The 56076-nt window shown below is 74.0% G+C and carries 53 protein-coding genes, 2 tRNA genes and 1 pseudogene (2 of these 56 cut by a window edge); 39 read left to right on the plus strand and 17 right to left on the minus strand.

The annotated features are described in order from the left end of the window. Nucleotides 1-217, plus strand: partial view of a PDDEXK-like endonuclease domain-containing protein gene (locus KMZ30_RS05855; RefSeq protein ID WP_308279665.1) — the end only. The gene continues 3620 nt to the left of window position 1, outside the view; the window shows 217 of its 3837 coding nt (coding positions 3621-3837); its start codon lies beyond the left edge, outside the window; it ends in the stop codon at nt 215-217. A gap of 270 nt (nt 218-487) precedes the next feature. On the opposite strand, the gene mscL is transcribed toward KMZ30_RS05855, so the two are convergent. After that, nucleotides 488-871 carry a large conductance mechanosensitive channel protein MscL gene (mscL, locus tag KMZ30_RS05860; RefSeq protein WP_215512403.1) on the minus strand — a complete coding sequence of 128 codons (384 nt, stop codon included), beginning with the start codon at nt 869-871 and terminating at the stop codon, nt 488-490. A gap of 117 nt (nt 872-988) precedes the next feature. Continuing rightward, complete coding sequence (locus KMZ30_RS05865) at nt 989-1651, minus strand: SAF domain-containing protein (RefSeq protein ID WP_215512404.1); 663 nt, start codon at nt 1649-1651, stop codon at nt 989-991. A gap of 82 nt (nt 1652-1733) precedes the next feature. Between KMZ30_RS05865 and KMZ30_RS22265 the strand changes: the two genes are divergently transcribed. Continuing rightward, the gene (locus KMZ30_RS22265) at nt 1734-1892 is read left to right on the plus strand and encodes a hypothetical protein (RefSeq protein ID WP_308279690.1); all 159 of its coding nucleotides are present in this window, start codon (nt 1734-1736) and stop codon (nt 1890-1892) included. Between the two features lie 14 nt (nt 1893-1906). Here the strand turns inward: KMZ30_RS22265 and KMZ30_RS22270 are convergent. From KMZ30_RS22270 to KMZ30_RS05885, 4 genes and pseudogenes are all read right to left on the minus strand, one after another. Continuing rightward, nucleotides 1907-2185: pseudogene (locus KMZ30_RS22270) on the minus strand (FmdB family zinc ribbon protein); the annotation flags it as partial. Between the two features lie 33 nt (nt 2186-2218). Further along, nucleotides 2219-3058 (minus strand): ABC transporter permease, encoded by an 840-nt coding sequence (locus tag KMZ30_RS05875; RefSeq protein WP_215512406.1) that lies wholly within the window; start codon nt 3056-3058, stop codon nt 2219-2221. Beyond that, on the minus strand, nt 3055-3954 hold the full coding sequence (locus KMZ30_RS05880) for an ABC transporter ATP-binding protein (RefSeq protein ID WP_215512407.1): 900 nt from the start codon (nt 3952-3954) through the stop codon (nt 3055-3057). Before KMZ30_RS05880 ends, KMZ30_RS05875 begins: the two co-directional genes overlap by 4 nt. 116 nt (nt 3955-4070) lie before the next feature. After that, nucleotides 4071-5615, minus strand: coding sequence for a potassium/proton antiporter (locus KMZ30_RS05885; RefSeq protein ID WP_308279666.1), 1545 nt, complete (start codon nt 5613-5615; stop codon nt 4071-4073). 46 nt (nt 5616-5661) lie between these two features. Here KMZ30_RS05885 and KMZ30_RS05890 point away from each other — a divergent pair, with 46 nt between their 5' ends. Further along, nucleotides 5662-8277, plus strand: coding sequence for a penicillin acylase family protein (locus KMZ30_RS05890; protein ID WP_215512408.1), 2616 nt, complete (start codon nt 5662-5664; stop codon nt 8275-8277). A 127-nt stretch (nt 8278-8404) separates the two neighbouring features. On the opposite strand, the gene KMZ30_RS05895 is transcribed toward KMZ30_RS05890, so the two are convergent. Next, nucleotides 8405-8974 (minus strand): 5-formyltetrahydrofolate cyclo-ligase, encoded by a 570-nt coding sequence (locus KMZ30_RS05895; protein ID WP_226902052.1) that lies wholly within the window; start codon nt 8972-8974, stop codon nt 8405-8407. A gap of 24 nt (nt 8975-8998) precedes the next feature. Between KMZ30_RS05895 and KMZ30_RS05900 the strand changes: the two genes are divergently transcribed. From KMZ30_RS05900 to KMZ30_RS05925, 6 genes are read left to right on the plus strand one after another with little or no spacing between them, the layout of a single operon-like run. After that, nucleotides 8999-10402, plus strand: a complete 1404-nt coding sequence (locus tag KMZ30_RS05900) for a UTP--glucose-1-phosphate uridylyltransferase (RefSeq protein ID WP_215512410.1) — start codon at nt 8999-9001, stop codon at nt 10400-10402. Further along, nucleotides 10402-11622: a molybdopterin molybdotransferase MoeA gene (locus KMZ30_RS05905; RefSeq protein WP_215512411.1), complete on the plus strand. Its 1221-nt coding sequence runs from the start codon at nt 10402-10404 to the stop codon at nt 11620-11622. The genes KMZ30_RS05900 and KMZ30_RS05905 overlap by 1 nt, the downstream gene beginning before the upstream one ends. Continuing rightward, entirely contained in the window at nt 11615-12109 is a 495-nt protein-coding gene (gene moaC, locus KMZ30_RS05910) for a cyclic pyranopterin monophosphate synthase MoaC (RefSeq protein WP_308279667.1), read from the plus strand. The genes KMZ30_RS05905 and moaC overlap by 8 nt, the downstream gene beginning before the upstream one ends. Next, nucleotides 12106-12603 (plus strand): MogA/MoaB family molybdenum cofactor biosynthesis protein, encoded by a 498-nt coding sequence (locus KMZ30_RS05915; RefSeq protein ID WP_215512412.1) that lies wholly within the window; start codon nt 12106-12108, stop codon nt 12601-12603. Before moaC ends, KMZ30_RS05915 begins: the two co-directional genes overlap by 4 nt. Nucleotides 12604-12641: 38 nt before the next feature. Beyond that, complete coding sequence (locus tag KMZ30_RS05920; RefSeq protein ID WP_308279668.1) at nt 12642-13325, plus strand: GNAT family N-acetyltransferase; 684 nt, start codon at nt 12642-12644, stop codon at nt 13323-13325. Between the two features lie 25 nt (nt 13326-13350). Beyond that, nucleotides 13351-14358 carry a SepX/GlpR family protein gene (locus tag KMZ30_RS05925; protein WP_215512414.1) on the plus strand — a complete coding sequence of 336 codons (1008 nt, stop codon included), beginning with the start codon at nt 13351-13353 and terminating at the stop codon, nt 14356-14358. Nucleotides 14359-14460: 102 nt separating this feature from the next. Here KMZ30_RS05925 and KMZ30_RS05930 read toward each other — a convergent pair whose 3' ends face one another. Further along, nucleotides 14461-15765, minus strand: a complete 1305-nt coding sequence (locus tag KMZ30_RS05930; protein ID WP_215512415.1) for an AI-2E family transporter — start codon at nt 15763-15765, stop codon at nt 14461-14463. Between the two features lie 149 nt (nt 15766-15914). Here KMZ30_RS05930 and KMZ30_RS05935 point away from each other — a divergent pair. Next, nucleotides 15915-15987, plus strand: a tRNA-Ala gene (locus KMZ30_RS05935). Between the two features lie 97 nt (nt 15988-16084). Next, nucleotides 16085-16624, plus strand: coding sequence for a DinB family protein (locus KMZ30_RS05940; protein WP_226902055.1), 540 nt, complete (start codon nt 16085-16087; stop codon nt 16622-16624). Between the two features lie 20 nt (nt 16625-16644). On the opposite strand, the gene KMZ30_RS05945 is transcribed toward KMZ30_RS05940, so the two are convergent. Together KMZ30_RS05945 and KMZ30_RS05950 are read right to left on the minus strand one after the other, a co-directional pair. Beyond that, the gene (locus tag KMZ30_RS05945; protein ID WP_215512416.1) at nt 16645-20202 is read right to left on the minus strand and encodes a TM0106 family RecB-like putative nuclease; all 3558 of its coding nucleotides are present in this window, start codon (nt 20200-20202) and stop codon (nt 16645-16647) included. A 53-nt stretch (nt 20203-20255) separates the two neighbouring features. Continuing rightward, nucleotides 20256-21815: a dolichyl-phosphate-mannose--protein mannosyltransferase gene (locus KMZ30_RS05950; protein WP_215512417.1), complete on the minus strand. Its 1560-nt coding sequence runs from the start codon at nt 21813-21815 to the stop codon at nt 20256-20258. 56 nt (nt 21816-21871) lie between these two features. On the opposite strand from KMZ30_RS05950, the gene rsmI reads away from it, so the two are divergent. The 4 genes from rsmI to KMZ30_RS05970 all read left to right on the plus strand — a co-directional run bounded on the left by rsmI (nt 21872) and on the right by KMZ30_RS05970 (nt 26331). Then, nucleotides 21872-22708: a 16S rRNA (cytidine(1402)-2'-O)-methyltransferase gene (rsmI, locus tag KMZ30_RS05955; protein WP_215512418.1), complete on the plus strand. Its 837-nt coding sequence runs from the start codon at nt 21872-21874 to the stop codon at nt 22706-22708. Between the two features lie 107 nt (nt 22709-22815). Continuing rightward, nucleotides 22816-23523, plus strand: a complete 708-nt coding sequence (locus KMZ30_RS05960) for a succinate dehydrogenase cytochrome b subunit (protein ID WP_030528934.1) — start codon at nt 22816-22818, stop codon at nt 23521-23523. An 11-nt stretch (nt 23524-23534) separates the two neighbouring features. Then, nucleotides 23535-25535 (plus strand): fumarate reductase/succinate dehydrogenase flavoprotein subunit, encoded by a 2001-nt coding sequence (locus tag KMZ30_RS05965; protein WP_215512419.1) that lies wholly within the window; start codon nt 23535-23537, stop codon nt 25533-25535. Between the two features lie 58 nt (nt 25536-25593). Continuing rightward, entirely contained in the window at nt 25594-26331 is a 738-nt protein-coding gene (locus KMZ30_RS05970) for a succinate dehydrogenase/fumarate reductase iron-sulfur subunit (RefSeq protein WP_030528932.1), read from the plus strand. Between the two features lie 75 nt (nt 26332-26406). Here the strand turns inward: KMZ30_RS05970 and KMZ30_RS05975 are convergent, their stop codons facing one another. Further along, on the minus strand, nt 26407-27153 hold the full coding sequence (locus KMZ30_RS05975; RefSeq protein ID WP_215519887.1) for a CPBP family intramembrane glutamic endopeptidase: 747 nt from the start codon (nt 27151-27153) through the stop codon (nt 26407-26409). Nucleotides 27154-27352: 199 nt separating this feature from the next. Between KMZ30_RS05975 and KMZ30_RS05980 the strand changes: the two genes are divergently transcribed. Further along, nucleotides 27353-28123 carry a hypothetical protein gene (locus KMZ30_RS05980; protein WP_215512421.1) on the plus strand — a complete coding sequence of 257 codons (771 nt, stop codon included), beginning with the start codon at nt 27353-27355 and terminating at the stop codon, nt 28121-28123. A 62-nt stretch (nt 28124-28185) separates the two neighbouring features. Here KMZ30_RS05980 and KMZ30_RS05985 read toward each other — a convergent pair whose 3' ends face one another. Next, a complete protein-coding gene (locus KMZ30_RS05985; RefSeq protein ID WP_215512422.1) occupies nt 28186-28371 on the minus strand; it encodes a hypothetical protein in 186 nt (61 codons plus the stop codon). A 113-nt stretch (nt 28372-28484) separates the two neighbouring features. Here KMZ30_RS05985 and KMZ30_RS05990 point away from each other — a divergent pair, with 113 nt between their 5' ends. Then, nucleotides 28485-29096: a TetR/AcrR family transcriptional regulator gene (locus KMZ30_RS05990; RefSeq protein ID WP_215512423.1), complete on the plus strand. Its 612-nt coding sequence runs from the start codon at nt 28485-28487 to the stop codon at nt 29094-29096. An 827-nt stretch (nt 29097-29923) separates the two neighbouring features. Here the strand turns inward: KMZ30_RS05990 and KMZ30_RS05995 are convergent. Next, on the minus strand, nt 29924-30703 hold the full coding sequence (locus tag KMZ30_RS05995) for a helix-turn-helix domain-containing protein (RefSeq protein WP_215512424.1): 780 nt from the start codon (nt 30701-30703) through the stop codon (nt 29924-29926). Between the two features lie 86 nt (nt 30704-30789). Here KMZ30_RS05995 and KMZ30_RS06000 point away from each other — a divergent pair, with 86 nt between their 5' ends. Then, entirely contained in the window at nt 30790-31203 is a 414-nt protein-coding gene (locus tag KMZ30_RS06000; RefSeq protein WP_215512425.1) for a hypothetical protein, read from the plus strand. 7 nt (nt 31204-31210) lie between these two features. On the opposite strand, the gene KMZ30_RS06005 is transcribed toward KMZ30_RS06000, so the two are convergent. Beyond that, nucleotides 31211-31813 carry a DUF4126 domain-containing protein gene (locus KMZ30_RS06005; protein ID WP_215512426.1) on the minus strand — a complete coding sequence of 201 codons (603 nt, stop codon included), beginning with the start codon at nt 31811-31813 and terminating at the stop codon, nt 31211-31213. 218 nt (nt 31814-32031) lie between these two features. On the opposite strand from KMZ30_RS06005, the gene KMZ30_RS06010 reads away from it, so the two are divergent. The 7 genes from KMZ30_RS06010 (at nt 32032) to KMZ30_RS06040 (ending at nt 40811) form a co-directional block, all read left to right on the plus strand. After that, the gene (locus tag KMZ30_RS06010) at nt 32032-32823 is read left to right on the plus strand and encodes a GNAT family N-acetyltransferase (RefSeq protein ID WP_215512427.1); all 792 of its coding nucleotides are present in this window, start codon (nt 32032-32034) and stop codon (nt 32821-32823) included. 64 nt (nt 32824-32887) lie between these two features. Then, entirely contained in the window at nt 32888-34687 is a 1800-nt protein-coding gene (metG, locus tag KMZ30_RS06015) for a methionine--tRNA ligase (protein ID WP_215512428.1), read from the plus strand. Between the two features lie 5 nt (nt 34688-34692). Continuing rightward, nucleotides 34693-35547: a TatD family hydrolase gene (locus tag KMZ30_RS06020; protein ID WP_215512429.1), complete on the plus strand. Its 855-nt coding sequence runs from the start codon at nt 34693-34695 to the stop codon at nt 35545-35547. Between the two features lie 303 nt (nt 35548-35850). Beyond that, nucleotides 35851-36993, plus strand: a complete 1143-nt coding sequence (locus KMZ30_RS06025) for a resuscitation-promoting factor (RefSeq protein ID WP_308279669.1) — start codon at nt 35851-35853, stop codon at nt 36991-36993. A 125-nt stretch (nt 36994-37118) separates the two neighbouring features. Continuing rightward, on the plus strand, nt 37119-38006 hold the full coding sequence (gene rsmA / locus KMZ30_RS06030; RefSeq protein ID WP_308279670.1) for a 16S rRNA (adenine(1518)-N(6)/adenine(1519)-N(6))-dimethyltransferase RsmA: 888 nt from the start codon (nt 37119-37121) through the stop codon (nt 38004-38006). A gap of 55 nt (nt 38007-38061) precedes the next feature. Next, nucleotides 38062-38991, plus strand: coding sequence for a 4-(cytidine 5'-diphospho)-2-C-methyl-D-erythritol kinase (locus tag KMZ30_RS06035; RefSeq protein ID WP_215512432.1), 930 nt, complete (start codon nt 38062-38064; stop codon nt 38989-38991). After that, nucleotides 38991-40811: an ABC-F family ATP-binding cassette domain-containing protein gene (locus KMZ30_RS06040; RefSeq protein WP_215512433.1), complete on the plus strand. Its 1821-nt coding sequence runs from the start codon at nt 38991-38993 to the stop codon at nt 40809-40811. The genes KMZ30_RS06035 and KMZ30_RS06040 overlap by 1 nt, the downstream gene beginning before the upstream one ends. A gap of 18 nt (nt 40812-40829) precedes the next feature. On the opposite strand, the gene KMZ30_RS06045 is transcribed toward KMZ30_RS06040, so the two are convergent. Then, nucleotides 40830-41327: a MarR family winged helix-turn-helix transcriptional regulator gene (locus tag KMZ30_RS06045; RefSeq protein WP_207024950.1), complete on the minus strand. Its 498-nt coding sequence runs from the start codon at nt 41325-41327 to the stop codon at nt 40830-40832. 81 nt (nt 41328-41408) lie between these two features. On the opposite strand from KMZ30_RS06045, the gene KMZ30_RS06050 reads away from it, so the two are divergent. Next, nucleotides 41409-42215, plus strand: coding sequence for a methyltransferase domain-containing protein (locus tag KMZ30_RS06050; RefSeq protein ID WP_215512434.1), 807 nt, complete (start codon nt 41409-41411; stop codon nt 42213-42215). 14 nt (nt 42216-42229) lie between these two features. Here the strand turns inward: KMZ30_RS06050 and KMZ30_RS06055 are convergent, their stop codons facing one another. Then, a complete protein-coding gene (locus KMZ30_RS06055) occupies nt 42230-42841 on the minus strand; it encodes a TetR/AcrR family transcriptional regulator (RefSeq protein WP_215512576.1) in 612 nt (203 codons plus the stop codon). 173 nt (nt 42842-43014) lie between these two features. Between KMZ30_RS06055 and KMZ30_RS06060 the strand changes: the two genes are divergently transcribed. The 6 genes from KMZ30_RS06060 (at nt 43015) to KMZ30_RS06085 (ending at nt 48474) form a co-directional block, all read left to right on the plus strand. Next, nucleotides 43015-43093, plus strand: a tRNA-Gln gene (locus KMZ30_RS06060). A gap of 234 nt (nt 43094-43327) precedes the next feature. After that, nucleotides 43328-43576 (plus strand): hypothetical protein, encoded by a 249-nt coding sequence (locus KMZ30_RS06065; protein ID WP_215512435.1) that lies wholly within the window; start codon nt 43328-43330, stop codon nt 43574-43576. 285 nt (nt 43577-43861) lie between these two features. Further along, a complete protein-coding gene (locus KMZ30_RS06070; protein WP_308279671.1) occupies nt 43862-45340 on the plus strand; it encodes an MFS transporter in 1479 nt (492 codons plus the stop codon). Nucleotides 45341-45354: 14 nt separating this feature from the next. Next, entirely contained in the window at nt 45355-45897 is a 543-nt protein-coding gene (locus tag KMZ30_RS06075) for a universal stress protein (RefSeq protein WP_215512436.1), read from the plus strand. A 100-nt stretch (nt 45898-45997) separates the two neighbouring features. Next, nucleotides 45998-47473, plus strand: coding sequence for a bifunctional UDP-N-acetylglucosamine diphosphorylase/glucosamine-1-phosphate N-acetyltransferase GlmU (gene glmU / locus KMZ30_RS06080; RefSeq protein ID WP_215512437.1), 1476 nt, complete (start codon nt 45998-46000; stop codon nt 47471-47473). Beyond that, nucleotides 47470-48474 (plus strand): ribose-phosphate diphosphokinase, encoded by a 1005-nt coding sequence (locus KMZ30_RS06085; protein WP_308279672.1) that lies wholly within the window; start codon nt 47470-47472, stop codon nt 48472-48474. The genes glmU and KMZ30_RS06085 overlap by 4 nt, the downstream gene beginning before the upstream one ends. Before the next feature lie 25 nt (nt 48475-48499). On the opposite strand, the gene KMZ30_RS06090 is transcribed toward KMZ30_RS06085, so the two are convergent. After that, nucleotides 48500-49057 carry a CGNR zinc finger domain-containing protein gene (locus tag KMZ30_RS06090; RefSeq protein WP_215512438.1) on the minus strand — a complete coding sequence of 186 codons (558 nt, stop codon included), beginning with the start codon at nt 49055-49057 and terminating at the stop codon, nt 48500-48502. A 108-nt stretch (nt 49058-49165) separates the two neighbouring features. Between KMZ30_RS06090 and KMZ30_RS06095 the strand changes: the two genes are divergently transcribed. The 7 genes from KMZ30_RS06095 to KMZ30_RS06125 form a co-directional block, all read left to right on the plus strand. Next, nucleotides 49166-50137, plus strand: a complete 972-nt coding sequence (locus tag KMZ30_RS06095; RefSeq protein ID WP_215512439.1) for an EamA family transporter — start codon at nt 49166-49168, stop codon at nt 50135-50137. A gap of 203 nt (nt 50138-50340) precedes the next feature. After that, entirely contained in the window at nt 50341-51018 is a 678-nt protein-coding gene (locus KMZ30_RS06100; protein WP_215512440.1) for a 50S ribosomal protein L25/general stress protein Ctc, read from the plus strand. Between the two features lie 83 nt (nt 51019-51101). Beyond that, entirely contained in the window at nt 51102-51704 is a 603-nt protein-coding gene (pth, locus tag KMZ30_RS06105) for an aminoacyl-tRNA hydrolase (protein ID WP_215512441.1), read from the plus strand. Nucleotides 51705-51951: 247 nt separating this feature from the next. Beyond that, nucleotides 51952-53475, plus strand: a complete 1524-nt coding sequence (locus KMZ30_RS06110) for a sugar transferase (protein WP_215512442.1) — start codon at nt 51952-51954, stop codon at nt 53473-53475. A 107-nt stretch (nt 53476-53582) separates the two neighbouring features. After that, entirely contained in the window at nt 53583-54452 is an 870-nt protein-coding gene (locus tag KMZ30_RS06115; RefSeq protein ID WP_215519888.1) for a sulfotransferase family protein, read from the plus strand. Beyond that, complete coding sequence (locus KMZ30_RS22275; protein WP_215512444.1) at nt 54449-55447, plus strand: glycosyltransferase; 999 nt, start codon at nt 54449-54451, stop codon at nt 55445-55447. Before KMZ30_RS06115 ends, KMZ30_RS22275 begins: the two co-directional genes overlap by 4 nt. Before the next feature lie 3 nt (nt 55448-55450). Beyond that, on the plus strand, nt 55451-56076 hold the 5' portion of the coding sequence (locus KMZ30_RS06125; protein WP_215512445.1) for a sulfotransferase. The gene runs 316 nt beyond the window's last position; the window shows 626 of its 942 coding nt (coding positions 1-626); its start codon is at nt 55451-55453; its stop codon lies off the right edge, out of view.

The following is a 56076-nucleotide window of genomic DNA, read 5'->3' on the forward strand; positions in this document are numbered from 1 at the left end:
CGCCCCCGGCCGGCTCCTGCTCGCCGTCGAGGGGGACGGGCCCGCCTACGCCGGTGTCCCCTCGGGGCGCGACCGCGACCTCGTGCGGGTCCACGAGCTCGAGCGGCGCGGCTGGCGGCACCTGCGGGTGTGGACGACCGAGGTCTTCCGCGACCCGGCCCGCGTCGTCTCGCGGGTGCTGGACGCCGCGGGTGTCCGGCAGGCCCCGGGTGGCTGAGCGTCCGAGCGCTCCGACCGGCGACGACCACGGTCCACGTCGGCGGCGGCCCCGGCGCGCCGCGCGGCCGGCGACCAACCCGCGCACCGACGACGCCCCCGATGTCGCCACGCCGCGCGTCGAGCCGGGCCCCGGTGAGAGCGGTCACGACCGCTGGCTGCGCGAACAGCGTCCGCCCCACTGGGAGTAGCCGATCCGCCCACCGCGCGCGGACGGGGCGGCGACCGTGGTGGTCGCCGCCCCGTTGCGGGTGGGTGGAGTGCCCGGTGGTCAGCCGCCGATGCCGCGCCCGGCGCGCAGCTCGTCGCGGATCTCCTTGAGCAGCTCGGTGTTCGGGTCGATGGTCTCGGCCTCGGGCTCCTGCGGGAAGAAGCGCTCCTTGGCCCGCTCGTAGGGCTTGACGACGAGGAAGTAGACGACCGCGGCCATGAGGACGAAGGCCACGGCGGCCGTGACGAACGGCCCGACGGTCGTCCAGCCGCCCGGCTGCCAGTCGTCGAACTTGAACTCGGCGCCGCCGGTGACCTTGCCGATGAGCTCGACGACGATGTCCGTGAAGGCCTTGACGACCGCCGCGAACGCCGTGCCGATGATGAACGCGACGGCGAGCTCGACGAGGTTGCCGCGCAGGAGGAAGTTCTTGAAGCCCGACATGGTGCTGCCCTTTCGCAGAGGTTGACGCGGCCACCGTATTGCCCGCCGCGACAGGCCGCGACCCCCGTCCCGCCGTGTCGCCGCAGCGGATCGCTCGGGGGAGCACCGGCGACCCGGTCACCCGCCGGTCGCCAGGAGGGTCACGGTGACGAGCCCGTCGGTGCCGCCGTGCCCGGTGAGCACCCGGTCGGCCGCCTCCGGCGTCAACGAGAGCACCGCCCCGGGTGCGGTCGGGGGCGCGGGCCCGGCCCCGAGGCCGACCTCGTCGGGCGGCGGGTCGACCGACAGGACGACGGCGTCGCGCGCCAGGACGGGACCGCCCGGCCCGGGGTGGACCGCGACGACGCCACCCGGGGCGAGCAGCCCGGCGGACCCCGGGTCGGCGAGGGCGACGTGCAGCGCGACGCGCCCCGGCGGCAGACCCTCGGTGACGCCCCGCGGGACCAGGCGCGTGGCGGTGACCGCCTCCCCGGCGGCCAGCGCCGCGGCGACCCGCCGGCCCGTCACCGCGGCGACGTCGCTCAGCGCCCCGGGCTGCCGCGCCGCCACCGGCACCCGGACGGACGCGACGTCATCGGCGCGAAGGACCGACCCGGCCGCGACCTCGCGCGCGGCGAGGAGCACCGGGACGGTCGGCGGTGGGGGAGGACGCACGACGTGCAGCACGGCGAGCACCGCCACCCCGAGGCAGGCCGCCGCGAGCACCCGGCGCAGCACCGAGCGCCGCCAGCGGGCGGCGCGTCCGGGGCCGAGGAGGCCGGGCAGGAGGGCGATGGGCATGCCGCGACGCTAGGTCGCGGCGCCCGCCGCCGGGAGGGGTCAGGCCGAGGTTGTGGACGACGACGCGCCCGCGGAGGCCTCTGTGGACGACGAGGAGGACGAGGACGACGAGGTCGAGGACGTCGACCCTCCGGACGACGAGCCCTCGGACGCGGACGACCCGGAGGACCCCGTGGACGACGAGGACGACCCGGAGGAGGACCCTGACGAGCCGCTGCCCGAGCGCGAGTCGGTGCGGTAGAACCCGCCGCCCTTGAAGACGATGCCGACGGCGTTGAACAGCTTGCGCAGGCGCCCGCCGCACACGGGGCACTCGGTGAGCGAGTCGTCGCTGAAGGACTGGACGGCCTCGAAGCGGTGGTCGCACTCGGTGCACGCGTAGGCGTAGGTCGGCACGGTGGTCCTCCTCGGACGACATCGGGGCGCCGCCGGACCCCTCACGGTGGTGCGGGTCTCGCGGCGGCGCGGTCCCCCAAGGATACGGCCCGCGCCGCGCCCCCGCTGTCGCACCCCGACGGGCCCCCGCCCGGTCACCGGTCGCGGGGGCCCGTCAGCCCTGCCAGAGGTCTACTTCACCTCGGCCCGGGTGACCCACACCATCCCCGCGAGGAGGGGCAGGAGCACCCAGACGCCGACCGAGGTGCCGAGCTGGGCCCACTGCTCGCCGGTGAGGCTCCCGCCGAACAGCGGCTGCATCGTGCGGTTGAGGTCGAGCCACTCGCCGGCGCTGGCCGCGGCCGACCACAGCGACCCGAGGATGGACCAGCCGGTCGGCAGCACGTAGTAGAGGACGACCGCGGCCGGGGTGTTGCGCAGGAGCATCCCGAAGGCCAGGCCCTGGAGCAGGCCGAGGAGCACGTAGCCGCCCGCGCCGAGCAGCACCGTGCCCCCCACGGCCCAGTCACCGGTCGCGCCGCGCAGCCCGATGGCGGCGGCGTGCACGGCGGCGGCGAGCCCGAAGGAGAGGACGACGGCGACGGCGCCGACCGCGAGGGCGGCGACGACCTTGGCCCACGCGACGCGGGCTCGCCGGGCCTCGAGGGTGAAGGTGACGAGGGCGGTGCGCTGCGACCACTCGGAGGTCACGGCGAGGATGCCGACGACCGGCAGCAGCAGCGCCATCGGCATGGCCGTCGCCTGGAGGTAGGCACCGTACGGGTGGTCGCCGCCCTGCTGGACGAACAGGACGGTCAGGGCCCCGGCGATGACGACGCCGATGGCGACGAGCAGCCAGCGCCCGGCCCGGGTGTCGGTCATCTTGCGCAGCTCGGCCCGAACGAGCCGGCCGAAGGGGATGCCCCGCGCGGGTCGCGGCCCCGCGAGCGGCTCGGGCAGCCGCGCGACGTGCGGGGTGCTGTCGGCCGGCGTGCGGCGGGTGGCGGTGGGGGTGGTGGTCGTGGTGCTCATGCCGCCACCTCCTCGCGGGCGGCGCCGGCCGTGAGCTCGAGGAACATCTCCTCGAGCCCGCGCTCGTCGCCGGCGCGCAGCTCGCGCAGCGCCACCCCGGCGGCGAGGGCGACCCGGCCCACGGTGTCGGCGTCGGTCTCGGCGAGCAGCCCGCCGGTGGCCGCCGGCGAGACCGTCACGCCGGACGCCCGCAGGGCCTCCGCGAGCGCCGCGTCGTCGACCGAGCGGGCCACCGTGCCGGAGCCGGAGAGCAGCTCGTCCGTCGTGCCGGCGGCAACGACCCGTCCGTTGCCGATGACGACGAGGTCGTCGGCGACGCGCTCGATCTCGTTGAGCAGGTGCGAGCTGAGCAGCACCGTGCCGCCGCGGGCGGCGTACCCGCGCAGGACGTCGCGCATCCAGCGGATGCCGGCGGGGTCGAGGCCGTTGGCGGGCTCGTCGAGGACGAGGACCTCGGGGTCGCCGAGCAGGGCGTGGGCGAGGCCGAGCCGCTGGCGCATCCCGAGCGAGTAGTTGCGCACCCGACGCAGCGACTCCTTCTCGGTGAGGCCGACGACGTCGAGCATCTCGTCGACGCGACGGCGGTCGACGCCGGTGAGGATCGCGCCGAGCGTCAGCACCTCGCGGCCGGTGCGGCCGGCGTGCTGCGCCGAGGCGTCGAGGAGGAGGCCGACGTGGCGGCCGGGGGTCGGCAGGGCGGCGTAGGGGCGGCCGAGGACCGTCGCGGTGCCGCTGCTCGCCGGGGTGAGGCCGGCGACGACGCGCATCGCCGTCGTCTTGCCCGCGCCGTTGGGGCCGAGGAAGCCGGTGACCCGGCCGGGGCGGGCGGAGAACGACACGTCGTTGAGGGCGGTGAAGGCGCCGTAGCGCTTCGTGAGGTGGTCCACGGTGATCATGGGGACGACCCTTCCGTGCGCGGCCGGCCGCGACCATGGGGGTCGGGCCCGATCCGACCCTGAGCGGACCCCTGAGCCGACCCCGGGTCCGCCCGCCGACGCCCGGGGCCGCCGGCTCAGCCCTCTGCCCAGCCGGCGAGGCGACCGCCCCGGCTCACGGCGTGCAGGCGCTCCTCGACCCGGGCGCGCACCGCGGTCGGGGTGATGACGAGCAGCTGGTCGTCGTGCCGCAGCACGTCGCCGTCCTTGGGGACGAACGAGGCGTCGTCGCGGACGACGAGCGCGACGTTCGCCCCGGCCGGCAGCCGCAGCTCGAAGACGCGCACGCCGGCGAGACGCGACTCGGGGCCGATGTCGATCTCGAGCATCTCGGCCCCGAGGTCGGTGAGCGGCGTGGCCTCGACCGCGAGGTCGACGCGGTGGTGCAGCGCCCCCACCCCGAGCCGGCGCGCGACCCACGGCAGCGTCGGCGCCTGGATGATCGTGAAGACGACGACGAGGACGAAGACGAGGTCGAACATCCACTCGACCCCGGGCGTCCCCATCGTCACCGGGACGGTGGCGAGGACGACCGGGACGGCGCCGCGCAGCCCGGCCCACGAGAGGAAGGCCTGGACGCGCCACGGGATGCCGAAGGGCGTGACCGACACGAGGACCGACAGGGGCCGCCCCAGGAGCAGGACCGCCGCCCCGACGACGAGGGCCGGCACGAGCTGCTCGGCGAACCCGCTCGGGCTGGCGAGCAGCCCGAGCAGCACGAAGAGCCCGATCTGGGCGAGCCAGCCGATGGCCGTCGCGAACCCGGTGACGGCGGGGCGGTGGGGCATCGGGAGGTTGCCGAGGACGAGCGCCGCGAGGTAGCAGGCGATGAAGCCCGACGTGTGGATGCTGTCGGCTGCGGCGTAGGCGAGCACCGCGACGGCGAGGACGCCGATCGCGAACAGCGCCGACGACGTCGTGGCGACGAGCCGCATGACGCGCGCACCCAGCCAGCCCACGCCGAGCCCGACGACGGCACCGCCGGCGAGCTCGAGCCCGGCGACGAGGAGCAGGTGCCACCACGGCTCGGGCTCGGCGCCGGGCGTCAGCTGCGCCGCGAGCGCCGTGACGAGGAGGACGACGGGTGCGTCGTTGAAGCCCGACTCGGCCTCGAGCATCCCGGAGATCTGCCGGGGCAGCGGGACGCGGCGCAGCACCGAGAACACGGCGGCGGCGTCGGTCGAGGCGGTGACGGCGCCGATGAGCAGCGAGACCTCCCACGACCAGCCGAGCACCCCGCGCGCCACCCCCGCGACGACGATGACGCTGACGAAGACGCCGACCGTCGAGAGGGCGATGGCGGGCGCGACGGACCGGCGGATGCCGGACCACTGCGTCGTGATGCCGCCCTCGACGAGGATGAGGACGAGCGCGGCGTAGCCGAGGACCTGGGTCAGCTCCTGGGAGTCGTACCGGATGCCGAGACCGTTCTCGCCGAGGGCCAGCCCGATCGCGAGGTAGACGAGCAGCGACGGCAGGCCGGAGCGCAGCGAGAGCCGGACGGCGGCCACCGCGACGACGAGGACGACGCTCCCGACGAGCAGGACGCGCGAGAGGTCGTCGACGGTGAACCCGCCGGGCGCGACGCTCTCGGCGAGCAGCGTCGACCACGCCTGCGTCACGGGGACCGTCCTCGTCTCGTGGGGGGAGGTGTCCTAGTCTCGCAGGGTGAGTCGCCTCGTCGTCGCCCGCCGGGTCCTGGTGGGACTCCTCGCCGTCATCGTCGTCGTCGCGGTGGTCGCCGGCGTGCTCGTCGTGACCGCGCTGCGCAGCTCGCTGCCGACGCACTCGGGCGAGGCGACCCTCCCCGGTCTCTCGGCGGCCGTCACCGTCAAGCGCGACGACAGCGGTGTGCCGCACATCTACGGCGACTCGGTCACCGACCTCGCGCGCGCCCAGGGCTACGTCCACGCGCAGGAGCGTTTCTTCGAGATGGACCTGCGGCGGCACATCACCGCCGGGCGGCTGGCCGAGCTCGTCGGCCCGGCGGGCGTCCAGACCGACAAGGTGATCCGGACGATGGGGTGGCGCCGCATCGCCGAGGAGGAGCTGCCGACCCTCGAGCCGGAGACGCGGCAGGTCCTCCAGGCGTACGCCGACGGCGTCAACCGCTACCTGCGCGGCCGCAGCCCCGGCGACGTCTCGGCCGAGTACACCGTCCTCGGACTGCAGAACCCGCTCGGCGACATCGAGGAGTGGACCCCGGTCGACAGCCTCGCGTGGCTCAAGGCGATGGCCTGGGACCTGCGCGGCGACTACAGCGACGAGCTCGCGCGCGCCCGCCTCACCGGCCGCGTCGCCCGCGCCCAGATCGCCGACATCTACCCCTCCTACGACGAGGAGGCGCACCCGCCGATCCTCTCGGCCGACGAGTGGTCGCCCGGGTCGACCCCCTCGGCCCCCGCGTCCGCGTCGGTGGCGGACGAGACGACGAGCCCCCGGGCGCAGGCCGCGTACGCGCAGGTCGAGAAGGCGCTGCACACCGTCCCGCAGCTCGTCGGGCGCGGCGAGGGCGTCGGCTCGAACTCGTGGGTCGTCTCGGGGGCGAGGACCGCGAGCGGCAAGCCGCTGCTCGCCAACGACCCCCACCTCGGTGTCGGCCAGCCGGGCATCTGGATCCAGAACAGCCTCTCGTGCCGCACGGTCGGGCCCGCCTGCCCGCTGGACGTCTCCGGCTTCTCGTTCGCCGGCGTGCCGGGTGTCGTCATCGGCCACAACGGGAAGATCGCCTGGGGGTTCACCAACCTCGGTCCCGACGTCACCGACTTCTACCTCGAGCGCGTCGTCGGCCAGACCTACCTCCGCGACGGCGACTGGGAGCCCGTGACGACCCGCGAGGAGACCATCAAGGTCGCGGGCCACGCCGACCAGCGCATCACCGTGCGGGCGACGACGCACGGCCCGATCATGTCCGACGTCCTCGCGTCCGCCCGGGACGCCGGCAGCCGGGCCCCGACCTCGGCCGAGGGCGACGAGAACCAGGACTACGCCGTGTCGCTGGCCTGGACCGGGCTGCAGCCCGGCAAGACCGCCGACGCCATCCTCGGGTTCAACCTCGCGACGAGCTTCGAGGAGTTCCGCACCGCCGCACGCTCCTTCGCCGTCCCGGCGCAGAACCTCGTCTACGCCGACACCGAGGGCCACATCGGCTACCAGGCGCCGGGGCTGGTCCCCATCCGGCGGGCCGCCATCGCCAAGAGCCCGCCCGGATACTGGCCGGCGCCCGGTTGGGACTCCAGCTACGACTGGCAGGGGTACCTGTCCTTCGACGACCTGCCGTGGGTCCTCGACCCGCAGGACGGGGTCATCGTCGCGGCCAACCAGGAGGTGACCGGCAGCCGCTCGCCGTTCCTCACGACCGAGTGGGACCACGGCTACCGTGCGACCCGGATCGCCCAGCGCCTCGAGACGCTCGACAAGGCCACCCCGGCCGACATGGCGTCGGTCCAGATGGACGACGAGGACCTCTTCGCGCGCACCCTCGTCCCGGCCCTGCTCAAGGTGCCGCTCGAGGCGCGCGAGGGCGAGACGGGCCAGCAGGACCTCCTCGACTTCACCGAGGAGGCGCGGGACCTGCTGCGGGGATGGAACTTCACGACGCCCGCGTCCGACTCCGACGCCTCCGCGGCCGCGGCCTACTACAACGCGGTCTGGCGCAACCTCTGCGAGCTGACGTTCGACGACGAGCTGCCGGCCGACATGAAGTCCGACGGCGGCGCCCGGTGGCGCGCGGCCGTCTCCCGGCTCCTCGAGGACCCGGACAACGCCTGGTGGGACAACAAGCTGACGCCCAACATCACCGAGGGCCGCGACGAGATCCTGCGCCAGGCGCTCGTCGAGGCCCGCCTCGAGCTGACGACCGAGCTCGGCAAGGACCCCCAGGGCTGGGACTGGGGCAAGCTGCACCGCCTGACCCTGCAGCACAAGGTGCTCGGCGGTGACGCCGTGCCGGGGCCGGTGCGCTGGCTGTTCAACGAGGGCCCCTACGACATGCCCGGCGGTTCGGCCATCGTCAACGCGACGGGATGGACGGCCAGCGACGGCTACGAGGTCAACTGGGCGCCGTCGATGCGGATGGTCGTCGACCTGTCCGACCTCGACGCCTCGACGTGGATCAACCAGACCGGCGTCAGCGGGCACGTCCTCGACGACCACTACGCCGACCAGGTCGACGACTGGGTGGCGGGTCGGCAGCGTCCGTGGCCCTTCACGGCCGCCGCCGTCGACGAGACCGACCCCGACGTCCTCACCCTGCGTCCGGACAGCGCGCCGAGCGGACCCTGACCGGGCGGCTCCCACCGGGAGCGCTCGGTGTGCAGGAATCGTCGAATGTGTCGATTCCTGCACGGTGGTGGCAGCAGACGGTGTGCAGGAATCGTCGAATGTGTCGATTCCTGCACACCCGGCGGGTTCAACGGTCGAGCGGGCCCTCCCGCAGGACGGTCAGGCCGTCGGCGGTGAGGACCGCGTCGACGGGCACGTCGTGCTCCTCCCGGGGCAGCGGCGTGTCGTCGAGCTCGCCGGGGTGGAGGAGGACGACGACGGGCACGCCGGTGCGGCGGCGGGGGAGCGCCTTGTCGTAGCAGCCGCCGCCCTGGCCCATCCGCGTGCCGTCGGTGCCGACGGTGAGGCCGGGGGCGAGCACGAGGTCGGCGCGGCCCGGCGCGTCGAGGCCGAGGCGCGCTGCTGCCGGGTCGGCGAGGTCGTGCCAGTCGAGGTCGAGGTCGGCCAGGGTGTCGGGGACGAGCACGTGCGCGCCCCTCGCCGCGAGGGCGTCGTTGAGAACGGCGGTCGGCGGTTCCCCGGGGACCGACTCGTACGACAGCACGACGGCGCCCGGGCCGAGCCGCAGCCGATCGAGGAGGTCCGTCGCGCCGCGGGCGAGCGCCGCGGCATCGGCCTCGGCGGAGCGCTCGGCGGCGATCGCCCGGCGGCGGGCGCGCAGCTCCTTCCGGCGCACGGACTTCGCGCTCTGCGGCATGTCCGGCATCGTAGGGTGGGCGCCATGACCAGCGAAGCCCTCCGGGCCGCGACGGCCAGGATGCGCGAGGCCGGGGTCGACGAGCTCGCCGTCCGCGTCTTCGCCCGCTACCACGAGCAGCTCGCCGCCGACGTGACGGGGACGATCCCCGAGTCGAGCGTCGACCCGCTGCCGGACCCGCCGTCGCTCGAGGACCTCGACCTGACGCCGGAGGCCGTGCGCGAGGCGCTCGCCGGCACCGTCGTCGTCAAGCTCAACGGCGGCCTCGGCACGAGCATGGGCATCCAGGGCCCGAAGTCGGCGCTCGAGGTGCGCGAGGGGCGGACCTTCCTCGACGTCATCGCCGAGCAGGTCCTGGCGCTGCGCCGCGCGCAGGACGTCCAGGTCCCGTTGCTCCTCATGAACTCGTTCCGCACCCGCGACGCCTCGCTCGAGATCCTCCGGCGCCACCCGGGGCTGGAGGTCGACGGGCTGCCGCTCGACTTCCTCCAGAGCAAGGAGCCCAAGCTGCGCGCCGACGACCTCTTCCCGGTCGACCACCCCGCCGACCCCGAGCTCGAGTGGTGCCCGCCCGGCCACGGGGACGTCTTCGTCGCGCTGCGCACGACCGGGCTGCTCGCGGAGCTGCGGCGGCGCGGCTTCCGCCACCTGTTCCTCTCCAACGCCGACAACCTCGGGGCCACGTGCGACGGCGCGGTCCCGGCGTGGATGGCGGCCGAGGGCATCCCGTACGTCGCGGAGATGAGCGCGCGCACCGTCAACGACCGCAAGGGCGGCCAGCTCGTGGTCCGTCACGCGGACGGCCGTCTCGTGCTGCGCGACTCGGCCGCGGTGGCGCCGGGGGAGGACGAGTACTTCCAGGACCTCGAGCGACACCGCTGGTTCCACACGAACAACCTCTGGATCGACCTCGAGGTGCTCGCCGAGCGGCTCGACGAGCACGACGGGGTCCTCGGCCTGCCGATCATCGTCAACCGCAAGACCGTCGACCCCACGGACCCCTCGTCCACCCCGGTCGTCCAGGTCGAGTCGGCGATGGGCGCCGCCGTCGAGCTGTTCGACGGGGCGCGCGCGGTCGCGGTGCCCCGCAGCCGCTTCCGGCCGGTCAAGACGACCAACGAGCTGCTGCTCATCCGCAGCGACCTCTACCGGCTCGCCGACGACGGCACGGTCGAGGCGGCCACCGACCGTCCCGACCCGTTCGTCGACCTCGGGCCCGCCTACAGGCTGGTCGACGACTTCGAGGCGCGGTTCCCCTCCGGCGCACCGTCGCTGCGAGAGTGCACGAGCCTGCGGGTCGAGGGCGACGTCACCTTCGGCGCCGACGTCGTGTGCGTCGGTGACGTGCACCTGACCGGCGAGGACCGGAACGTCCCGGACGGCGCCCGCCTCGGACCGGACGGCGCCCGCCTCGGACCGGACGCCTGATGCGCACCGTCGCCGAGCACCGCGCGGTCGTCCTCTCCCTCGTCGAGCCGCTGCCGGCCGAGCGCGTCGCCGTCGGGTCCGCCCTCGGGCGCGTCCTCGCCGAGGACGCCGTCGCGGCCGTCGACCTCCCCGGCTTCGACAACTCCGCGATGGACGGGTACGCCGTCCGCGCCGCGGACCTCGCCGGGGCCGGCGAGGACACCCCGGTCGTCCTGCCCGTGGACGGCGACGTGGCCGCCGGTGACACCACCCGGCACGTCCTGGCACCCGGTCACGCGCTGCGCATCATGACCGGCGCCCCGCTGCCCGAGGGCGCCGACGCCGTCGTGGCCGTCGAGATGACCGACGGTGGCGCGCACCGCGTCTCGGTGCGCCTCGAACCGGAGGTCGGCCGCCACCTGCGCCACCGCGGGGAGGACGTGCGCACCGGCGCCGTCGTGCTGACCGCCGGGACGCGGCTCGGGCCCGGCCACGTCGCGCTCGCCGCCGCCTCCAACGTCGCCGAGGTCGTCGTGCGCCGCCGCCCGCGCGTCACCGTCGTCTCGACCGGCGACGAGCTCGTGCCCGTCGGCGGCCACCTCGAGCACGGCCAGATCGTCGACTCCAACCACCTGATGCTCCGCGCCCTCGTCGAGGCGTCCGGGGCCGAGGTGGCGGCGGGCGTCCACCTGCGCGACGAGGCCGACGCCGTGCGGGCCTTCCTCGCGGCGCCCGACGGCGACCCCGACCTCGTCATCACGACCGGCGGCGTCTCGATGGGCGTCTACGACACCGTCAAGGAGGTGCTGACCGCCGACGGCGGGGTCGAGTTCACCAAGGTCGCGATGCGCCCGGGGATGCCGCAGGGCTGCGGCCGGGTCACCGCCAGCGGCCTGCCCGTCGTCACCCTGCCGGGCAACCCGGTCAGCTCGTTCGTCTCCTTCCACGTCTTCGTCCTGCCCGCGCTGCGCCGGCTCGCCGGGCTCGACCCCGACGACGACGGCTCCTTCGAGGCCGTCGCCGGCGCCTCCTGGTCGGCCGCCGCCGGCCGCACCGAGATGACGCGCGTCGTCGAGCGCGACGGCGTCGTCGTCCCCTCCGGCGGCCAGGGCTCGCACGTGCTCGGCGCCCTCGCCGGGGCGACGGCCCTGGCGGTCGTCCCCGCGGACGTCGCGACGGTCGAGGAGGGGCAGGCGCTCCGGTGCCTGCCGCTACTGGGGCATCATCGGGGCTGTGGCTGACCTCCAGCGCCCGGTGAGCGGGCTGACCCACGTCCGGGCCGACGGCACGGCGCACATGGTCGACGTCTCGGCCAAGGCCGTGACGGCCCGTCGCGCCGAGGCCCGTGGGCGGGTGCTGCTCTCCGCGGCGGCCGTCGCGGCGCTGCGCGACGGCACGGTCCCCAAGGGGGACGCGCTCGCGGTCGCGCGGATCGCCGGCATCCAGGCGGTCAAGCGCACCCCCGAGCTCGTGCCGCTGGCGCACCCGGTCGCCGTCCACGCCGTCGAGGTCGACCTCGACGTCGTCGACGACGGCGTCGAGATCCGCGCGGAGGCGCGCACCGCCGACCGCACGGGCATCGAGATGGAGGCGCTGACCGCCGTCACCGTCGCCGCGCTCGGCCTGATCGACATGGTCAAGGCCGTCGACAAGCACGCGCGCATCACCGACGTCCGGGTGACCGCCAAGTCCGGCGGGCGCTCGGGGGACTGGGAGGAGGGCCGATGAGCGACGGAGCCGACCTCACCGGCCGCCGCGCCGCCGTCGTCACCTGCTCCACGCGCGCGGCGCAGGGCGTCTACCCCGACCGGGGCGGCGCCCTCATCGTCGAGGCGCTGCGCGGCTGGGGCATGGAGGTCGCCGAGCCGCGGGTCGTCCCGGACGGTCCGGCCGTGGCCGACGCGCTCGCGGCGGCGCTGGCCGACGGCCCCGACCTGCTCCTGACCACCGGGGGGACGGGGTTGACGCCGACCGACGGCACGCCGGAGGCCACCCGTCCGCTGCTCGACCGCGAGGTGCCCGGGCTCGCCGAGGCGCTGCGCTCGCGCGGTGTCGCGCAAGGGGTCCCGACCGCGGTGCTGTCGCGCGGGCTCGCCGGCCTCGCGGGGCGCACGCTGGTCGTCAACCTGCCGGGCTCGAGCGGCGGGGTGCGCGACGCCCTCGCCGTCCTCGCCGAGGTCCTGCCCCACGCCCTCGACCAGGTCCGCGGGGGCGACCACTGATGTGGCGCCGGCTGCGGCGCGCGGAGGGGAGCGCGCCGGTGGCCGGGGCGCCGCCGGAGTGGGTGTGGCCGCTGCGGCTCTCGGGCACCACGCCGACCGGCACGGACGTCCTGCTGCGCCCGCTCGTCCGTGAGGACGCGCCGGTCTTCCAGTCCGTGCGGCGGGCGAACGCGGCCTGGCTCGAGCCGTGGGACGCGACGTCACCGGACCCCGACGCGCCGGCGCGCACGTTCGACGAGCTCGTCGCCACCTACGACGCCGAGGCGGCCGCCGGCCGCTCCCTCCCGCTCGCGGTCGAGTCCGGGGGCCGGCTCGTGGGCCAGGTCAACGTCGGCACGGTCGTCTTCGGGTCCTTCCGCTCGTGCACGGTCGGCTACTGGGTGAGCCGGGCGGTCGCCGGCCAGATGGTCGTGCCCACCGCGGTCGCGCTCGTCGGCGACCACCTCCTGCGCCGGGTCGGGTTGCACCGCATCGAGATCAACATCCGGCCCGAGAACACGGCGAGCCTCGCGGTCGTGCGCAAGCTCGGGTTCCGGTCCGAGGGACCGCGACCCAGGTACCTGCACATCGACGGCGAGTGGCGCGACCACCTCGCCTTCGCGCTGACCGTCGAGGACCTCGGCGGCGAGCCCCTCACGGCCCGGCTCGCCCGGATCGCGGCGACGGAACAGCCGTCACAGCAGTCACTTCCGCGACACACCGACCCGGGTGCGGAATCCTGAGGCCGCGCGCACCTACCGTCGGATCGTGCGGTCCCCGTCGAGCCTGATCTTCCTCGTCCTCCTCGGGGTCTGGGCTGCCTACTTCGTGCAGTACTGGATCCGTCGGCGCGACCACCTCTCGACCGCCCGCTCGGTCGAGCAGTTCAGCGCCGCGATGCGTGTGCTCGAGCGGCGTGCGCCGATCCCGCGCACCGACCTCTCCGACCCGGCACCGCGCACCTACGCGGTGCACCCGGCCCGCCCGACCCGGCCCGAGGTCGTCGTCAAGCGGGCCGCGGCCGCCGAGGGTGGTTCTGTCCGACCGGTGTCCGCCGCGCCGCGTCCGCGCACCGCCCCGGTCGTCCACCAGGGCGCCCCGCGCCGGGTGCGCGCCCTCGCGCTGCTCGCCTCGTTCGTCGTCCTCCTCGTCACCGGCCCGCTCGCCGCCTTCTCCGTCCTCGCCGGCTGGGTGCCGGCCCTCGCCGGCATCGCGCTGCTCGGCGCCTTCGGCTGGGTCCGCGCCGGCGTGCGCGCCGAGCAGGCCGCCCGCTCCGCCCGTCGGCGCCGTGAGGCCGAGGAGGCCCGTCGCCGCGCGAGCGCCCCTCCGGCCGCAGGCGTCGTCCGCCGCCGTCCGGCCACCGCGCGCCCCGCGTCCGGTGCTCCCGCGGCCTCCCGGCCCGTGCGCGAGGCGGAGCCCGCCGCACGTCCGGATGTCTCCGACGAGGTCGCCCCGACGGTGCAGGACGCCGACGTGGAGGCGCCGGTGGTCGCCGCTCCCGCCGCGGAGGCCGACCCGCAGCCCGTCCGCACCCCGGAGCCGGTGGCCGAGGTCGCTCCCGAGCCGGAGCCCCAGCTCGAGTACGTGCACCTCGTCGACGAGGACGACATCCCGCTCACGTGGGAGCCCGTCCCGGTGCCGCGCCCGACGTACACGATGAAGGCCAAGGCCGAGCGTCCCGCCGTCGCCCCTGCCGCGACGGCCCCCGACGCCGCCCCGGTCGAGGCGCCGACCCGCGAGGACGCGCTGCAGCAGCGTCGCGCCGCCGGCGCCTGAGGCCCTCCCTCCGTGCGCCCAGCCCGGGCCCTCTTCCCCGGACGTGGGTGAACCCGCCGGAAGACACGGGCGGGTTCACACGCGTTCGCGGTGGGCGGGCGGTCAGTCCTCGTCGGAGGGCTGGGGCTCCTCGGGGGCGTCCTGGCCGAGGCGCCGCGCCTCGGACTCGGCCGCGTGACGCTCGGCGCGGTCGGCCGCCTCGTCGCCGAGCACGGCGCGGGCGGTCATGTCGTCGTCGTGGTCGACCTCCTGCGTCGGGGACTCGGGGTTGTCGAGGAGGTGGTGCCCGACCGCGTTGAGCACGGCCACGGTCGGCACGGCGATGAGACCGCCGATGATGCCCGCGAGGATCAGCCCGGCCGCGATCGCGAGGATGACGGCCAACGGGTGCAGGCGCATGGCGCGGCCGATGAGCAACGGCTGGAGCAGGTGGCTCTCCATCTGCTGCACACCGATGACGATGGCGAGCATGATGAGCGCCTGGACGGGGCCGAGCGCGACGAGGGCGAGCAGCACCGCCACCGCCCCGGAGACGGCGGCTCCGACGATCGGGATGAAGGCACCGAAGAAGACGAGCAGGGCGATGCCCGAGGCGAAGGGCACGCCGAGGATCGCGGCCCCGACGCCGATGCCGATGGCGTCGGCCGCGGCGACGAAGATCGTCGCGCGCGTGAAGGCGGCGAGCTGGCCCCAGGCGATGATCCCCGAGGAGTGGACGCGCTCGCGGGCGCCGCGGGGCGAGAGGCGCACGACCCAGCCCCAGATGCCGGCGCCGTCGTAGAGGAAGAAGAAGAGGGTGAACAGGGCGAGGAAGAAGCCGGTCAGGAGGTGGCCCACGGTGAGGCCCGCGGCCGCCGCGGTGTCGCCGAGACCGGCGGAGCTCATCGACTCCCGGGCCCTGGCGATGTAGTCGGTCAGCTGGGTGTCGGTGATGCCGAACGTCGTCTGCACCCAGCTGCGCACCTGCTCGATGCCGTCGGTGACCTTGGACGTGATGTCGCCGAGCTGGCTGGTCAGCTGCGAGCCGACGAACGAGATGAGCCCGAAGACGACACCCATCGTGCCGATGACGGTGACGAACGCCGCGAGGCCGCGGGGCAGGACCCGCGCGAGGAAGTTGTGCACCGGGTGCAGCAGCGCGCTGAGCAGCAGCGAGACGACGATCGGGATGACGACCTCGGACAGCACCGTGGTCAGCCAGAGGACGACCCCGAGCGCTGCGCCGATGACGAGGCCACGCCAGGCCCACTCGGCCGCCGTGCGGACGCCCAGCGGCACTCCCCATTCCGCGTGCGCGCGCGGGTAGTACGCGGTGAGGGGCTCGACACCCGTCGCGGGCAGGTTCCTCGGCAGGTCGCTGGGGCCACCGCGGGTGGTGGGGCGGCCGCCGGGCCGGGGGAGTCTCATGCATCGACTCTAGGGGGTCCGCGCGGAGCCGAACGCGTCGCGGCAGGCCGGATGACCAGCCACGACTCCGCCCCCGTCGGCGGTCGTCGCCACGGGGGCGGGCCGGTTTCGGGCGACGGGCCCGGCGGTGTTATCGTTTCTCCGCACTCGGGGCTGTGGCGCAGTTGGTAGCGCGTCTCGTTCGCAATGAGAAGGCCAGGGGTTCGAATCCCCTCAGCTCCACCGATGACGAAGGACCCGGCACGCTTTTCGCCGGGTCCTTCGTCGTTCCCGGGGAATGTGGTTGCCGCTCGTCGCCGGCGCGGGTTGGGTGGGTGGCATGAGCGACATGTGGAGCGACCCCGCGTCCGACCCCCGCCCCGTCGGCACGCCGGTCGAGGTGCTGGCCGTGCTGCGCCACTACCTGACCTTCCACCGCCTCACCCTCCGGCTCAAGTGCGAGGGGCTCGACGCCGAGCGGCTGGCCCGCCGGTCGGTGCCGCCGAGCGGCCTCAGCCTGCTCGGACTCGTCCGGCACCTGGCCGTCGTCGAGCAGTACTGGTTCCGGCACGTCCTCCAACAGCTCGAGGTGCCCGACCCGCTCTACGCGGACGACGACGACCCGGACTTCGAGCTGACGAGCGCGACGGGCGACCCCGCCATGGTCGAGGACTCGTTCGCCGCCTGGCAGCACGAGATCGAGGCCGCCGACGCGTGGCTCGACACCCTCGCCCCGGAGGACCTCGGCTCGACGGTCACCCGGCGTGACGAGGAGATGGCGGTGCGCGACGTGCTCGTCCACCTTGTCGAGGAGTACGCCCGGCACAACGGCCACGCCGACCTGCTCCGCGAGTGCATCGACGGGCGCACCGGCGAGTAAGAGCTCGGCCCCGGACGTGCTCAGGCGACCGGCTGCGGCGCCCCCACGGTGCGGGTGGTGACCGCGGCCTCGCACAGGCGCAGGAACGCCCCGAGGGCCACGAGCTCGTCGGCGCTGCGCGGCGAGAAGTCGGTGAGCACCCGGGAGCGGACGACGAAGGCGGAGTGCTGCCCGCGCGAGACCGCGACGTTGAGCCGGTGCCGGTCGAGGAGGAACCCCATCCCGCGGGAGACGTCGGAGTGCGACGACGCGGCCATCGACAGGATGGCGACGGCGGCCTCCTGCCCCTGGAAGCGGTCGACGGTGCCGACGGCGACGTCGGGCAGACCGGCGTCGTCGAGGACCCGGCGCAGCAGGGTGACCTGCGCGTTGTAGGGCGTGATGACGACGACGTCGCGCTGGCCCAGCGGCCGGGACCCGGCGGGAGTGCCGTCGGCGTCGCGGGCCCCGGGGTCGGTCCACTCCCGACCGAGGAGGTCGCGGACGAGACCGAGGACGGCGTCGGCCTCCTCGGGGGAGTGCGTCGAGTTGTCGCGGTGCTCGACGAGGCGCACGTGCAGACCGGGCTCGACCCCCTCGAGGACCCGACCGGCCGTGACCTCGGCGTTCGAGACGAGCCTCCCCTCGTAGGCGAGGTCGGAGACGCACGCGGTGAGCGCGGGGTGCATCCGCCAGGTCGTCGCGAGGAAGTACCCGAGCTCGGCGGGCAGGACCGACGCCCCGCCGGCGAGCCAGACGAGCGCGGCGGTGTCGACGGGCTCGGCATGGACGCCGGTGGTGACGCCGGGCAGCTGCTGGGGGTCGCCGAGGAGCAGCAGGCGCTGGGCGGCCACCGAGACGGCGAGCGCCTTGGCCAGCGCGAACTGCCCGGCCTCGTCGATGACGAGCAGGTCGAGCTCGCCGCGGCCGACGCGCTTGGTGTTGGTGAGGTCCCAGGCCGTGCCACCGACGACGTACCCGCGCCCGGCGGCGCGGTGCTCGGCCGCGAACCGCGCGAGGTCGTCGGCCTTGTCCAGGGCGGACCACGGCGGGTCGGCCGAGCGGGCGCCCGCCTTGCCGACCTGGTCGGCCGGCACACCCGCGGAGGCGACGAGGGTCGTCAGCACGTTCTCGACGGTGGCGTGGCTCTGCGCGGTGACCCCGACGGCCCAGCCCTGCGCGACGAGCCGGGCGATGACGTGCGAGCCGACGTAGGTCTTGCCGGTGCCGGGCGGCCCCTGGACCGCGAGGCACGAGTCGTCCATCTGCCGCAGGGCACTCGTGATGGCGTCGACGTAGCCGGCGGGCCCGTCGGCGACGGGCAGGGGTGCGCCGCCGCGCAGCCGCGGCGGGCGGCGCAGCAGGAGGTCGGCGCCGGCCGAGGTGGGGAGGCGGCCGTCGGGCCGCACCTGCTCGGCGACCTCGGCGAGGGCGTCGTCGATGCTCGCCGTCATCACGTGGTCGTTCGGGACGAGCGCCACCGGGCCGACCTCGTGCGGCGACGGCCCCGGCTGGGTCTCCTCGACCTCGAGGACCTGGCGCACCCACCCGGACGCGGTGGGCGAGTCCTCGGTGGCGCAGACGGTCAGGCCGGAGCCGCTCGCGCCGTGCGCGTCGTGGACGCCGGCGGTGACACCCTCGGGGGTCGGGGTCGCGTACACGGCCGCGACCTTGGCGCCGACGGGTAGCGGGAGGTTGCGCGTCGGCTCGCCGTGCAGCCGTAGCCGCCGCCGGGCCTTGCGGGCGCGCGGCGGCCGGTGCCAGTCGTCGACAACCTCGACGTCGTCGACGACGAACACGCCCTCAGCAGAACGCCACTCGCTGATGGGCAGCCGCAGGCGCTCGAAGTGCTCCTGCCACTTCGGCTTGTCCTCGCGGGCGTGGAAGAGCACGGCCGAGCCGACGAGCGCGACCCCCTGCTGCTCGGCCGACCGGTCCGCGGCGACGACGCCGTCGACGTGCGCCCGCACGGCGGCCTCGAGCTCGAGGGCGGCCCGCCGGCGGTCGCTCACCGGGGCCTCCTCGACCTCGTCGGGGGCCGGGGTCGGGGCGTCGCCCCACACCTCGCGCCGGCGCGCGAGCAGCCACTGCCGCAGGAGGTAGGTCGACTCGCAGTCCTTCTCGTTGTAGTCGGCGATGGACTTCAGGCGCTGCGTGGCCTCGTCGAGGCGTCCGTCGACGAGCGCCTGCTCGTACTCGTGGTACGCCACGATGCTCTCGGCGCCGCCCTGGACGTCCTCCTCACGCTTGTCCATGTACAGCGGCTCGAGCTTCTTGATGGAGTACGAGCGCTGGGAGACCCGCACGGCGGCGCGGACGACCGCGTACAGGTCGACGAACACACCGTCGCGCAGGAGCTGGTCGACCTCGTCCTCGCACACCCCGTGCCGGGCCGCGAGCCGCAGCAGTGCCGAGGTCTCGTAGGGCGCGTAGTGGTAGACGTGCAGGCCGGGGAAGCGGCGTCGTCGCTGCGTCACGTGCTGCACGAAGTCGATGAGCGCCTGCTTCTCGCCGGCCCGGTCGTGCGCCCAGAACGCCGCGAACCCCGGTGTGCCGGTGTCGACCTCGACCATCCCGAAGAGGTACTCCAGCCCCCAGTCGCCCGAGCCGCGCTCGTGCCACAGCGGGTCGCCCTCGAAGTCGAAGAACACGTCACCGGGATCGGGCGGCGGCATCCGGCGCAGCGCCTCGGTGTCGACGAGCTCGTACGACACGGCGCCCTCGGGGTCGGCATCCTGGCGCAGCTGCAGGCGGGCCTGGGCGACGAGCCGCTCGAGCTGCGCCGGCCGCACGTCGGGCACCGGCTCGGTCCGGGCCGCGAGCTCCTCGACCGTGTGGACGCCGGCCTCGTGCAGGCGGGCCCGGGTCGGACCCCGCATCCCGGCGACGAGCAGCAGGTCGCGCGACGCCTCGACCTCGGGGGTGCACGCGGCGCACCGCCCGCAGGCCAGCCAGCGGTCGTCGCCCCACCGTGCCGGGCCGTCGCCCGCGAGGTGGTCGGTGAGCAGCTCCTCGAGGCGTGCCCGCCGGACCCGGTAGACCGACAGCACGTCACCGAGCGGCACGTCGCGCACCTCGCCGTCGCCCAGCACCAGCCGGGCGACCGGCGCGACCGGGACCCCGGCCCCCTCGAGCAGCGCCGCGTAGGCCGCGACCTGGAGCAGCGCGGGGACGTTCTCGTGGCGGGCCAGCTTGGTGTCGCTGACGACCCATCCGGCGTCGCTGCGCTCGAGGAAGTCGGCGCGCCCGACGAACGAGCCGTCGAAGAGCGTGGCCTGCGAGAGCACGGCGGCGTCGGAGGCCAGCGCCTCGAGCGTCGCGTCCATCGCGGCGGCCAGCCCGGCCGGGGTGTAGGCCGGCGACGGCAGCTGCCGCACCCGCCCGCGGTGCAGGTCGTGCAGCCGCCGCAGCTCGGCGTTCTCGTGCTGGTCGCCGAGCTGCGAGACGCGGCGCAGCATCGCGTCGTCGGGGTCCTGGACCGGCTCGCGCAGCCCGCGGACGACGTCGAGCCCCACGACGAGGGCGAACTCGCACTGCGACGCCGTGCGCAGGTCGCTCGCGCTGAGCACGAGCCGCTGGTCGTCGCCGAGGAGGAACATGGCGGCAACCTACGCCGGGCCCCTGACAGCCCCGTCGACGACGGCGGCGACGCTCAGATCCAGCTGGGGAACCACATCCGCCAGTGCCAGTGCTCGTACGGGATCGTCTCGGCGACGTACACGGGGTGGAAGAACGCGAAGAGCGCCAGCGTCAGCAGCAGGTAGCCGCCGACGACGAGCACCCGCGTCCGCCAGCGCACGGGGTCGGGGGAGCGCCGCCCCACCCACAGCCCGACGAGGAACGTCACCGCGAGCACGACGTACGGCTCGAAGGCGACCGCGTAGAAGGTGAAGATCGTCCGGTCCTGGAAGAGGAACCACGGCAGGTAGCCCCCGACGATCCCCGCGGCGATCGCCCCGGCGCGCCAGTCGCGGCGCACGAGCCACCACCAGAGGACGACGAGCAGCGCGAGGATGCCGAGCCACCACACCGAGATCGTGCCGATCGGGTTGACGGCCTGCGAGCACTGGTCGACCGTGCAGCCGTCGACCCCCCGGGTCGGGCTCTCGTAGTAGAAGGACGTCGGCCGCGTCTGGACCAGCCACGACCACGGGTTCGACTGGTACGGGTGGGGGCTGCTCAGCGTCGTGTTGAAGCCGAACTGCTGGCGGTGGTAGTCGACGAGGCTGCGCAGCGCCGGCGGGAGCCACTGCACGCCCTGCCCGGGGTTCGCCTGCGCCCATTGACGGTTGTAGCCGACGCTCGTCGCGAACCAGCCGGTCCACGAGGCGAGGTAGACGGCCGCCGCCGTGACGACCGTCTGCACCACTGCGAACGGCGCGTCGACGAGCAGCGCGCCCCGGGCCCAGTGCCGCACCCCCGCGGCCCGGCGCGCGCCCATGTCCCACCAGACCGTCATGAGCCCGAACGCGGCGAGGAAGAACAGCCCCGAGATCTTCGTCCCGGTGCACAGCCCGAGCGACACCCCGGCGGCCCAGCGCCACGGCCGCCAGCCGAGCCACGGCCCGCCGCCGCGCGGCCACTCGCCGCGGGCCAGCGCCCCGACCTTCGTCGCGAGCACCTCGCGGCTGCGGTCGCGGTCGACGAGCAGCGCCCCGAACGCGCAGAGGGCGAAGAACATGACGACGATGTCGAGGATGCCGGTGCGCGACATCACGAAGTGCAGGCCCTCGAACGCGAGGAGGAACGCCGCGACGCACCCGAGCGCGGTCGACCCGAACATCCGTCGCGCCACACGCCCCACGATCAGGATCGAGAGCGTCCCGAGCAGCGCCACCGAGAAGCGCCAGCCCCAGCCGTTGTCGGCGCCGAGCAGCCACTCGCCGGCCCCGATGACCCACTTGCCGACCGGCGGGTGGACGACGTAGTCGCCCTCGGTCGACGAGAAGACGTCCGGGTTGCCCTGCGCGAAGGGCACGTCGGGCTTCTGGAGCGAGCGCAGGGTCCGCATCTCGACGCCGTACCGGATCATCGAGTAGCCCTGCTTGACGTAGTACGTCTCGTCGAAGACGAGGGCCTGCGGCCGGTCGAGCCGCCAGAACCGCAGCAGGCCGCCGACGAGGGCAATGAGCCCCGGGCCGAGCCAGCCCCAGAGGACGTCGGTGGGCCGGTACCCGAGCAGGCGGTGGCGCAGCTCCTCGGTCCGGGTCACCGGCACATCGTAGGTGGGTGGCCTGCGGGTTCCCGGCAGCGTGGGAGACTCGCGGGATGAGCGCCGGCGTCCTCGTCCTCGCGGCCACCCCGATCGGCGACCCCCGCGACGCGGCCCCGCGCCTGCGCGAGGAGCTGGCCACCGCCGACGTCGTCGCGGCGGAGGACACCCGCCGGCTGCGGCGGCTGTGCGCCGAGCTCGACGTCACCCCGGCCGGACGGGTCCTGTCCTTCCACGAGCACAACGAGTCGGGCCGGGCCGCCGACCTCGTCCCCGAGCTCGCCGCCGGTGCCCGCGTCCTCGTCGTCACCGACGCCGGGATGCCCTCCGTCTCCGACCCGGGCTACCGGCTCGTGGCCGCCGCCGTCGAGGCCGGCGTCCGCGTCACGGCCGTCCCGGGCCCCTCGGCCGTCCTCACGGCGCTCGCGGTGTCGGGGCTGCCGGTCGACCGCTTCTGCTTCGAGGGGTTCCTGCCCCGCAAGGAGGGCGAGCGCGCCCGCGCCCTCGCCGCGCTCGCGGCCGAGCCGCGCACGATGGTCTTCTTCGAGGCGCCCCACCGCCTCGCCCGGGCCCTCACGGCGATGGCCGAGGCGTTCGGGGGCGAGCGGCCCGCGGCCGTCTGCCGCGAGCTGACCAAGACCTACGAGGAGGTCCGCCGCGGCGGGCTGGCCGAGCTCGCGGCCTGGGCGGAGGAGCACGCCCGCGGGGAGATCACGGTCGTCGTCGCGGGGGCGAGCGGACCGTCGGCGAGCCTCGAGGACGCCGTCGCGGAGGTCGTGGCCCGGGCCGCCGCCGGCGAGCGGCTCAAGGACGCGTGCGCCGAGGTCGCCTCCGCGACGGGGCTGTCGAAGAAGGTCCTCTACGACGCAGCGGTCGCCGCCCGGCGCGCCTGAGGCCGACTCGAGGGCCGGTCTACCTCGGGGTAACCGGGCGCATCTCACACCGGCCCACCCTCGACACCGCTCGATCCCGTCGGGGGCCGGGGATAGGGTTTCCGTTCGTGGCCACCAAGACATCCTCGCGACCTGCAGCGACGGCCCGGCGCACCACCATCGGCCTGAAGATCCTCATGGCGGGGACCGGCCTGGTGTTCATCGGGTACGTGCTCCTGCACATGTACGGCAACCTCAAGGCGCTCGGCGGTGAGGAGTCGTTCAACACCTACGCCGAGCACCTGCGCACGCTCGGCGAGCCGATGCTCCCGTACGCCGGCCTGCTCTGGGTCATCCGCGTCGTGCTGATCCTCAGCCTCGTCGGCCACGCGTACGCGGCCTTCACGCTGTGGAGCCGGGCCGGCAACGCCCGCCGCACCAAGTACGCGGCCGTCAAGACCGCGATGCGCACCGCGTGGATGCGCTGGGGCGGGGTCTTCCTGCTCCTCTTCCTCGTGTGGCACCTGCTGCAGTTCACGATCCTCAAGTTCTCGGTCAACGGCGACAAGCAGGGCGCCTCGATCCAGAACAACCCCTACGAGCTCGTCGTCGCGAGCTTCCAGGTCCCGTGGAACACGCTCATCTACGTGCTCGCGATGGTGGCGCTCGCCTTCCACCTCTCGCACGGCACGTTCAGCGCGCAGCAGACCCTCGGCTGGACCGCCACCCCGCACGCCTACCGCCGCGCCAAGACCATCGGCCACGTCGTCGCCGCGGTGATCGTCGTCGGGTTCCTGATCCCGCCCCTGTCCATCCTCTTCGGCCTGATCAAGTGAGGCACTGACCGATGACCGAGACCACCGTCAACGCCGGCATCGCCCACGGCCTGTACCGCGAGGGCGAGCCCGTCGCCGACAGCAAGGCCCCCGCCGGCCCCATCGCCGGCAAGTGGCGCCAGCGCCAGTTCGACGCCTCCCTCGTCAACCCGGCCAACCGCCGCAAGCTCGACGTCATCATCGTCGGCACCGGGCTCGCGGGCGGCTCGGCCGCCGCGACCCTCGGCGAGGCCGGCTACAACGTCAAGGTGTTCTGCTTCCAGGACTCCCCGCGCCGGGCGCACTCGATCGCCGCCCAGGGCGGCATCAACGCGGCGAAGAACTACAAGGAGGACGGCGACTCCGTCTTCCGCCTCTTCTACGACACGGTCAAGGGCGGCGACTACCGCTCCCGCGAGACCAACGTCTACCGCCTCGCCGAGGTCAGCGCGAACATCATCGACCAGTGCGTGGCGCAGGGCGTCCCGTTCGCCCGCGAGTACGGCGGCCTCCTCGACAACCGCTCCTTCGGCGGTGTCCAGGTCTCCCGCACGTTCTACGCACGCGGCCAGACCGGCCAGCAGCTGCTCATCGGCGCCTACCAGGCGCTCGAGCGGCAGGTGGCCGCCGGCACGGTGGAGCAGTTCACCCGCCACGAGATGCTCGAGGTCGTCGTCGTCGACGGCCGCGCCCGCGGCATCATCGTCCGCGACCTCGTGACCGGCGAGATCGAGACCCACCTCGCCGACGCGGTCGTCCTCGGCTCCGGCGGCTACGGCAACGTCTTCTTCCTCTCGACGAACGCGATGGGCAGCAACGTCACCGCCACGTGGCGCGCGCACCGCAAGGGCGCCTACATGGCCAACCCCTGCTACACGCAGATCCACCCGACGTGCATCCCGGTCTCCGGCGAGCACCAGTCGAAGCTGACCCTCATGTCGGAGTCGCTCCGCAACGACGGCCGCATCTGGGTGCCGAAGAACCGCGAGGACTGCGACAAGGACCCGCGCGACATCGCCGAGGAGGACCGCGACTACTACCTGGAGCGGATCTACCCCTCGTTCGGCAACCTCGTCCCGCGCGACATCGCCTCCCGCCAGGCGAAGAACGTCTGCGACGAGGGCCGCGGCGTCGGCCCGATGGTCGGCGACTTCCGCCGCGGGGTCTACCTCGACTTCGCCGACGCCATCCAGCGCCTCGGCCGCGACGCGGTGGAGTCGAAGTACGGCAACCTCTTCGACATGTACGCCCGGATCACGGGCGAGAACCCGTACGAGACGCCGATGCGCATCTACCCGGCGGTCCACTACGTCATGGGCGGCCTCTGGGTCGACTACGACCTCCAGTCGACGATCCCCGGCCTCTTCGTCATCGGCGAGGCCAACTTCTCCGACCACGGCGCGAACCGCCTCGGCGCCTCGGCCCTCATGCAGGGTCTGGCCGACGGCTACTTCGTCCTGCCGAACACCATCCGCGACTACCTCGCGAAGGGTCCGTTCGACAAGCTGACGCAGGACCACCCGCAGGTCGCCGAGGCCCGCACGTCGGTCGAGCAGCGCACGAAGCGGCTCCTCGAGATCCGCGGCGAGCGCAGCGTCGACTCCTTCCACCGCGAGCTCGGCAACATCATGTGGGAGTACTGCGGGATGGAGCGGAGCGAGGAGGGCCTGCTCAAGGCCATCGACCTCATCCGCGGCCTGCGCGAGGAGTTCTGGCGCAACGTCCGGGTCCTCGGCTCGGGCGACACGCTCAACCAGAGCCTCGAGAAGGCCGGCCGCGTCGCCGACTTCCTCGAGCTCGGCGAGCTCATGTGCATCGACGCCCTGCACCGGCGCGAGTCGTGCGGCGGCCACTTCCGGGCGGAGAGCCAGACCGAGGACGGCGAGGCCCTGCGCCACGACGACGAGTTCCTCTACGTCGCCGCGTGGGAGTTCGGCGGCGGGGACGCGCTGGGCGAGATGCAGCAGCCGGTCCTGCACAAGGAGGACCTCGTGTACGAAGCGATCGAACTCAAGCAGCGGAGCTACAAGTGACCACCCCAGAAAGTTCTACGTTCCTCCGTCACTCCGATACTTTCCGGGGGCCCCGCTCATGAACCTGACCCTCAAGATCTGGCGCCAGGCCGGGCCCCGGCACACGGGGGAGCTGATGACCTACAAGGTCAGCGACATCAGCCCGGACATGAGCTTCCTCGAGATGCTCGACGTCCTCAACGAGCAGCTCAACGCCAAGGGCGAGGAGCCCATCGCGTTCGACTCCGACTGCCGCGAGGGCATCTGTGGCATGTGCGGGCTCATGATCTCCGGCGAGGCGCACGGCCCCGAGAAGACGACGACCTGCCAGCTGCACATGCGCAGCTTCCGCGACGGCGAGGTCATCACGATCGAGCCGTGGCGGGCCAACGCCTTCCCCGTCATCAAGGACCTCGTCGTCGACCGCGGCGCGTTCGACCGGATCATCCAGGCCGGTGGCTACGTCTCGGTCAACACGGGTGCGGCCCCCGACGCCCACGCGACCCCGGTCCCGAAGCCGGCGGCCGACCGCGCGTTCATGGCGGCCGAGTGCATCGGCTGTGGCGCCTGCGTCGCGGCCTGCCCGAACGCCTCGGCGATGCTCTTCATGGGCGCCAAGGTCACCCACCTCTCCGAGCTGCCCCAGGGCCAGCCGGAGCGGATGGCCCGCGTCGTCTCGATGGTCGACCAGCACGACGAGGAGGGCTTCGGCGGCTGCACCAACGTCGGCGCCTGCTCGCAGGCCTGCCCCAAGGGCATCCCGCAGGACGTCATCTCCACGCTCAACAAGGACCTGCGCGCGGCCCTGCGCGGCTGAGGTCTCCCGGGAGCTCCCGCGGCACGCACGAACGAGTGCGCGCCGCGGGAGCTCCTGCGTGTGCGGGGCGCGGTGTCAGAGCCAGGAGACGTGCGGCTTGACGAGGGCGTAGCCGACGAACGCGACGACGTCGAGGATCGTGTGGGCGACGACGAGCGGCATGACGCGCTTCGTCCGCGTGTAGAGCCAGCCGAAGAGCAGCCCCATGACGACGTTGCCGACGAAGCCGCCGAAGCCCTGGTAGAGGTGGTAGCTGCCGCGGATGACGGCGGAGATGACGATGACCCGCCAGGTGCCCCAGCCGGCCTGCCCCCACCGGCGGAAGAGGTAGCCGACCATGATCGTCTCCTCGAGCACGGCGTTCTGCGCGGCCGCGAGCACGAGCAGGGGCACGGTGAACCACGCGGCCCCGACGAGGTTGGCGGCGGCCACGGTCGTGTTGAGCCCGACCGCCTTGGCGACGAGGTAGAGCCCGAGCCCCGGGATGCCGACGACCGCCGCGAGCGCCGCACCACGCCACAGGTCCTGGCCGGGGCGCCGCAGGTCGAACCCCATCGTGTGCGGCTCGTCCGGGTCGTCGCGCCGCAGCAGGTGGAGGGCCAGCAGGACGGGGACGAGGGCGAGGCCGATGCCCACGAGCTGGTAGGTGACGTCGAGCCAGGGCCGGTCGGGGGTGACGGAGGTGTTCATCGCGGCGGTCTGCTGCGAGAGCGCCTCGGGGCGGGTCAGGCGGTCGACGATGCGCAGGAGCGCGTAGATCGCGGAGGACCCGAGGGAGACACCGAGCACCAGCCAGGTCTCGGTGAGGTGGCGGCGCGGCATGCGGGCCAGCGTAGGTCGCCACAGGGCGGACGGACCTGCGCGGCCGCTGGGAGGTCGCTGGACGCCGGTGTTGCGACATCCCGCCGATCGCGTGGGCGGTGTCGCCGGTGCCGGTTACAGTGACGCCGCCCGCCGGAACGGCGGGCCACGACGACCGCCGTCCACACCGACGGCTCGCACTCCCAGGGGTTCCCGCCACATGTCCTCGATCCGCCCTGCCCGCCGCGCCGCCGCCGGCCTGGCCACCGCCTCCGTCGTCGCGCTCGCCCTCGCGGCCTGCGGCGGCTCCTCCACCGACTCCTCGACGGCGGCGGCCACGGCCACGGCCGCCGCGAGCTCGTCGGCCCCGTCGACGTCGGCGCCCGCCGAGCCGGAGCAGCCCTCGATGGGCGAGCTGTACACGAAGGTCCGCACCGCCTCGCTCGCGGCCGAGTCCGGCCACCTCGACGGCAAGGTCACGCAGGGCGGGGAGACCGTCGCCCTCGAGATCGAGGGACAGGCCGACGGGTCCAACCAGAAGACGACCATCGGCATCGGCAAGGGCACCGCCGAGATCCTCACCGTGAAGAAGAAGTACTACATGTCGGCCGACAAGGCCTTCTGGACCGAGCAGACCGGCGACGCCTCGGCGGCCAAGCTGCTCGTCGGCAAGTACGTCGCGATCTCCGGCTCCGACGCCAAGCAGTTCGGCGACCTCACGCTGGGCGCGCTGCTGGACCAGATGTTCGAGGAGAGCGAGCTCTCGACCCTCGAGAAGCTGACGAGCGACGTCGAGACGCGCACCGAGGACGGCAAGGAGGTCTGGGTCGCCTCCGACGGCTCGGGCAGCGAGATCTGGGTGGACCCGACGTCCGAGCGCCTCGTGAAGATCGTCGTCGGCGGCAAGGACGCCGGCGAGCTCACCTTCGACAGCTGGGACGACGTCGACACCTTCTCGGCACCGCCGGCGTCCAAGGTCGTCACGCCCTGACCCCGGCCCGCACGCGGAGGGCCCCCGACCACGTGGTCGGGGCCCTCCGCGTGCGGGGTGGGTCAGTGGGCGGCGGCGAGGCCGTAGTACGCCGGGATGCTCAGGTGGCGCCGGCGGCGGTCCTCGCGCGTGCGGCCCAGCGCGGGCAGGACGACGGCGAGGGTGAGCCCGACGACGACGACCCCGAGCACGACGCTCGTCCAGAGGAGGGTGGTGGCGATGACCGAGAGGCCGGTGAGGGTTCCCATGATGGTGTCCTTCCTTCTACGTCTGTAGATGATTCTACTGATGTAGAAGGCGCGCGGGCAAGCCGTTGTTCCCGTGCCGTCGAGGGTCGGTGACGGGAGGCAGAATGACGCCGATGACCTCCACCGCCGCGACGCACCCTGCCGGTCGCCCCGCCGTGCCGACCGGCCGCCGGGCGGAGCTGCTCGCCGCCGCGGTCGACGTCGTCTCCGAGAGCGGCCTGCGTGGTCTCACGCACCGGGCCGTCGACCGCCGGGCGGGGCTGCCGGAGGGCACCTGCTCGGCCTACCTGCGGACCCGGGTCGCCCTGCTGGTCGCGCTCGCCGAACACGTCGGTGGCACGCTGGAGCGCCGCGTCGAGGAGCTGGGGGAGGAGCTCGCCGACTGCGCAGGGGACGCCGACGCCGTCTCCGCCGCCGTCACCGACCTCACCGTCGGCTGGGTCCGGGAGCCGGCGCTCGTCCGGGCGCAGGCCGAGCTCTCGCTCGAGGCGGCCCGCCAGCCCGACCTCGTCGAGGTCTTCGGACGGTGGCGCCGCGGCCTCCTCGGCACGGTCGAGCGGATGGGGGTCCTCGCCGGCAAGACATCTCCCGCCGAGGACGCGGTCGTCGTCGTCGCGGCGGTCGAGGGCCTGCTCGTCACGGCGGTCCGGATGCCCGCCGCGGAGCGAGAGCCCTTCCTGCGCTCGGCGGTGCCCCTCCTCGTGCGGGCCCTGCACGACCGGTGACCGGGGCCGGGGGAGCGATGACGCAGGGGGAGCGGTCGAGGGTGGCGCGGCGGTCGGCACTCGTGCTGGCCGGGAGCTGCCTGCTCGGCGGGTGCGCGGGACTGCGGCTGGAGCAGCCGACCACCGCGCCCCCGGCCCCGACGACGGAGGAGGCGCCACCCACCGAGTCGCAGGTGCTCGCGGACGTGCGCACCGCCGCCCTGTCGTCCGCCTCGGCGCGAGTCGTCGGCACGGTCGGCCCGGGACGGGACGCACCGAGGATCGAGCTCGAGGGCGCCGCCGACGGGAGCAACCAGCGCCTCGTCCGGGCGGTCGAGGGGCGGGGGTCCGGCGCGGTCCTCACCGTCGGGCGGGAGCGGTGGCTGGCGGGCGACGTCGCGTGGTGGCGGGCCCTCGGGTGCCGGACCTCGGCGGCCACCCGGGTCGGACGGTGGGTGGAGGTCGACCCCGCACGGGCCGCGCGGGCCGGGAGCGAGACCCTCCGGACCCTGCTGACGGGTCTGCTCGACGCGCCGGCCGTGGCGCGGCTCGGCCCGAGCGCCCGCGCAGTCGTTCCGCTCGAGCTCGACGGGCGAGCGGTGTGGCGGCTCGGGGAGGCTCGCACCGGGGCCCGGCTCTACGTCGCGGCCGACGGCAGCGGCGACCTGCTGCGCGCGGTGGTCACCGGCACGGGGGCGGTCGACCTGTCCTTCGACCGGTGGGGCGCCGCCACCACCTGGGCGCCGCCGGCGGCCGGGGAGCGCCCCGACCTGCCGGCCCCCGAGGTCCCGGACCGCCCCCGGCGTGAGCGCCGCGGTCGGCCGTGTCTCGGCCGACCACGTCGTGCGTCACTCCAGCAGCGCCCGGGTCGCCTCGTCGGCGGGGAACATCAGCTCCACGCGCAGCGACTCCAGCGTCACGCTGTGCGGGGTCCCGAAGGTCGTGAACATGCTGAGGAGGGCGAGCTCGCCGTACCGGCTCGCGTAGCGGCTGACGAGCACCGGAGGGAAGGTCGTCCGCGTGTCGTGCTGCGCCGCGACCTCGGCCACCCGCTCGACGCGCTCGCGCAGCGCCGGGTGCGCGACGGCCTCGTGGCTCAGCTGCCCGAGCAGGGCCGCGGCCGTCTCCGGGAGGTTCGTGACCGCCGCCCCGAGCGGCCCGAGGGCGAGGTCGAGGAGGTTGACGACCGGTTCGTCGCCGGTGCCCTCCGGTCCGGGCAGGTCGACGGCGACGCCGACCGCGTCGAACAGCCACGTGACGCCGGCGTTCGCGGCCAGGACGTCCCATCCTGGCCCGAGCAGGAGCGCCGGCCACGGCTCGTGGCTGTGCAGCAGCCGCGCCACGGCCAGCCGCGCGTCCGCCAGGCCGGCGCCGTCCCAGGCGCTCTCGTCGTAGGCGGGTGCGTACCCCGCGGCGTGCAGGGCCTGGTTGCGCACGAGCAGGGGCGCGTCGAGCGCGCGCAGCCAGCGCAGCAGCAGCTCGCGACCGGGGCGGGAGCGGCCGACCTCGACGAACGAGAGGTGTCGTTGGCTGACGCCGAGCTCGATCGCGAGGTCGAGCTGGCTGATCCGCCGCCGGGCGCGCGCCTGCTTGAGCAGCTGGGGGAGGGTCTGCGCGCCGTCGGCCACGGGACCATCGAAGCCGGTGGAGGTCGTCGGGGCAACGACCTCCCACGTCGTTGTGGGGACGACCCGGGGCCGGTCAGGCTGCGGCCATGGACCTCACGCAGACCCTCCCCGTCGCCGCCGCGCTCGTCGCCGTCGCGACCTTCGTCGTCATCGTGCGCACCGCCGGGGCGCCGCCCACCCGCTGGTGGTTGCCCGCCGTGCCCCTCGCGCTCTTCACCGCCTGGTCGGGGTACGCGGTGCTCGCGGAGGGTCCCGGCGGCTTCTGGCCGGAGCACGTCGGCACCGCGTGGGAGGTGCAGATCTGGATGGACCTGCTGCTCATGGCGAGCGCCGCCTGGTGGCTGGTGCAGCCGCGCCTGCGGGAGACCGGCTCCTCCCCGTGGCCCTGGCTGGTGCTCGTGCTCGCGACCGGCTCGATCGGGATCCTCTGCCTGCTGCTCTGGGTCCGACGCTTTGAGGCGCGGACCCCGGAGCGTGCCGTCCTCGCCGGCCGCGGCTGAGCCCGGTTCAGGGACCGGCGTAGGACGGAGGGCGCCGGGACCGTCGCCACTCGCGGACCCGCAGCCACATCCACACGAGCAACCAGGCGAGCAGGCCGAGGGCGACGACGACGAAGACCGGCGCGAGGATCGCGACGACCGAGAGACCGATGGACGCGCCGTCCTCGACGGTCGAGACGACCGGGGCGCCGAGCCCGACGGTGGCGCCGTTGACGACCGGGCGGGCGGCCATCTTCCCGGTGTGGACCAGGCCCGCGACGACGACGCCGAGCACGACGCCGACCCACGGGTGGTCGGCCATCCACGTCGACCGGTCGATCTCGGACGCCGCGCTCGTCGCCGAGAAGATCAGCCCGCCCACGCTCGGGCGGATGAAGGTCTGGATGGCGTCGTTGACGGTGTCGACGGCCGGGATCTTGTCGAGGACGACCTCGGCGAGGAGCAGGAGCGAGCCGACGCCGATGGCCCAGCCGCTCGTCATCCACTCGTAGCCCGCGGGCAGGACGATCAGGTCGGTGAAGCGCGCGACGAGGGCGACGACGAGGAAGGGGATGTAGGCGTTGAGGCCGGCGGCGGCCGACAGGCCCGTCCCGGTGAGGGCAGCCAGCACGGCGTCCTCCTTCGGCGTGGGGGCGACCGGGGCCACCCGGGTGGGAACAGCGCTGCTCCGACGTCAGGGTAGCCCCGGCGGTTCCGGCGCCCCCGGACCCGCCGGCCCTCCCGGCCGCGGGCTACACCGCAGTACGCGTCGCCAGGACGACAGTTACTGCGGTGTAGCCGGCCATGAACTCGGTGGCCCGCTCGACCGCCGCGCGGGAGGATCGCGGTATGGACACCGACCCGGCCGCGCTGCTGCGCGTCTACGACGACCAGCTGCGCACCGACGCCGAGACCCCCGGCGCGGTCTCGGTGGAGCGGCTCGGCCCGCTGCGCCTCGCGACGTTCCCGGGAGGTCGCGGCTTCGTGAGCTACCGCGACCTCGGGGGCGCGGACGCGGCGACCGTCCGCGACTGGGTCGGTCAGGCGCTCGAGCACTTCCGCGCCGACCCGGCCGTCGTCGACGTCGAGTGGAAGACCCGGGGCCACGACGTCGCGCCCGGCCTGCACGAGGCGCTGCTCGCACACGGCTTCGTGCCGGGCGAGGTCGAGTCGGTGATGATGGGCCCCGCCGCCGGGCTCGCCGTCGAGGTCCCCCTGCCCGAGGGCGTGACGCTGCGCCGGGTGACCGGCGAGGCCGAGGTGCGCCGGATGAGCGCCGCCGCCGACGAGGCCTTCGGCGACCCGGTCTCGACGCGGCGGGCGGACGACCTGCTCTTCCGGCTCGCGCGCGACCCCGACATGGAGCTGTGGGTGGCCGAGGCCGACGGGCTGGTCGTCAGCTCCGGCCGGCTCGAGCCGGTACCGGACACCGAGGTGGCCGGGGTCTGGGGCGGCGCCACGCTGCCCGCGTACCGGGGCCGCGGCATCTACCGCGCCCTGACGGCGGTCCGGGCCCGGTCGGCCCTGCGCCTCGGGAAGACGGTGCTGCACAGCGACTCGACCGAGTACTCGCGGCCGATCCTCGAGCGGTCCGGGCTCGTCCGGGTCACGACGACGACGCCCTACGAGTGGACCCGGTGACGCCGGCCCCGCTCGCGCGGTGGTCGGCGCGGACCCCGCGGCGCCGACGCCTAGGATTCGGGGCATGAAGGTCCTCTCCGCCGTCGCCTGGCCGTACGCCAACGGGCCGCGCCACCTCGGCCACGTCGCCGGGTTCGGCGTGCCCTCCGACGTCTTCAGCCGGTACATGCGGATGGCCGGCCACGACGTGCTCATGGTCAGCGGCTCCGACGAGCACGGGACGCCGATCCTCGTCCTCGCCGACCAGGCCGGGGTCACGCCGCGCGAGTTCGTCGACCGCAACCACGCGATCATCGCCGGTGAGCTCGCCGACCTCGGCTGCACCTATGACCTCTACACGCGCACGACGACGGCGAACCACTACGCCGTCGCGCAGGAGCTGTTCCGGCAGAACTGGCTCAACGGCTACATGGTCGAGCGCACCCAGCAGGGCGCGATCTCGCCGTCGACCGGTCGCACGCTGCCCGACCGCTTCATCGAGGGCGAGTGCCCCATCTGCCACTACCCCGACGCCCGCGGGGACCAGTGCGACAACTGCGGCAACCAGCTCGAGCCCGAGGACCTCATCAACCCGCGGAGCAAGATCAACGGCGAGACGCCGGAGTTCGTCGAGACGCAGCACTTCTTCCTCGACCTGCCGGCGCTCGCGGACGCGCTGCGCGAGTGGCTCGAGGGGCGCGACGCGTCCGGCACGTGGCGGCCGAACGTCATCAAGTTCAGCCTCAACATCCTCGACGACATCAAGCCGCGGGCGATGACGCGCGACATCGACTGGGGCATCCCGGTGCCGCTCGACGGCTGGGTCGACAACCCCGCCAAGCGTCTCTACGTGTGGTTCGACGCCGTCATCGGGTACCTGTCGGCGTCGATCGAGTGGGCGCGCCGCCTCGGCCAGCCCGAGCGCTGGCGCGAGTGGTGGAACGACCCCGAGGCCCTGACGTACTACTTCATGGGCAAGGACAACATCACCTTCCACTCCCAGATCTGGCCGGCCGAGCTCCTCGGCTACGCCGGGAAGGGCTCCCGCGGAGGCGAGCCCGGGACGTTCGGCGAGCTCAACCTGCCGACCGAGGTCGTCTCGAGCGAGTACCTGACGATGGAGGGCAAGCAGTTCTCCACCTCGCGCGGCTACACGATCCTCGTCCGCGACGTCCTCGACCGCTACGGCCCCGACGGCATCCGCTACTTCATCTGCGCGGCCGGGCCGGAGAGCCAGGACTCCAACTTCACCTGGCGGGACTTCGTCCAGCGCAACAACTCCGAGCTCGTCGCCGGCTGGGGCAACCTCGTCTCGCGCACGGCGGCCATGGTCGCGAAGAACTTCGGCGAGGTGCCGCAGCCGGGCCCGCTCGAGCAGGTCGACGAGGAGGTCCGCGCGGCCGTGCTCGCCGGGTTCGACTCCGTCGGAGGGCTGCTCGAGCGGCACCGGCAGAAGGCGGCCATGGCCGAGGCCATGCGCGTCGTCGGCGAGGTCAACGCCTACGTGTCGCGCACCGAGCCCTTCAAGCTCAAGGGCGAGGACCAGCGCGAGCGGCTGGCCACCGTCCTGCACACGCTCGTCCAGTGCGTCGCCGACCTCAACACGATCCTCTCGCCGTTCCTCCCGCACGCGGCCAACCGCATCCACGCCGTCCTCGGCGGCGACGGCGACCTCGTACCGATGCCGCGGCTCGAGACGGTCACCGGCCTCGACCCGGACGACGAGGGGCGCTCGTGGCCGGTCATCACCGGCGAGTACTCGGGCTTCCCCCGCTGGGAGTCGCGCCCGGTCGTCGTCGGCACGCCGATCAGCAAGCCGGCGCCGGTGTTCACCAAGCTCGACGAGTCCGTCGTCGACGACGAGCTCGCCCGCGCCGGCGGCTGACCCGGATGACCTCGCAGCCGAGCCGGCGGGGCGAGCCCGAGGCGCCGGACCCCCTGCCGATCCCGGTGGTGGACAACCACACCCACCTCGACATCAGCCGCGACGGCGAGGCGATCGGGGTCGACGACATCGGGCCGGCGCTGCGGGCGGCCGCTCGCGTCGGGGTGGACCGGGTCGTCCAGGTCGGCTGCGACCCGGTCGGCAACGAGTTCGCGGTCGCGGCCGCCGAGGCCCACCCGGCCGTCGTCGCCGGGGTGGCGCTGCACCCGAACGAGGTCCCCGGGCTGGCGGCCCGCGGTGAGCTCGAGGCCCATCTCGCGCGGGTCGAGGAGCTCGCCGCCCACCCCCGGGTGCGGGTCGTCGGCGAGACCGGCCTGGACTTCTTCCGCACCGGCCCCGACGGCCACGGGCTCCAGGAGGAGTCGTTCCGGGCGCACGTCGAGATCGCCAAGCGCACCGGACTCGCCCTGCAGATCCACGACCGCGACGCGCACGACGACGTGCTGCGGGTCCTCGCCGACGCCGGCGCGCCCGACCGGACGGTGATGCACTGCTTCTCCGGCGGGGTCGAGACGGCCCGCGAGTGCGTGAGCCGGGGCTACCACCTCTCCTTCAGCGGCACGGTGACCTTCAAGAGCGCCAAGGAGCTGCGCGACGCGCTCGCCGTCACCCCGCTCGAGCTGCTGCTCGTCGAGACCGACGCCCCGTACCTGACACCCCACCCGTGGCGGGGGGCGAGCAACAGCCCGATGCTCGTGCCCCTCACCGTGCGGGTCATGGCCTCGGTGCTCGGGGTGGCCGTGCCGACGCTCTGCACGGCCCTCTCGGAGAACGCCGAGCGGCTGTACGGCCCCTGGTGACGCCCACCGGCGGGGTGACGGATCCCACAGTGGCCGGTGTGACTCCTGTGACTGGTGTGGCGGTTCAGGGTCCCCCGAACGGGTCTTCCTGAGAGATGCCCGTTACCGAAACTTGACCTTTCCGTGGGCCGTCGGTCACGGTGGGGGGAGATGGCCGGGGTCGGAACGCCCCGGACGTCGTGTGTCAGGCCAGGATCCGGCAGTGCTGCCGGGCCCGGCAGGGCACACCCGGCCCCGCAGGTCGGGACCCCTGCGGGTCGACGTCCGGCGCCGGTGCCCGGGACGTTCAACCCTGGAGTCCTCTTGCTCTCTCGCACCATCCGCCATGCCACCCAGGGCGCGGCCGCCCTCGCCGTCGTCGCCGGCTCGGTCGGGGTCGCCCACCTCGACAAGGCCGTCGCGCTGACGGTCGACGGGTCCCCCCGGTCGGTCCACGTCTTCGGGGGCACCGTCCGCGACGCCCTCGACAAGAGCGACATCTCGGTCGGTGAGCACGACGTCGTCGTGCCGTCGCTCGACGCCGCGATCTCCGACGGCGACCACATCTCGGTCCGCTACGGACGCAAGCTCGTCGTGACCGTCGACGGCCAGCGTCGCGAGTACTGGACGACGGCGACGACCGTCGACGCCGCGCTGCGCGACGTGGGCGTGCGCGCCGACGGCGCGGTCCTCACCGCGTCCCGCTCGCAGACCCTCGGCCGCGAGGGCCTCGCCCTGTCGGTGACGACGCCCAAGGACGTGACCGTCCTCGACGGCGGCAAGCGCCGCTCGGTGACGACGACGGCTCCCCAGGTCGGTGCGGTGTTCGGCCAGCTCGGGATCGAGCACGACGCCGACGACACCGTCAAGCCCGGACTGTCCACGGCGGTCCGCGAGGGCATGACGATCACGCTGACGCGGATCGGCACCAAGACCCAGACCAGGACGGAGTCCGTCTCCTTCGGCACGACGCGACGCACCGACTCCTCGATGGCCGAGGGCACGACGAAGACCGTCACCACGGGCAAGCCCGGCACGAAGAAGGTGACCCGCGAGCTGCGCTGGGTCAACGGGAAGCTCAGCTCGTCGAAGGTCGTCAAGACCGTCGTCACGAAGCAGCCGGTCGACGCGGTCGTCAAGGTCGGGACGAAGAAGGCCGCGGTCCCGGCGCCGTCCACCTCGACCCCGCCGAGCGCGGGCAACACCTCCGGTGCCGGTCTCAACCTCGCGAACGCGGCGATGTGGGACCGGATCGCCCAGTGCGAGTCGAGCGGCAACTGGTCGATCAACACCGGCAACGGCTACTACGGCGGTCTGCAGTTCGACATCCCCTCGTGGCTGGCCAACGGCGGTGACGACTTCGCGTCGCGCCCCGACCTCGCGAGCCGCGCCGAGCAGATCACCGTCGCGAACCGCTACTACGCCAAGGCCGGGCTCTCGCCCTGGGGCTGCGCGCACGCGGCCTGACGCGCCGGGTGGGACGCCGGACGGCGCCACCACCGCACGAGGACCCCGGGTCGGACGACCCGGGGTCCTCGTGCGTCAGGGGACCGCGGGGGACGGTGGCCCCCGCCGTGGCTAGGGTGACCCGCGTGAGCGAGCCCGAGAACGCCCCCGACGCAGCCCTCCTCGGGGCCGCGGACGTCCGGGAGGTCGCCGCCCGCCTGGGCATCCGGCCGACGAAGCAGTGGGGGCAGAACTTCGTCGTCGACGGCAACACCGTGCGGCGCATCGTCCGGGTCTCGGGGGTCGGCCCCGACGACGTGGTCGTCGAGGTCGGTCCCGGGCTCGGCAGCCTGACGCTCGCTCTGCTCCCCGTCGTGCGCCGGGTCGTCGCCGTCGAGGTCGACCCGACACTGGCCGGTGCCCTGCCCGCCACCGTCGCGGCGCGGGCGCCCGGCCTCGGGGACCGGCTCGAGGTGGTCCCCGCCGACGCCCTGGCCGTCACGGACCTGCCCGGGCCGGCGCCGACGGCGCTCGTCGCGAACCTGCCCTACAACGTCTCCGTGCCCGTCGTGCTGCGGATGCTCGAGCTGTTCCCCTCGCTGCGCACCGTGCTCGTCATGGTGCAGCTCGAGGTCGCCGAGCGGCTCGCCGCCCCGCCCGGCTCCCGCACCTACGGCGTGCCGAGCGTCAAGGCGGCCTGGTACGCCGACGTCCGCCTCGCGGGGCAGGTGCCGCGCAGCGTCTTCTGGCCCGTGCCCAACGTCGACAGCGGGCTCGTCGCGTTCACCCGCCGGGAGGCCCCGTCGACGACGGCCTCGCGCGCCGAGGTCTTCGCGGTCGTCGACGCCGCCTTCGCCCAGCGCCGCAAGACCCTGCGCGCCGCGCTCGCCGGCTGGGCGGGGTCGCCCGCCGCCGCCGAGCAGGCCCTCGTGGCCGCGGGCGTCGACCCGCGCACCCGCGGCGAGCAGCTCGACGTCGCGGCCTTCGCGCGGATCGCGGCCGCCCGCACCGCCCCGCGCGCCGTCGAGGGCTGAACCGCTGCCGCGCACTGCGCGCGGCGCGGGCCCCGGCTCTGACTAGGGTGAAGCCATGACCTCGGCCCCCACCGCGCCCGGCGCCGTCACCGTGCGCGTCCCGGCCAAGGTCAACCTCGAGCTCCTCGTCGGGCCCGTCCGCGACGACGGCTACCACGACCTCTCCACCGTCTACCAGGCCGTCAGCCTCTACGACGAGGTCACCGTCGCGCCGGCCGACGCGTGGGGCGTGTCGGTCTCCGGCGCGCTCGCCGACGGCGTACCGACCGACGGCGACAACCTCGCGCTGCGCGCCGCGCGCTTCCTCGCCCGCCGCTGCGACGCCGACCCGGTGCACGTGAGCATCCGCAAGGGCATCCCCGTCGCCGGCGGGATGGCCGGTGGGTCCGCCGACGCCGCCGCGACGCTCGTCGCCCTCGACCAGCTGTGGGAGCTCGACCTGGAGCGCGACGAGCTCGAGTCCGTCGCCGCGCAGCTCGGCAGCGACGTCCCGTTCCTCGTCGCCGGCGGCACCGCGATGGGCAGCGGCCGGGGCGAGCTGCTCGCGCCGGTGCTGGCCCGCGGCACCTACCACTGGGTCCTCGCGCTCGCCGACGGCGGGCTCTCCACCCCCGCCGTCTATGCCGAGTGCGACCGCCTGCGCGCCGGGGCGGACGTCCCGGCCCCGGTCGCGACGCCCGCGCTCATGGCCGCGCTGCGCACCGGTGACCCCCACGAGCTCGCGCCCCAGCTGACCAACGACCTCCAGGACGCCGCCCTCAGCCTGCGCCCCGACCTCGCCGAGGTGCTGTCGGCGGGGATGGAGTACGGAGCGCTCGGCGGCATCGTCTCGGGCTCGGGCCCGACCATCGCGTTCCTCGTCGACGGCTCCGAGGCCGGCATCGACCTCGCTGTGGCGCTCACGGCCAGCGGTGTCGTCCGCGACGTGCGGCGGGCCACCGGCCCGGTGCACGGCGCCCAGGTCCTCCACCACCGGGTCGACTAGTGGCCAGCCTCGTCTCCGTCGAGCGCGCCTCCCTGGCCCTCGGCACGACCCAGGTGCTCGACGCCCTCTCCCTCGGCGTCGCCGGTGGCGACCGGATCGGCGTCGTCGGCCGCAACGGCGGTGGCAAGACGACCCTCCTGCGCGTCCTCTCGGGCGACCGCGAGCCCGACGACGGCCGCGTCGCGCGGGTCGGCGGGCTGCGGACCGGTGTCCTCACCCAGGCCGACACCCTCGACCCCGCCTCGACCGTCCGTCAGTCGGTGCTCGGGGGGATGGCCGAGCACGAGTGGGCCGCCGACGCCCGGGTCCGCGACGTCCTCGTCGGGCTGCTCGGCGGCCTCGACGCACCCCTCGTCGGGGGCCTCGACGGCCCGGTGGCCCCGCTCTCCGGCGGCGAGCGGCGCCGGATCGCGCTCGCGGCGCTCCTCGTCGCCGCGCCGGACCTGCTGCTCCTCGACGAGCCGACCAACCACCTCGACGTCGAGGGCGTCGCCTGGCTGGCCGAGCACCTGGTCGAGCGCTTCGCGGGGCCCTCGCGCGGCCTCGTCGTCATCACCCACGACCGCTGGTTCCTCGACGCGGTCGCGACCCGGACGTGGGAGGTGCAGGACGGCGCCGTGCACCAGTACGAGGGCGGGTACGCCGCGTACGTGCTCGCCCGGGCCGAGCGCGAGCGGATGGCCGGCGTCCTCGCCGACCGCCGCGACAACCTCCTGCGCAAGGAGCTCGCGTGGCTGCGCCGGGGCCCGCCCGCGCGCACGAGCAAGCCGAAGTTCCGCATCGACGCCGCCAACGCGCTCATCGCCGACGAGCCGCCGGCGCGCGACGACGTCGAGTTGATGCGCTTCGCGACGACGCGCCTCGGCAAGGACGTCGTCGACCTGCTCGACGCGCGCCTCGCCGTCGGCGACCGCGTCCTCCTCGACCGCTTCACGTGGCGGCTCGGGCCGGGCGACCGCGTCGGCCTCGTCGGGGTCAACGGCGCCGGGAAGTCGACGCTCCTGCGTGCCCTCGCGGGCGAGGCGGAGCTCGCGGCGGGCAAGCGCAAGGTCGGGGTCACCGTGCGGCTGGCGCACCTCACGCAGGAGGTCCGCGAGCTCGACGCGTGGGCGGACCGCCGCGTCATCGAGGCGGTCGAGGACGTCCGCGCCGTCGTGCGCCTCGGCCCCAAGGAGCTGACGGCCTCGCAGCTCGCGCAGCGCCTCGGCTTCACCGGGCCCAAGCAGCAGACCCGCGTCGGCGACCTCAGCGGCGGTGAGCGCCGTCGCCTGCAGCTGACCCGCCTGCTCATGGACGAGCCGAACGTCCTCCTCCTCGACGAACCGACGAACGACCTCGACATCGACACGCTCACCTCGCTCGAGGACCTGCTCGACGGGTGGGCCGGCACCCTCGTCGTCGTCTCGCACGACCGGTACCTGCTCGAGCGGGTCTGCGACCGGCAGCTGGCGCTGCTCGGCGACGGTGTCCTGCGCGACCTGCCCGGGGGTGTCGAGGAGTACCTGCGGCTGCGGCACGCCCTCGTCGAGAGCGGTGGCGGCGTGCGCGAGGTGCCCGGTGGTGCGGCGCCCGCTCCGGTGGCGGCTCCCGCCCCCGGCCCGAACCCGGCCGAGGTGCGCGAGGCGCGCAAGGTGATGGCGCGGGTCGAGAAGCAGCTCCAGCGGCTCGCGACGCGGGAGGAGCGGCTGCACGCGGCGATGGCCGAGGCCGCGACCGACCACGGGCGCGTCCTCGAGCTCAACCGCGAGCTGCGCGAGGTCGTCGACGAGCGCGAGGTCCTCGAGCTGGAGTGGCTCGAGGCCGCCGACGTCGTCGGCTGACGCCTCTCGGGCCCCGGCTCAGCGCTCGGTCTCGAAGGGGCGCAGGAGGCGGCGCAACAGGGCGGCGAGGCCGTCGCGTTCGTCGGGACCGAGCTCCGCGAGCAGCTCGCGCTCGCTCGCGAGCAGCCGGTCGAGCGCGGCGTCGACGACGGCCGTGCCCTCGGGGGTGAGGCGGACGATGACGCCGCGGCGGTCGCCCGGGTCGGGGCGCCGCTCGACGTAGCCGCGGGCCAGCAACCGGTCGACCCGGTTGGTCATCGTGCCGCTCGTCACGAGGGTCTCGGCGACGAGCTGGCCCGGGCTCAGCTCGTAGGGCTCGCCGCGGCGGCGCAGCGCCGACAGCACGTCGAACTCCCAGCCCTCGAGGCCGGTGCCGGCGAAGGCGCGGCCGCGGGCGAGGTCGAGGCGGCGGGCGAGCCGCGAGACGCGGGAGAGCACCTCGAGCGGGGTGACGTCGAGGTCGGGTCGCTCGCGCCGCCAGGCGGAGACGATACGGTCGACGTCGTCAGCGGCCATGGCGCGATGCTACTCCTCGTCAAACTTCTTGACGTCGAGAAACCGGCGTGCCGGACCGTCGCCCGCGTCGAGGAGGCCACGATGAGCACGTCGAGCTGGGACCCGTCCGCCTACGGGCGCTTCGCCCGCGAGCGCTCGCGGCCGCTCTCGGACCTCGTCGCCCAGGTGGGGGCGCAGGACCCCGCGCTCGTCGTCGACCTCGGGTGCGGCCACGGGCCGGCGACCCTCGCGCTCGCCGCGCTGTGGCCGGACGCGCGCGTCGTCGGGGTCGATGCCGCCGAGTCGATGCTCGAGGCGGCCCGCGACCTCGACACCGACGGCCGCGTCGAGTGGGTCCAGTGCGACCTGCGCGACTGGGACCCCGCCTCCCTCGGCCAGGCGCCCGACGTCGTCGTCACGAGCTCGACGCTCCAATGGGTGCCCCGGCACCTCGACCTCGTCGTCCCCTGGGTCGAGGCCCTCGCGCCCAGTGGATGGTTCGCGCTCCAGGTGCCGGGCAACTTCGACGCGCCGAGCCACCGGCTGATGCGCGACGTCGCGGAAGGGCATCCGCGCGCCGGCGAGCTGACGGCCGCTCTCGACGTGCCGGCGGCGGGGGAGCCGGCCACCTACCTGCGGATGCTCTCGCGGCTGGGTTGCGCGGTCGACGCGTGGGAGACCACCTACGTCCACCTCCTCGACCCGGACGCCGAGGACGAGAACCCGGTGCTCACGTGGGTCACCGCGACCGGGCTGCGCCCCGTGCTCGACCTCCTCGAGGACGAGGAGGAGCGGACGGCGTTCCTCGAGCCGTACGCGGCGGCCCTGCGCGAGGCCTACCCCCGCAGCTCGGCCGGTGTGGTCTTCCCGTTCCGCCGCGTCTTCGCCGTCGCGCACCGCGACGACTGAGGGACGTCCCGGCGTCAGTCCAGGGCCAGCGTCTCGGGCGTCAGGGACGGCTTCGGCTCGAGGCCGGTCAGCCCGTTCCACGCGAGGTTGACGACGTGCGCCGCCACCTCCTGCTTCTTGAACTTGCGGTTGTCGAGCCACCACTGACCGGTCAGCGCGACCATCCCGACGAGCATCTGCGCGTACATGGGAGCGGCCTTGGGGTCGAGCTTGTGCTTCTTGAACTGCGCCGCGAGGATGTGGTCGACCTGGCTCGAGATGTCGCTCATCAGGCTCGCGAAGGACCCCGTGGCCTGGCCGGTCGGGCTGTCGCGCACGAGGATCCGGAAGCCGTCGGAGTTGTTCTCGACGTAGGCGAGCAGGGCGAGCGCGGCCCGCTCGATGAGCTGGCGCGAGGTGCCACCGGAGTCGAGGGCGGAGGCGACGCCGGCGAGGAGCGCCTCGATCTCCCGGTCGACGACGACGGCGTAGAGGCCCTCCTTGCCGCCGAAGTGCTCGTAGACGACGGGCTTGGAGACGCCGGCCGAGGCGGCGATCTCCTCGATGGTCGCCCCCTCGAAGCCGCGGTCCGCGAAGTGCTTGCGGCCGACGCCGACGAGCTGCTCGCGCCGCTCACGGCCGGTCATCCGCGCGCGTGCGGTCCGAGACTTCTTGGCCCCCGTGTCGTCGCTCACCCGCGCCATTCTGCCGCGTCGTCCGTCCCCGCCGCGCCGCGCCCCGGCCGTGGGTGCACCCGAGCGCGTGCGAGGGGAGGCTGCCGAGGGACTACCCTCGGGCCCAGCCGTCCTGCGGGCGGCGGTCCCCGGTTGGTCTGCTGGTAGGGCCCGCCTGACTTTGAATCAGGACAAGCGACGTAGGTTCGATTCCTACCCGGGGAGCGCGAAGACCGGACGGAGTCCGGAGCTTCGTGCTCCCCGGGGAGCTCACCGCGAACGTGTGTGAAGAACGTCGGCAGGCCGACGTTCTTCACACACGTTCGGGGGAGAGCACCGGGGGAAGGGCGGGGTCGGCCGTCCGGCCAGAAATCGTCGAACATTCGGCTCGGATCTTCCCGAAACCCTCGCGAACCGGGCAGGATCGTGCTAACAGCACCGAGGCCGGAGGAGCAGGGTATGAACCTGGAGATGATCACGACCGCCCTGCGCTGGACCTTCTGGTCGATCCTCTACCTCGGGGTGGCGCTCACGTCGATGGTGGTCGTCCTCGGGATGGCCGCACCGTACGCCCCCTTCCCGGTCCGTCTCGCCGTCCTCGGCGGCTTCTTCCTCGGCATCGCCCTGGACGTGCGCCACAAGCTCCGGTCCGGCCGGCCGGACGCGCCCACCGACGGCGAGCCGGTCCGGGTGACGCGCCGCCGCTGACCCAGCCCGGCCCCGCGACGCCGCGCCCCGACCCAGACGGCACCCCCTGCACCGCCGCTCGTCGGGGCGCGGTCATGTCCGCGCCCGCCGACCCATGACATTCGTCATGTGTCGGCAAACCGCCTGAGGCGCAGCGAGATCCCGCGTGCACCACAGCCCCACCAGCGGCCCCCGCCGGGTCTACGTTGCAAGGACGCCCGGCTCCCTCGCCGTCCGGCTTCCCGTGGGGAGGACGACGTCGTCCGGGTCGACAGCAGTGCCCGGACGCACCAGGAGGGACGTGACGTGACGACGACGGAGTCGACGCAGACGCAGGAGAAGCCGGTCAAGAGCCTCATCCCGGCTCGGATGCACGACATGCCGTGGGTGAAGTTCCACTGGCTCGTCATCTTCGGCCTCGGGACGGCGTGGATCCTCGACGGTCTCGAGGCCCAGATCGTCGCCGCGGGCGGTTTCGAGAAGACGCTCGACATGTCGGCGGCCGACGTCGGGCTGGCCGGCACGGTCTACCTCGTGGGGCAGGTGGTCGGGGCCGTCCTCTTCGGTCGCCTCACCGACTCCTGGGGGCGCAAGCGGCTCTTCACGCTGACCCTCGCGCTCTACCTCGTCGCCGCGGCGGCCGCCGGCCTCGCGCCGAACATGACGCTCTTCCTCGTCTTCCGCTTCATCTCCGGGATGGGCATCGGCGGCGAGTACTCGGCGGTCAACTCCGCGGTCGACGAGCTGATCCCGGGGCGCTTCCGCGGCCGGGTCGACCTCGCGATCAACGGCACCTACTGGGCCGGCGCGGCCATCGGCGCGTTCGCCTCGACGATCCTCCTCGACACCGAGCGCTTCGGCCAGGACGTCGGCTGGCGCATCGCGTTCTTCATCGGCCCGGTGCTCGGCCTCGGCATCATCTACCTGCGCCGGCACATCCCCGAGAGCCCGCGCTGGATGGTGACGCACGGCCGGACGGAGCAGGCCGAGAAGGTCGTCGGCGACCTCGAGGACGAGGTGCGCGCGGCGGGCAAGAAGCTGCCCCACCACTCGGACGACGACGCGATGTGGATCAAGGCGCGCGAGGGGCTGACGTTCAAGCAGCTGCGCTACGTCTTCTTCCACATGTACCCGACGCGCACCGCGCTCGGCGCGACGCTGATGATCACGCAGAGCTTCCTCTACAACGCGATCTTCTTCACCTACGCGCTCGTCCTGCAGAACTTCTACGACAAGACGCCCTCGCAGGCGGCGCTCTACTTCTTCCCCTTCGCGATCGGCAACCTCCTCGGGCCGCTGCTCCTCGGGCCCCTGTTCGACACCATCGGGCGCCGGCGCATGATCACCGGCTGCTACGCCTTCGCGGGTGTCGTGCTGGCGATCTCGGCGTGGCTGTTCCAGCAGGACGCCATCGGGGCCGGCGTGCACACCGCGTTCTGGTGCGTGGCCTTCTTCTTCGCCTCGGCCGGGGCGTCGGCGGGGTACCTCACGGTGTCCGAGATCTTCCCGCTCGAGGTCCGCGGCCAGGCGATCTCGTACTTCTTCGCCATCGCGCAGGTCTTCGGCTCGATCGGGCCGGTCTTCTACGGCTGGCTCATCGGCGACGGGAAGGACCGCACGCCGATGTTCTGGGGCTACATGATCGCGACGGGGATCATGCTCGTCGGCGCGCTCGTCGCGCACGTGTGGGGCGTGGACGCCGAGAACAAGAGCCTCGAGGAGATCGCGCCGCCGCTCACGAGCTACGACGAGCAGGGCAACGAGACCGTCAAGCTGCCGGTGTGATCGGAGGGCCTGGGATGACCGAGCACGTGTACACCGTCGTCGTCGGGGTCAGCCCGCGGTCGAGCTCGCCGACCGCCCTGCGCTGGGCCCACGAGCAGGCCCGCGCGCAGGGCGGGAGGGTCGTCGCCGTGCGGGCGTGGCGCACCCCCAACCCGCAGGCCACCCCGTCCGGGACCACCGCCTCCCGCGTGGCGAGCGTCACCGACACCGAGCACGACGCGATGGCGCGCCTCGCCGCCGACGTCGGCTCGGTGCTCGGCGAGGGCCACGACGTCGACGTCCGCGTCGTGCGCGGCGACCGGCGCAGGGCCCTCCTCGACGCGGCCGAGGGGGCGGACCTGCTCGTCGTCGACGCGCCCCGCTCCCTCGCGTCGGCACCCCTGTTCGCGCACCGGCTCGTCTACGCCGCGCCCTGCCCGGTGGTCGTCATGCCCCCGCGCATCTCGGGCGAGCCGCAGACCGGGCTGGAGCGCGCCGGCTGGGCCGCGGTCCGGGCGGCGGGGAGCGCCGGCCGGCCGGGTCTCGGGACCACGCGGGGCGACCGGGGCCGGGACTGAGGGGCCGGCGGGCCGGGTCACCCTGGCGGGCGGGGTGCCTCCCGCCCGGCGGTAGCATGGCGCCCGGCCCGTGGCACCGACCTCACCTGGAGCACAGCGCGTGAACGCGACTCGACCGGCCGCCGTCATCGTCCTCGCCGCAGGCGAGGGGACGCGGATGAAGTCCTCGACCCCCAAGGTCCTCCACCGCATCGGCGGCACGACCCTCCTCGGGCACGCCGTGCGGGCGGCGCGGGCCACCGCCGCCAAGCACGTGTCGGTCGTCGTGCGCCACGAGCGCGACCGGGTCGTCGAGTTCTGCTCCGGCTTCGACGCCGGGCTCCTCATCGCCGACCAGGACGACGTCAAGGGCACCGGCCGCGCGGTCGAGTGCGGGCTCGAGGTCCTGCCCGCCGACCTCGACGGCACCGTGCTCGTCACCTACGGCGACGTGCCGCTGCTCACCGGCGAGACGCTCGTCGCCCTCACCGAGGCGCACACGTCCTCGGGCAGCGCGGTGTCCGTCATCACGGCCCACCTCGAGGACCCGACCGGCTACGGCCGCATCGTGCGCGACGCCGACGGACACGTCGCGCGCATCGTCGAGCACAAGGACGCCAGCGAGGCCGAGCGCGCCCTCACCGAGATCAACTCGGGCATCTACGCCTTCGACGCCGCGCTGCTGCGCGAGGCGCTCGCGCAGGTCGGCACCGACAACGCGCAGGGCGAGAAGTACCTGACCGACGTCGTGCAGATCGCCCACGAGGCCGGCCGCGTCGTCAGCGCGCACGTCGTCGACGATCCGTGGCAGACCGAGGGCGTCAACGACCGCGTCCAGCTGGCCGAGCTCGGGCGGGTCCTCAACCGCCGGGTCTGCGAGCGGCACATGCGCGCCGGCGTGACGATCGTCGACCCGGCCACCACGTGGGTCGACGTCGACGTGACGATCGGCCGGGACGCGACGATCCTGCCGGGCACGCAGCTGCTCGGCGCGACGAGCATCGGCGCCGGGTCCGTCATCGGCCCGGAGGTCACCCTCACCGACACCGAGGTGGGGGAGGGGGCCGAGGTCACGCGCGCCGTCGCGAACCTCGCCGTCGTCGGCGACGGCGCCACGGTCGGCCCGTACTCCTACCTGCGGCCCGGGACGCGCCTCGGGGCGCGCGGCAAGATCGGCGGCTTCGTCGAGACGAAGAACGCCGACATCGGCGAGGGGGCCAAGGTCCCGCACCTCACCTACGCCGGCGACGTGACGATCGGCGAGGGCGCGAACATCGGCGCCGGCACGATCTTCGCCAACTACGACGGCGTCGCCAAGCACCACACGACGATCGGGGCGCACAGCTTCGTCGGCTCGCAGTCGGTCGTCGTCAGCCCCGTGCACGTCGCCGACGGGGCCTACGTCGCGGCGGGCAGCGCGCTGACCGGGGACGTCGCGCCGGGGCAGATCGCGGTGGCGCGGGGGCGCCAGCGCAACGTCGACGGGTGGGTCGAGCGCGCCCGCGCCGGCACCCGCACCGCGCAGGCCGCCGCGCGCGCCCGCGCCGCCGAGCAGAGCACGGACACCGACCCCACCCCGGAGGGCCCCACCTCGTGAGCAGCAGCAACCGTCCCCCCTCGGCCAACATCCGCAAGCGGCCGAAGAAGCAGCTCATGGTCTTCTCGGGCCGGGCGAACCCCGGACTGGCGCAGGAGGTCGCCGCGCAGCTCGGCACCGAGCTCGTGCCGACGAGTGCGTACGACTTCGCGAACGGCGAGATCTACGTGCGCTTCGAGGAGTCGGTGCGCGGCTCGGACGCGTTCGTCATCCAGAGCCACACGAGCCCGATCAACGAGAACATCATGGAGCACCTGCTCATGGTGGACGCGCTCAAGCGGGCCAGCGCCAAGCGCATCACGGTCGTCATGCCGTTCTACGGCTACGCCCGCCAGGACAAGAAGCACCGCGGCCGTGAGCCGATCAGCGCGCGCCTCGTCGCCGACATGTTCCGCACGGCCGGCGCGGACCGGCTCATCTGCGTCGACCTCCACACCGACCAGATCCAGGGCTTCTTCGACGGCCCCGTCGACCACCTCATGGCCATCCCCGTGCTCTCGGAGTACGTGGCGCGCAAGTACGGCGACGAGGACCTCGCGGTCGTCTCGCCGGACGCGGGCCGCATCAAGGTCGCCGAGCAGTGGTCCAAGCGGCTCGGGGGCGCACCGCTGGCCTTCATCCACAAGACCCGCGACATCAACCGGCCGAACGAGACCGTCGCCAACCGCGTCGTCGGTGACGTGCGCGGCCGGGTCTGCGTCCTCGTCGACGACATGATCGACACCGGCGGCACCATCACCAAGGCCGCCGACGCGCTGATGGCGGACGGCGCCAAGGACGTCGTCATCGCCGCGACGCACGCGATCCTCTCGGAGCCGGCGGTCGAGCGCCTCGAAGCGTGCGCGGCCCGCGAGGTCATCGTGACGAACACGCTGCCGATCGCGCCCGAGAAGGAGTTCGCGGGCCTGACGACGCTCTCGATCGCGCCGCTCATCAGCGCTGCGGTCAAGGAGGTCTTCGAGGACGGCTCGGTCACGAGCCTCTTCGGCGGCCGCGCCTGACCCCGCCGTCCGGGCGCCGGCCGGGTCAGGACCCGGCGGCCGCTCGGCGGGCGCGGTAGGCGGCGACGTTCGCACGGGTGCCGCACGTGCCGTCGCAGAACTTGCGCGACCGGTTGCGCGAGAGGTCGACGTAGACGTCGTCGCAGTCGTCGGCCGAGCAGACGGCCAGGCGGGCGCGCTCGTCGGCGCGGATGACGTCGACCATCGCCATCGCGAGCTCGACGGCGACCCGCTCGGCGAACGGGGCGTCGTCGTCGGTCGCGTGGACGTGCCAGCCCTGGCCGTCGTGCTCGACGAGCCGGGGCGTCGCGCCGGCGTCGGCGAGCAGGGCGTTGACCTCGGTGACCTGCTCGGCGAGCGGGGCGGTCCACATCCGCTCGATACGGGCCCGGACGCGGTGGAGGGCGCCGACCTCGCCGGGGCCGTCGGGCCGGCCGCCGCTCCACTGCCACGCGTCCATCCACGCGAGGACGGCCGGGACGTCGGGGAGGTCCTCGAGCTCGCTCGACCCGTGCCCGGGAGCGGTGTTGACCAGGGCCGCCGCGTGCCGCAGCACGAGATCCGTGTCATGGGTGAAGACCATCTTGACTCCTGACAGATCGCGCCTCTACTGTCAGGAGCAACATAGCAGTTGACCCCTGACATCCCGGCGGGTGCCGTGGCGCGGGGTGCGGGCACAGGAGGAACCGGGATGGTCGAGGCGGTCCGTCGGCACGTCGGGGTCGGGCTCGTCGCGCTGCTGCTCTCGAGCGCCGCGTTCGGCACGTCGGGGCCGTTCGCGAAGTCGCTCATCGGGGCCGGCTGGTCGCCGGGGGCCGTCGTGCTGCTGCGCATCGCGGGGGCCGCCGTGCTCCTCCTGCCCGTCGGGCTGTGGCAGGTGCGTCACCGGCTCCGCGAGGTGCGTCGCGAGCTCCCCCTCGTCGGCGCCTACGGCTGCCTCGCGGTGGCCGCCGCCCAGCTCGGGTACTTCCAGGCCGTCGAGCGGCTGGCCGTCGGCGTGGCCCTGCTCATCGAGTACCTCGGCATCGTCCTCGTCGTCCTCTGGGTCTGGCTCCTCACCCGTCGCGCCCCGCACCGGCTGACGGGCCTCGGGATCGTCCTCGCCCTCACCGGGCTGGCGCTCGTCCTCGACGTCACGGGGCAGCGCACGCCCGACCTCGTCGGCGTCGCGTGGGGGCTGCTCGCGGCGGCCGGGCTCGCCGGGCACTACGTCCTCGCCGCGCGCGAGACGACGCTGCCGCCCTTCACCTTCGCCGCCCTCGGGCTCTCGGCCGGCGCGGTCGTGCTCGCCGTCCTCGGTGTCACGGGTGTGCTCCCGATGGAGGTGGGCGCCGGCCGGGTCGAGGTCGCCGCGGCGAGCGTGCCCGCGTGGGCCGCGCTCGCCGAGCTCGTCGTCGTCGCCGCTGCCGTCGCCTACGTCCTCGGCGTGCTCGGGGCGCGCCATCTCGGCTCGACCCTCGCCTCGTTCGTCGGCCTCACCGAGGTCCTCTTCGCCGTGCTGTTCGCGTGGCTCGTGCTCGGCGAGCTGCCCGGTCCGTGGCAGCTCGTCGGCGGCCTCGTCGTGCTCGCCGGGGTCGCCGCGGTGCGCGTCGGCGAGCGCCGCCAGGAGGAGGAGGGGCGGCGCCGCGACGCCGATTTCGACCTACCGTCGCCCGTCGCCTAGACTCTCGGGGTTGCCTCGGCGAGGGACGTCGCACCGGACGCAGTGGTCCGGCCGGGCCGCAGGGCCCGCGACCTCCGTGATCGACGCTGGCGGTGCGCAGACCCCCCTGGGGTGGTCCGCGGGCCGTTCGCGCGCCGGTCCGGTGCCACGCCCCGCGTCGAGGACGCACCGTCCAGCTTCCCGATCCACCCCAGGAGTACCCGATGTCCGACGTCACCAAGCTCGTCGCCGAGCAGCGCACCCAGTTCGGCAAGGGCGCGGCCCGCAAGATCCGCCGCGACCACAAGATCCCCGCCGTCATGTACGGCCACGGCACCGAGCCGGTGCACATCACCCTGCCGGGCCACGAGTCGATGCTCGCGCTCAAGCACACCAACGCCCTCCTCACGCTCGTCATCGACGGCAAGGAGCACCTCGCGCTCGCCAAGGACGTGCAGCGCGACCCGATCAAGCCGGTCATCGAGCACGTCGACCTCGTCGTCGTCCGCCGCGGCGAGAAGGTCACCGTCGAGGTCGCCGTCCACGTCGAGGGCGAGGCCGCCCCGGAGACCGTCGTCACCACCGTCATGGGCACGGTCGAGCTCGAGGTCGAGGCCACCAACATCCCCGAGAACGTCGTGCACTCGGTCGAGGGCGCCGAGGTCGGCACCCAGGTCCTCGCGAGCGACCTCACCCTCCCCGCCGGCGCCAGCCTGGTCACCGACCCGGAGGCGCTCGTCGTCAACGTCACCCAGCAGGTGACGGCCGAGGAGCTCGAGGCCGAGCTCGAGGAGGCCGAGGCCGAGGCCGGCATCGAGCGCGAGGAGTCCGAGGACGAGGCCGCCGAGGGCGAGTCCTCCGACGCCGAGGGCGACGCGGACGAGAAGGCCGACGAGGCCTGAGCTCCACCCGCACCCGCACGGGGCCCCGTCCGCACGGACCGGGCCCCGTCGGCGTCCGCGGGGCGGATGGCAGAATCGACGCCGTGACGGACACCGGACCCTGGCTCGTCGTCGGACTCGGCAACCCCGGTCCGCGCTACGCGGGCAACCGCCACAACGTCGGCGCCATGGTGGCCGAGGAGCTGGCCCGCCGCTCCGGCGACACCCTGCGCACCCACAAGGCCCGCGCCACCGCCGCCCAGGTGCGTCTCGGCACCGGCCCGGGCGGGGTCCCCGGCCCGTCGGCGGTCGTCGCCGTGCCCACGTGCTACATGAACGAGTCCGGCGGCCCGGTCAAGGCGCTGCTCTCGTTCTTCTCCGTGCCCGCCGAGCGGCTCGTCGTGGTCCACGACGAGCTCGACATCGACGCCGGGTCCGTCCGGCTGAAACGCGGTGGGGGAGAAGGCGGCCACAACGGGCTGCGCTCCATCTCGTCCTCGCTCGGCACCAAGGACTACCACCGGGTCCGGGTGGGGATCGGCCGCCCGCCGGGTCGGATGGACCCCGCCGACTTCGTCCTGCGCGACTTCTCGCCGACGGAGCGCAAGGAGCTGCCGTTCCTCCTCGACGACGCCGCCGACGCCGTCGAGCAGCTGGTCACCCTCGGCCTCCTCGACGCGCAGCAGCGGGTGCACGCCCCCCGCTGACCTGCACGAACCCCCGGTCCCGCTCGCCACGCGCCCCGGCTCAGCGTTCCGTCAAGATTCCGTCAGTGAACTTTCACGAAACGTCTGCGGGGCGTCTGCCGTAGGCGCTAGAGTCCACCCCAGACGTCACGACCGGAAGCAGGGCCGGCCGCGACGTGAGGAACGACGAGGGTGGCTGTCCGGTAGCAGGGGCCGACGCCATCGTCGCTCTTCGAATCACGTTCGATTTGCAGGGGTCGACGGTTCGATGAGCATTGCTCAAGAAGCGCATGGACGGACGGCGACGACTTCGTCGCGTGTCCCACACATTGATCTGGCCTCCTTCGGCCACGCCCAGGTCAGGGCCGGTCTGGCCTCCTGGGAGAAGCGGTACCGTCGCGCGGTCGTCGCGGTCGACGCGCTGGCGGCGGTCGTCGCGGTCGTCGTCGGCATCCTCGGGCGCAACGCGGTCTTCGGGTCCGCGCAGACGATCCCCGGGCAGGTGGAGGCCGGACGGCTGACGCTCGTCGTCGTCGCGCTCGCCTGGCTGGTCGTCCTGGCGCACAACGGCGCCTATGCCGCGCGCTACATCGGGGCGGGCACCGAGGAGTACCGCGCGGTGACGCGGTCGGCGGTGGGGCTCGTGGCCCTCGTGGCCTTCGCCTCGTTCGCCCTCCAGCTGGAGTTCTCTCGGGGGACGCTCTTCCTCTCCGTCCCGGTGATGACCGTGACGACGCTCGCCGGGCGGCACGCCCTGCGGCGCCGGCTGGTCCGGGCCCGGCTCGCGGGGCGCAACCTCCGGCCGACCGTCGTCGTCGGCGACGCGCGGGCGGCGCTCGAGGTCGCGCACCGCATCGAGCAGGACCCGACGACCACGGGGATGAAGGTCCTCGGCGTCTGCGTCCCGGACCCCCAGGACCACGCGCTGCGGCACGACCCGGGCGTCAAGGTGCTCGGCACCGAGGCCGACGCCCTGAGCGTGGTCGACCGTCTCGGCGCGAGCGCCGTTGCCGTCGCGAGCAGCCCGACGATGTCCGGGCACGCGCTGCGGCGCCTCGGCTGGGCCCTCGAGCAGCGCGACGTCGACCTCCTCGTCGCCCCCGGCGTCGTCGAGGTCGCCGGGCCGCGCCTCACGATGCGCCGTGCGGCGGGTCTGCCCATGCTCCACGTCGAGCGTCCGGTGCAGAGCGGCTGGCGCTACACGACCAAGCTGGCCGCCGACCGCATCCTCGGCGCCCTCGCCCTCCTCGCGCTCTCGCCGGTGCTCCTCACCCTGGGGGTGATGGTGCGTCGTGACTCCTCCGGCCCCGCGCTGTTCCGTCAGGAGCGCGTCGGTGAGGGAGGCCGCGTCTTCTCGATGTACAAGTTCCGCACGATGGTCGTCGACGCCGACCGGCACCTCGCCGGCCTGGAGATGCAGAGCGACGGCAACGGCGTCCTGTTCAAGATGCGCACCGACCCCCGGGTCACGAAGGTCGGCGCCGTGCTGCGCCGCTTCTCCCTCGACGAGCTGCCGCAGCTGATCAACGTCGTCCGCGGCGAGATGTCGCTCGTCGGGCCCCGTCCGCCGCTACGCGACGAGGTCGACCGCTACGAGAGCGACGCCGTGCGCCGCCTCCGCGTCCGCCCCGGCATGACCGGGCTGTGGCAGGTGTCGGGTCGTAGCGACCTCTCGTGGGTCGACTCCGTGCGCCTCGACCTCTGGTACGTCGACAACTGGTCGCTCGCGCTCGACGGCCAGATCCTCCTGCGGACGGTCAAGGCGGTCGTCCGGGGCAGTGGCGCATACTGACCCGCCGGCAGCACGCGCGCGCCGGCCCACCACCCGCAAGACCCCGAGGAGACACCCATGACCGCGTCGACAGGCACGACCGCCGAGGCGGTGGAGGGCCGATGACGATGTCCTTGCGCGAGCGCGTCCCCACCCCGCTGCACGGCCTGGCCCGCAGCTCCTACGCCCGGCTGGGGCAAGCGACGCCCGGGCTGCGGATGCTTCCCTCCTTCGTGGTCATCGGGGGGCAGCGGTGCGGCACGACGACGATCTTCAAGCACCTCACCGAGCACCCCCAGGTGTTCCGGCCCGGTGTGGAGAAGGGGGTCGACTACTTCTCGCTCCACTACGACCGTGACCTCGACTGGTACCGCGGGCACTTCCCGGTCGAGCGCCTCGCGCGGCTGCGCACGCAGGGCCACGGTGCCCCGCAGGCCTTCGAGGCGTGCACCTACTACATGTTCCACCCCTTCGCGATCGAGCGGCTGGTGCGGGACCTGCCCGACGTCAAGCTGGTCGCGATGCTGCGCGACCCGGCCGAGCGTGCCTTCTCGGCCTACAAGCACGAGCTCGCCCGCGGGTTCGAGACCGAGACCTCCTTCGAGCGCGCGCTCGACCTCGAGGACGAGCGCCTGGAGGGCGAGCTCGAGCGGATGGCCGCCGACATCACCTACGAGAGCCACGCGCACCGCCACCACGCCTACCGTCGGCGCAGCCAGTACGCCGAGCAGCTGGAGCGGGTCCTCGAGCACGTCCCGGCCGAGCGCCTCCACGTGCTCGACAGCGAGTCGTTCTTCGCGGCCCCCGCCGACGAGTACCGCCGGGTGACGGACTTCCTCGGTCTCGACGCGTGGCAGCCTCCCCGCTTCGAGCAGCACAACGCCCGGCCGAGCAAGCCGATGCCCGAGCACCTTCGCGCCCGCCTCGACGCCCACTTCGTCCCGCACGACGAGGCCCTCGAACGGCTGCTCGGGCGGACCCCGGGCTGGCGTCGGTGACCTCGTCGGGTCTCCCGTCCGCCCGTCCGGGCGGGTCGCTCCCGGTCCTCCTCGTCGCGTCCACCGGCGGTCACCTGGAGGAGATGATGCGGCTGCGCGAGCGGCTCGGTCTCACCCCCGCCGACTGCGAGTGGGTGACGTTCGACGACGACCAGTCCCGCACCCTCCTCGAGGGTGAGCGCGTCCACCACGTCGAGCACGTGCCGCCGCGCGGCTACCTCGCGGCGGCCCGGGTGACCAAGGACGCGCTGGCGCTGGTGCGCCGTGGCCGGTACGCGCAGGTGCTGTCGACGGGGGCGGGTGTCGCCGTGCCGTTCTTCGCCGCGGCCCGGGTGCGGGGCCTGCCGTGCCACTACATCGAGAGCGCCGCGCGGGCCGAGGCCCCGAGCACCACGGGTCGCGTGCTCGAGCGGGTCCCGGGGGTGCGGCTCTACACGCAGTACCCGGGGGGCGCCTCGGGGCGCTGGACCTACGGGGGGTCGCTCTTCGACGGCTTCGAGCGCGCGGACGACCGTCCGCAGCGCTCCCCGTCGAAGGTCGTCGTCACCCTCGGGACGATGCGCACCTACGGGTTCCGGCGCGCCGTCGAGCGACTCGACGCGCTGCTCCCCAGGGTGTGCGGCCCGGACGTCGAGGTGCTCTGGCAGACCGGGGCCACCGACGTGACCGGGCTCGGCATCGCGGGCCGCGACCGCGTGCCGGCACCCGAGCTGCGCCAGGCCGTCCGCGAGGCGGACCTCGTCGTCGCGCACGCCGGTGTCGGGTCCGCGCTCGTGGCCCTCGACGCGGGGCGGGTCCCCGTCCTGCTCCCGCGCCGTGCCTCGCACGGCGAGCACGTCGACGACCACCAGCAGCTGATCGGCCGCCACCTCGACGAGCGCGGCATCGCCCTCGGTCGCGAGGTGGCCGACCTCGACGAGCACGACCTCGTCGCCGCGTCCGCCGCCGGTGTGCGGAGGGCGGCCGCCCCTCGTCCGTTCGTCCTCCAGGGCTGAGCCATGGACACCGTCGAGACCCGGCAGCCCCACAATGGGCCGGTGCCGCGCCCCCGGATGACCGCTCGTCCCGTCCTCGTCACGGGGATGCCCCGCTCGGGGACGACGTGGTTGGCGCGCCTCCTCGCGCTCTCGACCAACGGGGCGCTCGCCGGCCGCGAGCCGATGAACACGCGCGGGCGCCGGCAGTACGCCCTCGGGCGCACCGTCGACGGCTGGACGCGCCTGGAGGAGCCGACCGCCGCGCAGGCCCGGGCGCTGCGGCGGGCCTACACGGCGACGACCCCGATGGTCTACAGCCGCTACGGGGTGCGTCGCTGGGCGGCCCCCCTCCCGTGGAGCACGCTCGTCGTCAAGGACCCCTTCGCGGTCCTCTCCGTGCCGGCGGTCCACCGGGTGACCGGGGCCCGGCCGGTCGTCATCCACCGGCACCCCGGCGCGATGCTCGTCAGCTACCGCCGCATGGGATGGCTGCCCGACGTCGAGGAGATCCGGCCCGTCGTCGAGCGCTACCGCGCCACGCGGGACGCCTCCGACCCCGAGGTCCCGCACCTGCCGGCGGGTGCGGCCCTCGACGGCGCGGTGGCGATGGGCTGGTTCTGGTCGGCGCTCTACGCGATGGCCGTCGC

This window comes from Phycicoccus mangrovi (assembly GCF_018729305.1).
In the GTDB taxonomy this organism is placed as follows: domain Bacteria; phylum Actinomycetota; class Actinomycetes; order Actinomycetales; family Dermatophilaceae; genus Phycicoccus; species Phycicoccus jejuensis.

Coding starts and splice junctions, on each gene's coding strand:
- mscL (WP_215512403.1), bottom strand. CDS start 871: ATGTCGGGCTTCAAGAACTTCCTCCTGCGCGGCAACCTCGTCGAGCTC.
- KMZ30_RS05865 (WP_215512404.1), bottom strand. CDS start 1,651: ATGCCCATCGCCCTCCTGCCCGGCCTCCTCGGCCCCGGACGCGCCGCC.
- KMZ30_RS05875 (WP_215512406.1), bottom strand. CDS start 3,058: ATGAGCACCACGACCACCACCCCCACCGCCACCCGCCGCACGCCGGCC.
- KMZ30_RS05880 (WP_215512407.1), bottom strand. CDS start 3,954: ATGATCACCGTGGACCACCTCACGAAGCGCTACGGCGCCTTCACCGCC.
- KMZ30_RS05895 (WP_226902052.1), bottom strand. CDS start 8,974: ATGCCGCAGAGCGCGAAGTCCGTGCGCCGGAAGGAGCTGCGCGCCCGC.
- KMZ30_RS05900 (WP_215512410.1), top strand. CDS start 8,999: ATGACCAGCGAAGCCCTCCGGGCCGCGACGGCCAGGATGCGCGAGGCC.
- KMZ30_RS05905 (WP_215512411.1), top strand. CDS start 10,402: ATGCGCACCGTCGCCGAGCACCGCGCGGTCGTCCTCTCCCTCGTCGAG.
- KMZ30_RS05915 (WP_215512412.1), top strand. CDS start 12,106: ATGAGCGACGGAGCCGACCTCACCGGCCGCCGCGCCGCCGTCGTCACC.
- KMZ30_RS05930 (WP_215512415.1), bottom strand. CDS start 15,765: ATGAGACTCCCCCGGCCCGGCGGCCGCCCCACCACCCGCGGTGGCCCC.
- KMZ30_RS05940 (WP_226902055.1), top strand. CDS start 16,085: ATGAGCGACATGTGGAGCGACCCCGCGTCCGACCCCCGCCCCGTCGGC.
- KMZ30_RS05945 (WP_215512416.1), bottom strand. CDS start 20,202: ATGTTCCTCCTCGGCGACGACCAGCGGCTCGTGCTCAGCGCGAGCGAC.
- rsmI (WP_215512418.1), top strand. CDS start 21,872: ATGAGCGCCGGCGTCCTCGTCCTCGCGGCCACCCCGATCGGCGACCCC.
- KMZ30_RS05965 (WP_215512419.1), top strand. CDS start 23,535: ATGACCGAGACCACCGTCAACGCCGGCATCGCCCACGGCCTGTACCGC.
- KMZ30_RS05970 (WP_030528932.1), top strand. CDS start 25,594: ATGAACCTGACCCTCAAGATCTGGCGCCAGGCCGGGCCCCGGCACACG.
- KMZ30_RS05975 (WP_215519887.1), bottom strand. CDS start 27,153: ATGCCGCGCCGCCACCTCACCGAGACCTGGCTGGTGCTCGGTGTCTCC.
- KMZ30_RS05980 (WP_215512421.1), top strand. CDS start 27,353: ATGTCCTCGATCCGCCCTGCCCGCCGCGCCGCCGCCGGCCTGGCCACC.
- KMZ30_RS05985 (WP_215512422.1), bottom strand. CDS start 28,371: ATGGGAACCCTCACCGGCCTCTCGGTCATCGCCACCACCCTCCTCTGG.
- KMZ30_RS05990 (WP_215512423.1), top strand. CDS start 28,485: ATGACCTCCACCGCCGCGACGCACCCTGCCGGTCGCCCCGCCGTGCCG.
- KMZ30_RS06000 (WP_215512425.1), top strand. CDS start 30,790: ATGGACCTCACGCAGACCCTCCCCGTCGCCGCCGCGCTCGTCGCCGTC.
- KMZ30_RS06010 (WP_215512427.1), top strand. CDS start 32,032: ATGGACACCGACCCGGCCGCGCTGCTGCGCGTCTACGACGACCAGCTG.
- metG (WP_215512428.1), top strand. CDS start 32,888: ATGAAGGTCCTCTCCGCCGTCGCCTGGCCGTACGCCAACGGGCCGCGC.
- KMZ30_RS06020 (WP_215512429.1), top strand. CDS start 34,693: ATGACCTCGCAGCCGAGCCGGCGGGGCGAGCCCGAGGCGCCGGACCCC.
- KMZ30_RS06035 (WP_215512432.1), top strand. CDS start 38,062: ATGACCTCGGCCCCCACCGCGCCCGGCGCCGTCACCGTGCGCGTCCCG.
- KMZ30_RS06045 (WP_207024950.1), bottom strand. CDS start 41,327: ATGGCCGCTGACGACGTCGACCGTATCGTCTCCGCCTGGCGGCGCGAG.
- KMZ30_RS06050 (WP_215512434.1), top strand. CDS start 41,409: ATGAGCACGTCGAGCTGGGACCCGTCCGCCTACGGGCGCTTCGCCCGC.
- KMZ30_RS06055 (WP_215512576.1), bottom strand. CDS start 42,841: ATGACCGGCCGTGAGCGGCGCGAGCAGCTCGTCGGCGTCGGCCGCAAG.
- KMZ30_RS06065 (WP_215512435.1), top strand. CDS start 43,328: ATGAACCTGGAGATGATCACGACCGCCCTGCGCTGGACCTTCTGGTCG.
- KMZ30_RS06075 (WP_215512436.1), top strand. CDS start 45,355: ATGACCGAGCACGTGTACACCGTCGTCGTCGGGGTCAGCCCGCGGTCG.
- KMZ30_RS06090 (WP_215512438.1), bottom strand. CDS start 49,057: ATGGTCTTCACCCATGACACGGATCTCGTGCTGCGGCACGCGGCGGCC.
- KMZ30_RS06095 (WP_215512439.1), top strand. CDS start 49,166: ATGGTCGAGGCGGTCCGTCGGCACGTCGGGGTCGGGCTCGTCGCGCTG.
- KMZ30_RS06100 (WP_215512440.1), top strand. CDS start 50,341: ATGTCCGACGTCACCAAGCTCGTCGCCGAGCAGCGCACCCAGTTCGGC.
- KMZ30_RS06110 (WP_215512442.1), top strand. CDS start 51,952: ATGAGCATTGCTCAAGAAGCGCATGGACGGACGGCGACGACTTCGTCG.
- KMZ30_RS06115 (WP_215519888.1), top strand. CDS start 53,583: ATGTCCTTGCGCGAGCGCGTCCCCACCCCGCTGCACGGCCTGGCCCGC.